Annotated in this window: 35 protein-coding genes and 1 pseudogene (1 of these 36 only partly in view); 30 read left to right on the forward strand and 6 right to left on the reverse strand. The window is 42.8% G+C overall.

Going from position 1 to position 57,671, the window contains the following annotated elements:
* Positions 1-262 (forward strand): annotated as a pseudogene (locus tag HMPREF0106_RS22325) (ISAs1 family transposase); the annotation flags it as partial.
* Between the two features lie 330 nt (positions 263-592).
* On the opposite strand, the gene HMPREF0106_RS22320 reads toward HMPREF0106_RS22325, so the two are convergent.
* The 5 genes from HMPREF0106_RS22320 to xerD all read right to left on the reverse strand — a co-directional run bounded on the left by HMPREF0106_RS22320 (position 593) and on the right by xerD (position 7,768).
* Complete coding sequence (locus HMPREF0106_RS22320; protein ID WP_009038885.1) at positions 593-2,119, reverse strand: sensor histidine kinase; 1,527 nt, start codon at positions 2,117-2,119, stop codon at positions 593-595.
* Between the two features lie 124 nt (positions 2,120-2,243).
* The gene (locus tag HMPREF0106_RS22315; protein WP_008023278.1) at positions 2,244-3,782 is read right to left on the reverse strand and encodes a YifB family Mg chelatase-like AAA ATPase; all 1,539 of its coding nucleotides are present in this window, start codon (positions 3,780-3,782) and stop codon (positions 2,244-2,246) included.
* Between the two features lie 13 nt (positions 3,783-3,795).
* Positions 3,796-4,866: a TlpA disulfide reductase family protein gene (locus HMPREF0106_RS22310; protein WP_004323054.1), complete on the reverse strand. Its 1,071-nt coding sequence runs from the start codon at positions 4,864-4,866 to the stop codon at positions 3,796-3,798.
* A 112-nt stretch (positions 4,867-4,978) separates the two neighbouring features.
* On the reverse strand, positions 4,979-6,673 hold the full coding sequence (locus HMPREF0106_RS22305; protein WP_004323056.1) for a tetratricopeptide repeat protein: 1,695 nt from the start codon (positions 6,671-6,673) through the stop codon (positions 4,979-4,981).
* A 135-nt stretch (positions 6,674-6,808) separates the two neighbouring features.
* Positions 6,809-7,768 carry a site-specific tyrosine recombinase XerD gene (gene xerD, locus HMPREF0106_RS22300; protein ID WP_004317151.1) on the reverse strand — a complete coding sequence of 320 codons (960 nt, stop codon included), beginning with the start codon at positions 7,766-7,768 and terminating at the stop codon, positions 6,809-6,811.
* 62 nt (positions 7,769-7,830) lie between these two features.
* Here xerD and aroQ point away from each other — a divergent pair, with 62 nt between their 5' ends.
* From aroQ to HMPREF0106_RS22195, 21 genes are all read left to right on the forward strand, one after another.
* Positions 7,831-8,250: a type II 3-dehydroquinate dehydratase gene (gene aroQ, locus HMPREF0106_RS22295; RefSeq protein WP_004311171.1), complete on the forward strand. Its 420-nt coding sequence runs from the start codon at positions 7,831-7,833 to the stop codon at positions 8,248-8,250.
* Between the two features lie 36 nt (positions 8,251-8,286).
* Entirely contained in the window at positions 8,287-9,744 is a 1,458-nt protein-coding gene (gene pyk / locus HMPREF0106_RS22290; protein WP_004317152.1) for a pyruvate kinase, read from the forward strand.
* A gap of 20 nt (positions 9,745-9,764) precedes the next feature.
* Positions 9,765-10,421 (forward strand): O-methyltransferase, encoded by a 657-nt coding sequence (locus HMPREF0106_RS22285; RefSeq protein WP_004311173.1) that lies wholly within the window; start codon positions 9,765-9,767, stop codon positions 10,419-10,421.
* Positions 10,422-10,437: 16 nt separating this feature from the next.
* Positions 10,438-10,770 carry a 30S ribosome-binding factor RbfA gene (gene rbfA / locus HMPREF0106_RS22280; RefSeq protein ID WP_004296522.1) on the forward strand — a complete coding sequence of 111 codons (333 nt, stop codon included), beginning with the start codon at positions 10,438-10,440 and terminating at the stop codon, positions 10,768-10,770.
* Positions 10,771-10,787: 17 nt separating this feature from the next.
* Positions 10,788-12,014: an FtsX-like permease family protein gene (locus HMPREF0106_RS22275; RefSeq protein WP_009038886.1), complete on the forward strand. Its 1,227-nt coding sequence runs from the start codon at positions 10,788-10,790 to the stop codon at positions 12,012-12,014.
* Between the two features lie 145 nt (positions 12,015-12,159).
* Positions 12,160-12,711, forward strand: a complete 552-nt coding sequence (locus tag HMPREF0106_RS22270; protein ID WP_008642439.1) for an RNA polymerase sigma factor — start codon at positions 12,160-12,162, stop codon at positions 12,709-12,711.
* A gap of 155 nt (positions 12,712-12,866) precedes the next feature.
* Positions 12,867-13,982: a FecR family protein gene (locus HMPREF0106_RS22265; protein ID WP_009038887.1), complete on the forward strand. Its 1,116-nt coding sequence runs from the start codon at positions 12,867-12,869 to the stop codon at positions 13,980-13,982.
* Between the two features lie 151 nt (positions 13,983-14,133).
* Positions 14,134-17,523 carry a TonB-dependent receptor gene (locus HMPREF0106_RS22260; RefSeq protein ID WP_008642443.1) on the forward strand — a complete coding sequence of 1,130 codons (3,390 nt, stop codon included), beginning with the start codon at positions 14,134-14,136 and terminating at the stop codon, positions 17,521-17,523.
* 11 nt (positions 17,524-17,534) lie between these two features.
* Positions 17,535-19,481: a RagB/SusD family nutrient uptake outer membrane protein gene (locus tag HMPREF0106_RS22255; RefSeq protein WP_008642445.1), complete on the forward strand. Its 1,947-nt coding sequence runs from the start codon at positions 17,535-17,537 to the stop codon at positions 19,479-19,481.
* Positions 19,482-19,513: 32 nt separating this feature from the next.
* Complete coding sequence (locus HMPREF0106_RS22250; RefSeq protein ID WP_009038888.1) at positions 19,514-21,154, forward strand: SusE domain-containing protein; 1,641 nt, start codon at positions 19,514-19,516, stop codon at positions 21,152-21,154.
* A 99-nt stretch (positions 21,155-21,253) separates the two neighbouring features.
* Entirely contained in the window at positions 21,254-22,816 is a 1,563-nt protein-coding gene (locus tag HMPREF0106_RS22245) for a hypothetical protein (protein WP_032850974.1), read from the forward strand.
* Positions 22,817-22,827: 11 nt separating this feature from the next.
* Complete coding sequence (locus HMPREF0106_RS22240; RefSeq protein ID WP_004317162.1) at positions 22,828-24,477, forward strand: hypothetical protein; 1,650 nt, start codon at positions 22,828-22,830, stop codon at positions 24,475-24,477.
* Between the two features lie 223 nt (positions 24,478-24,700).
* Positions 24,701-26,908, forward strand: coding sequence for a glycoside hydrolase family 3 N-terminal domain-containing protein (locus HMPREF0106_RS22235; RefSeq protein ID WP_009038890.1), 2,208 nt, complete (start codon positions 24,701-24,703; stop codon positions 26,906-26,908).
* Between the two features lie 79 nt (positions 26,909-26,987).
* Positions 26,988-29,441 carry a beta-glucosidase gene (locus HMPREF0106_RS22230; protein WP_009038891.1) on the forward strand — a complete coding sequence of 818 codons (2,454 nt, stop codon included), beginning with the start codon at positions 26,988-26,990 and terminating at the stop codon, positions 29,439-29,441.
* 29 nt (positions 29,442-29,470) lie between these two features.
* The gene (locus tag HMPREF0106_RS22225) at positions 29,471-30,583 is read left to right on the forward strand and encodes a glycoside hydrolase family 105 protein (protein WP_008023255.1); all 1,113 of its coding nucleotides are present in this window, start codon (positions 29,471-29,473) and stop codon (positions 30,581-30,583) included.
* 53 nt (positions 30,584-30,636) lie between these two features.
* The gene (locus tag HMPREF0106_RS22220; protein ID WP_009038892.1) at positions 30,637-32,505 is read left to right on the forward strand and encodes an FAD-dependent oxidoreductase; all 1,869 of its coding nucleotides are present in this window, start codon (positions 30,637-30,639) and stop codon (positions 32,503-32,505) included.
* Between the two features lie 7 nt (positions 32,506-32,512).
* Positions 32,513-34,579, forward strand: a complete 2,067-nt coding sequence (locus tag HMPREF0106_RS22215; RefSeq protein ID WP_009038893.1) for an alpha-galactosidase — start codon at positions 32,513-32,515, stop codon at positions 34,577-34,579.
* Positions 34,580-34,813: 234 nt separating this feature from the next.
* Positions 34,814-36,112 carry an acetylxylan esterase gene (locus tag HMPREF0106_RS22210; RefSeq protein ID WP_009038894.1) on the forward strand — a complete coding sequence of 433 codons (1,299 nt, stop codon included), beginning with the start codon at positions 34,814-34,816 and terminating at the stop codon, positions 36,110-36,112.
* Between the two features lie 114 nt (positions 36,113-36,226).
* Positions 36,227-38,023, forward strand: coding sequence for a glycoside hydrolase family 2 protein (locus tag HMPREF0106_RS22205; RefSeq protein WP_009038895.1), 1,797 nt, complete (start codon positions 36,227-36,229; stop codon positions 38,021-38,023).
* Between the two features lie 6 nt (positions 38,024-38,029).
* The gene (locus HMPREF0106_RS22200; RefSeq protein WP_009038896.1) at positions 38,030-39,853 is read left to right on the forward strand and encodes a DUF4886 domain-containing protein; all 1,824 of its coding nucleotides are present in this window, start codon (positions 38,030-38,032) and stop codon (positions 39,851-39,853) included.
* A 27-nt stretch (positions 39,854-39,880) separates the two neighbouring features.
* Positions 39,881-40,735, forward strand: a complete 855-nt coding sequence (locus HMPREF0106_RS22195; protein WP_009038897.1) for a DUF4886 domain-containing protein — start codon at positions 39,881-39,883, stop codon at positions 40,733-40,735.
* A gap of 669 nt (positions 40,736-41,404) precedes the next feature.
* Here the strand turns inward: HMPREF0106_RS22195 and HMPREF0106_RS22190 are convergent.
* A complete protein-coding gene (locus HMPREF0106_RS22190) occupies positions 41,405-45,412 on the reverse strand; it encodes a hybrid sensor histidine kinase/response regulator transcription factor (protein ID WP_009038898.1) in 4,008 nt (1,335 codons plus the stop codon).
* 254 nt (positions 45,413-45,666) lie between these two features.
* Between HMPREF0106_RS22190 and HMPREF0106_RS22185 the strand changes: the two genes are divergently transcribed.
* The 8 genes in view from HMPREF0106_RS22185 to HMPREF0106_RS22150 are tightly spaced (at most 50 nt apart) and all read left to right on the forward strand, a layout consistent with a single transcriptional unit that may run on beyond the window.
* A complete protein-coding gene (locus tag HMPREF0106_RS22185; RefSeq protein WP_009038899.1) occupies positions 45,667-48,915 on the forward strand; it encodes a SusC/RagA family TonB-linked outer membrane protein in 3,249 nt (1,082 codons plus the stop codon).
* 26 nt (positions 48,916-48,941) lie between these two features.
* Positions 48,942-50,753, forward strand: a complete 1,812-nt coding sequence (locus tag HMPREF0106_RS22180; RefSeq protein WP_009038900.1) for a RagB/SusD family nutrient uptake outer membrane protein — start codon at positions 48,942-48,944, stop codon at positions 50,751-50,753.
* Between the two features lie 50 nt (positions 50,754-50,803).
* Entirely contained in the window at positions 50,804-51,979 is a 1,176-nt protein-coding gene (locus HMPREF0106_RS22175) for a glycan-binding surface protein (RefSeq protein WP_022276212.1), read from the forward strand.
* A 19-nt stretch (positions 51,980-51,998) separates the two neighbouring features.
* Positions 51,999-53,081 carry a glycosyl hydrolase gene (locus HMPREF0106_RS22170; protein WP_009038902.1) on the forward strand — a complete coding sequence of 361 codons (1,083 nt, stop codon included), beginning with the start codon at positions 51,999-52,001 and terminating at the stop codon, positions 53,079-53,081.
* Between the two features lie 17 nt (positions 53,082-53,098).
* Positions 53,099-54,199, forward strand: a complete 1,101-nt coding sequence (locus HMPREF0106_RS22165; RefSeq protein WP_009038903.1) for a glycoside hydrolase family 26 protein — start codon at positions 53,099-53,101, stop codon at positions 54,197-54,199.
* 6 nt (positions 54,200-54,205) lie between these two features.
* Complete coding sequence (locus HMPREF0106_RS22160) at positions 54,206-56,416, forward strand: alpha-galactosidase (RefSeq protein WP_009038904.1); 2,211 nt, start codon at positions 54,206-54,208, stop codon at positions 56,414-56,416.
* Positions 56,417-56,457: 41 nt separating this feature from the next.
* Entirely contained in the window at positions 56,458-57,630 is a 1,173-nt protein-coding gene (locus tag HMPREF0106_RS22155; protein ID WP_032850975.1) for a glycosidase, read from the forward strand.
* A gap of 29 nt (positions 57,631-57,659) precedes the next feature.
* Positions 57,660-57,671: the 5' end (the start) of an MFS transporter gene (locus tag HMPREF0106_RS22150; RefSeq protein WP_009038906.1), read on the forward strand. It continues 1,362 nt past the right edge of the window; 12 of the gene's 1,374 nt are visible here — the first part of the coding sequence; the start codon lies at positions 57,660-57,662; its stop codon lies off the right edge, out of view.

Consider the following 57,671-nt stretch of genomic DNA (forward strand, 5'->3'; position numbering starts at 1 on the left):
CAAACCGGAGGAGATTGCATCTGCCATCAGACAGCATTGGTCTATTGAGAATAATCTTCATTGGCAATTGGATGTTACCTTTCGAGAAGACTACAGTAAAAAGGTGAAAAATGCAGCCAGAAACTTTTCGGTGGCAACAAAGATGGCACTTACCATACTAAAGAAGGATAAAACAACAAAAGGAAGTATGAATCTGAAAAGACTAAAAGCCGGATGGGATGAAAAATATTTGTCACAACTTTTACAGAACAATAATTTTTAATGCGTCTGCCCTGTTCTAGCATACACTAAGAATGGTGGGCTGGATATAAGCAAGAAGGCTGCAAATTTTACAAAATTTGCAGCCTTCTTGTTGTAAAAAATAGAAATAAAAAACCGGAAATCAGCTTTTGGAGTTTCTAATAAACATGGATACCGTTTATAATAAACTACTCCAAAGTTTATTATAAATATGAGATGCGTTTATGTATGAACCTGTCCATATTTTTGTATACTTCAAAACAAAAGCTTGGAATAGTGCCTGTCGGAGGTAACTATAATAAACAAATTAGGAAGTAATCTAATGATACAAGTTATTCGTTTTATGCAAAATTTAGACGTGAAGTTCCAGTATGAAACGGGTTCCTTTGGTATAGCCGATATCTAGCGTTAGGCTACCATTCATTTTTGCGGCGATAAGTGAGCAGATTGGTAATCCTAGCCCATCTCCTGTAGTGAGGTCTTTCACTTCCGTGAAAGGTTTGAAGATATTTTCCTGTTGCTCTGCCGGAATACCGATTCCCGTATCCGTCACGATAAACTGATGAGTGTGCGCACCACGTTTCTTGAACTCAAGGCTGATACGTCCTTGTTCGGTGTAGAAGGCTGCATTTCTCAATAAATAGAGAAGGATACGTTCCAGTTGTTCCTTGTTTGTCTTTACCTGAAGTTTGGGAGCATTAACTGAAGGAGTAACATCTATTTTTATATGCTCCTTAACCTTGTCCATTACATTTTCGCAGAAAGTACCTACGTTGATTTCACCCAATTCATAGAGTTCGGTTAATGAATTCTCTAATGAAGACAGCTCCTGGATATCATCGCTGAATTTCTTTAGAGCAGCGACCTGGCTCTGCATTTGGCTCGCTTCTTGAGGGGCTTTCTGTAAAAGTTCATTCGCAGAAGTAGCTAACGTATTCAAAGTCGGCTCCATCTGTGAAGATATGTTCTGTATGAATTTGGTTTTTAATTCATTATGTTCATTGGCAATCTTCACACTTTTCTTTAATTTGCGGTTGCCGGCGATAAATCTCAGTAATATGGCGGCCAGTATTGTCAGTCCGGCTACGAGGATGACTACAAGAACACACAGGCCTATAATGATGTATTGTTTGGCTGATAGCGTGTCGTCTTTTTCTTGTATAGTCAGTTGGCTTTCGTCATATTTCCTTTTCAGTACATTCAGTTCGTCTTGAGCTGTCAGCGCTTTCACGGAGTCTGTCCAAACGATGTAACTTTCATAGGTGCGTTCCATTAAAGGGGCGTTATTGGCTTTACGGGCAATTCCGATAAGGTTTTTGTAGCAATCACTCACTTTGGCGTAGTCTTTCTTTTCCTTGTATTGATTAATTAGTTTGCGGAAACAGGCATCACCTTGTGTGTTTTGGTTAAATGTATAGTAATAGTTGGCTTTTGTATACAGTAAAACTTCTGTCAGTGAGTCATTCTTGGCAAGGTTAGCGGTTTCTTCCAATTTATTCAGCTGTGTTTTTGCCTGAGCTGGATTTTTAAGTGCCGTGTACATCTGCAATCGCTCCTTGTTCACGAGGAAGCGGAGGTCATAAAAGACTTTCTTCTGATTTTGCTCTCCGGCCCATATAAGTTGGTCCATGTCACGACAAAGTTCGAATCCTTCTTTGTAAAAGTTCTCTCTGACGTATAAAGCATTAGCCTGAACACCACATTCTATTGCCTGTGGATAGTTTTCTCGGGTTGCAAATGCTTCGTATGCCTTTTTGAATAAGTAACGTGCTTTGATGTAATCTTTTTGATTGAGGCTACTTTGTGCTTGTTCTTTTAATTCTGTGGCTCTGTCTCGGGGAGTTTGAGCATAAGTCATTATACTCAAACAAAATGTCATTAAAATAGCTATTATCGATTTTCTCATATTAGAATTTATTTATTTGTTACAAATGTAAAACAAATATATGAAAAAAGATAGTGCTGATGATGAAATAATTCTCTTCTGTTTGTATTCATTGTTATTATCCTGCCCAGTTCTCTCTGTCGAGATTCCGATAACTGATAGCCTCTGCCAAATGATTGGGGAGTATTTGTTCTGCTCCTTCCAAATCGGCGATTGTACGGGCAACTTTTAAAATCCGGTCATAGGCTCGGGCAGACAGATTGAGCCGTTCCATAGCATTTTTCAGTAATGCGAGCCCTTTGGCATCTGGTTGAGCATACATTGCAAGCAGTTTGCTGTTCATTTGTGCATTGCAATAAATTCCGGTATATTCGGTGTAGCGTCTTTCCTGTATTTGACGGGCTTTTATCACTCGTTGCCTGATGATATTGCTCGATTCTCCCTGTCTTTGATCGGAAATCTTATCAAAGGGTACAGGTACAATCTCTATCTGAATGTCGATGCGATCTAATAATGGACCGGATATCTTATTCAAGTACTTTTGAACCTGTCCGGGGCTGCATACGCATGCTTTTGTCGGATGGTTGTAATATCCACAGGGGCATGGGTTCATGGATGCAATCAGCATCAGATTGGCCGGATAGCTGATAGTACTTTTGATGCGGGAAATAGTGATCTGGCGGTCTTCCAATGGTTGACGCAACACTTCCAACACTCCTCGGTTGAATTCCGGCAATTCATCTAAAAAAAGCACCCCATTATGTGCCAGACTGATTTCTCCGGGTTGTGGAAAACTACCTCCGCCAACCATCGCCACTTGGGAAATTGTGTGGTGCGGGTCGCGGAATGGGCGTTGGGAAATCAATGAGGACCCGCGTTTTAGTTGTCCGGCAACTGAATGTATCTTGGTGGTTTCTAAACTTTCGCCTAGTGAAAGAGGAGGAAGAATGGAAGGAAGGCGTTTGGCCATCATCGATTTACCGCTACCCGGAGCACCTACCATTATCAAATTATGTCCTCCGGCTGCTGCAACTTCTAGTGCCCTTTTTACATTCTCTTGCCCTTTAACGTCTGCAAAATCCAAGTCACAGTTCGTCTGTTGTTGATAGAATTCTTCCCGTGTATTAACAACAGTCGGCTCTAATTCGCGTTCATTATTGAAGAATTCGACGACCTCCTTGATATTACTGACTCCGTATACTTTTAATTGATTGACAACGGCCGCTTCCCGTGCGTTTTGTTGGGGGATGATTAGTCCTTCGAAACCATCTTCGCGCGCTTTGATAGCAATGGGAAGCGCACCTTTGATAGGTTGTATACTTCCGTCCAGACTTAGTTCGCCCATTAACAAATAGCGGGAAAACTTCTCGGAAGAGATTGTTTCGTTAGCTCCTAACAATCCGATGGCAAGAGGCAAGTCATAAGCTGAACCCTCTTTACGGATGTCGGCTGGTGCCATATTGACTACTATATTGCTAGTGGGCATTTTATAACCATTCACCAGCAATGCGGAGATAATACGTTGATGGCTTTCTTTGACCGCAGAATCCGGAAGGCCGACGAGATAGAACATACAGCCGCGCGAGCTGTTGACTTCGATTGTGATGAGTGTTGCATCAATCCCTTGAACAGCCGCTCCGAATACTTTAATTAACACGTTTGATTATTGATTATTTTTTCTTCTTATTGTCTTGTTTTTCCTTTTCTTCAGCAGCAGTGACTACTTCCTCAATTTTCTTCTTTAATTGTTCTCCTTTGAGGTTTTTCGCGAGAATCTTACCGTCTGCCGACAGAAGAATGTTGCTGGGAACTTGCTTGATGGCGTATTGTTTGGCTACTTCGGAATTTAGTCCGCCAAAATCACAGACTTGCTCCCAATTGAGCGTATCACGTTTTATAGCATCCTGCCATTCTTGTTTATCTATATCAAGGGAGATACCGAGCATGGCTATATGTTTGTTTTTCTTATATTTTTGATAGATCTCTTTTAACTCGGTATTGCTTTGGTGATTGGAAATGCTATCTCCCCATGAAGCCCAAAAGTTGATTAACAGGTTCTTTTTCTTGAAATCTTCTGATGACCGGGTAATTTTCTCTCCTTTTATATTAGATAGACTGAAAAAGGGGGCATATTTGCCTGTCCCTGTTTTCTCTGACAGAGAGATGGCTTCGTTGAGCTGTTCAATATACAGCTTGTCTTGCAATATTCCTGTCATGATTTCAATTAGCTTCTTTATTTTGTTGAAATCGGGCGAATCTTTCTGAACAAAGTATTTATCCAACAAGTAGAGGCTGACAAAAGAAGAATGATGCTTCATGATGAATTCTTCTGCTTTTTGCTCTAAATCTTTCTCGGATGGGGTAGGCAGGCTATTTAGTTCTTTCTGAAAGTTTGTAAACTCTTCATTATATATATTACCATTGATATCCAGATATTCCGGGTGATTGACATCTCCTTTTATTTTGATTTGATTTCCTTTGTCAAGGAAGATTGGATATTCTGTCTGATTGTCAATAAGTAAAAAGGCAGAAGTAATGGTGTCTATTGAAGCTGTATAAGAGAATTTATCGTTCTTCGCGAAAATGGTATCTATCCGGTCGAATGATTCGTCCATTCCATACAGATAAAGCGTATCTGTGCCCAGACCTTTGATTTCCCCGGTTATGCTAACCTTCTTTGAAGATTTACCACAACTGCATAGACAAATGATTATGAGGATTAAAATGCTACTCTTTTTCATTGCTTTGATTTCTTTTCTGCGAAAGTACGGTTTTTACAGATAAAAAAAAAGAATTGCCCGTCATTTATAATGACAGGCAATTCTTAATATTTAAAATAGAGTGGTAATTCTCTTATTTAATGATGTTCATGAAATCTGCATTTGTGAAGAATTTAGCAAATTCCAAGTCAGTAGCTGCTTTCTTAGCTAATGAAGAATCTTTAGCAACTGCGCTCTTCAAGCTGCTTGTTACCATAGAAGAATTATTAGTTCTAGCGCCTAAAACTGCCATCAGGTAGTCAGTGTAAGCATCAGGTCTTTCTACGTTAGCCAACGTGTTTTTAGCTTTGTTATAGTCCTTAGCAAGGATTTGAGCCAAAGCAGCACTGTTAGTCTTAGAGTCACCGAATGAGTTTACTGCTCTTTCATATTGACCTTGAGCGATGTACAGGTTACCCATAGATTCGCCAAGTTCTTTTGTGCCGGCAGCTTTACCGAAGTATGCTTCTGCAGCAGCTTTGTCACCCTTCATCAAAGAGATCAAACCTAAGTTCATGTTAACTTCAGGAGTAGCATTAACGCTGGCAGCTTTCTTGAAGTAAGATTCTGCTTTGTCAATGTTACCAGCCTGGTAAGCTAATTTACCTAAGTTGTTGTAACCACGGTAATCGTTCGGGAACTGTTTGGTAGCTTGAGTGTAGATAACTTCTTGCTTAGCAGGATCGCTAGTCAGTGTAGCAGCATACAGCAATTCTTCTACGTTCAGTTCAGAAGGATTAGAAGAAGCCAACTTAGCGATTTCTTCGTCAGACTTACCGATGATTTCATAGTTCAAAGTCAAACGAGAACGACGCAATTGAGGAAGAATAGTGTTAGCCAATTCTTTGTATACAGCAGAGATGTTTTTGATTTCGCTTTCTCTTTGAGCAGGATCTTGGTACATTGCAATAACGCGGAGAATCAACTCTTTGTCTTGGATGTTAGATTTAGAAACCAGTTCTTGGAAACCTTCCCAGTCCTGTGCAGTATATTTAGCATCGATTGGAGCATCGATTTTTGCTTTCTTCAGGTCTTTGCTCAACATTTTAGTTGTGTTGCCTTCACGGTTTTCAGCAAGAGTAGTATTCAAGCTTACACCACCATCAGGAGAAGCGTATGCAGAAACTTCGATGTTGCTGATCTTCTTGTTAGCAGCTTCGTTGACGTTAGCTACTTCTTTGTTGAATTCTTTAGCAGTCTTCAATTCGCTGGAACGAATGTTAGCTTGTTGGATCAAGAACATGATGTTGGCATCGTGTTTTTCTTTGATGATACGTTGGAAAGCGTCTTCGCCCAATGCAGGGTTAGCGTTACCTAATGTATTGTTTACTAATTCAGAAGTAGAGATTACACCATCAGCTATTTTCACAGCAGGAATAGTCACCACTTTCTTTCCGATAGTAGCTTTGAATTCCAGATACAATTCTGACTTAGCCATTTCAGGAACATAGTCAAAAGAAGTTTTCATCGTGTAGCTACCGCCCATCTTGTAAGAGATAGTCTGGTCGTTACCTTCCACTTTTTCACCTTGGAAAGTAGCTGGTTGGCCTTTAGCTTCGCCGCCATTCCATTTCAAAACCGGAGTAACTTCTACAACCGCTTTTTTGTTGAAATACTTTTCAGGAAATTTACCATTGATGGTCGCAGGAACTTTACCACCTACTGCCTCCAGCACTTGCGGAGTAACAGTGAAGTAATCAGCTGACAATTCACCCATTTTTTTGCTGCAAGAAGAGAATAATGCAACAACCATTGCCATGAGTAAAGGCAAGTACAACTTCTTAGTCATTTTAGGTATAAATTAAATGTTTGTAATTGAAATATCGTCTATTTGCCAATCTCCTTCTGCTCACACAGAAAAAGTAACGCAAAGATATTAATTCTTAATATAATTATATAGATAAGGGGGCGATTTTATCATAATTTAATGAAATAACTCCTCTTTTTCTTTCCTATACTTGATATTTCGTGGGTGATGCTCGATAATCTCACTACGAAGCATATTGCGGTCGATGTGGGTATAGATTTCCGTTGTCGCAATGGATTCATGTCCGAGCATACATTGAATGGCTCTCAAATTGGCTCCACCTTCCAGTAAATGAGTGGCAAAGGAGTGCCGGAAAGTGTGCGGACTGATGTTTTTGGTAATACCCGCTTTTTGTGCTAATTCTTTTATCATGTGAAAGATCATAATCCGGGAAAGACCTTTGCCTCTCCGCTGACTGACGAAAACGAAATCCTCATGCCCTTTTTTCACTTCAATCTGGTTACGGTCTGTGATGTAAAGCTTTATTTCATTAATAGCCCGGGGGGAGATTGGTACGAGTCGTTGTTTGCTTCCTTTTCCTTCTACTTTGATAAAGCCTTCATCAAAATAGAGGTCGGATAGTTTAAGGGTGATAAGTTCTGATACCCGAAGTCCGCAGCTGTATAGTGTTTCTAAAATAGCTCTGTTTCGCTGTCCTTCAGCTTTACTGCGGTCGACGGCGGAGATAATCCGGTCAATTTCCTCCACAGTCAGTACTTCGGGAAGTTTGAAACCTATTTTAGGGCCTTCTAATAGTTCACTGGGATCTGCTTCCAGATAGTTTTCGAGGATGAGGAAACGGAAAAATGATTTGATTCCTGATAAGATGCGGGCTTGTGAACGGGGATGAATGCCGATGTCATGTAATCCGGCCGCAAAACGTTGAAGATCGGACAGGCATACGTCCAATACGTAAATCCCTTCCAATGTCAGAAAGCTCATCAGTTTGTCCAGATCCGTCAGATAGGCATCCAGAGTATTAAGAGATAAGGACTTTTCGAGTTTGAGATACTGCTGATACTTCCTGATTATCAGCTCTTGTTGTTCCTTCTTATGCTTTTTTTCGTTGATTTCCATTTCTTTTTTCTACCTTTGCACATTCTTTCAGATACAAAGGTATAAAAAAACAGGATTGCGCGATGAAGATACAAATTATTAATGGCCCGAATATTAATCTGTTGGGTAAGCGTGAACCTTCCATTTACGGAAGCGTTACATTTGAAGATTACTTGGCTGATCTTCGCAAAAGATACGTTGACGTGGAGATCGACTATTTTCAATCGAACATCGAGGGAGAAATGATAGACTGCATACAGCAGGTGGGATTTGATGTGGATGGTATAATCTTGAATGCAGGTGCGTATACACATACTTCCATAGCTTTGCAGGATGCTATTCGTTCTGTGACATCTCCGGTGATTGAGGTGCATATTTCTAATGTGCATAGTCGCGAGTCTTTTCGGCACGTATCGATGATTGCTTGTGCTTGTAAAGGAGTGATTTGTGGCTTTGGGCTAAATTCGTACCGTTTGGCTTTGGAGGCTTTATTGGATAGATAATAAATAAGGTAATAATATATAATAGGTAGAAAGACTATGTTATTGAAACAGACTAAGATTGTGGCTTCCATCTCGGATAGACGTTGTGATGTGGATTTTATAAAACAGTTGTTTGAAGCTGGGATGAATGTAGTGCGTATGAATACAGCGCATGCTAGCCGTGAAGGTTTTGAAGCTTTGATTGCAAATGTACGTGCTGTGTCCAACCGTATTGCGATTTTGATGGATACAAAAGGTCCGGAAGTTCGTACAACGGCTAATGCAGAGCCGATTCCATATAAAATAGGAGAGAAAGTAAAGATTGTAGGTAATCCGGATTTGGAAACAACCCGTGAGTGCATTGCTGTTTCATATTCGAACTTTGTGTCTGACCTGAATATCGGTGGTACGATTCTGATTGATGATGGCGATCTGGAACTGGAAGTTATTGATAAGACGGATGGTTATTTGCTGTGTGAAGTTAAGAACGATGCTACTTTGGGAAGCCGTAAAAGCGTAAATGTCCCGGGTGTTCGTATCAATCTTCCTTCATTAACGGAAAAAGACCGTAACAATATTCTTTATGCTATCGAAAAGGATATTGATTTTATCGCTCACTCTTTCGTACGTAACCGTCAGGATGTACTTGACATACGTGAAATTCTGGATGCACATAATAGTGATATTAAGATTATTGCTAAGATTGAGAATCAGGAAGGGGTGGATAATATCGATGAAATCCTGGAAGTGGCAGATGGCGTAATGGTTGCTCGTGGTGACTTGGGTATCGAAGTGCCTCAAGAACGTATTCCGGGAATCCAGCGTGTATTGATTCGCAAGTGTATTCTGGCAAAGAAGCCGGTAATCGTTGCTACTCAAATGCTCCATACAATGATAAATAATCCTCGTCCGACTCGTGCGGAAGTGACTGATATTGCCAATGCAATCTACTATCGTACAGATGCTTTGATGTTGAGTGGAGAAACTGCTTATGGTAAGTATCCGGTAGAAGCGGTGAAAACGATGACTAAAATTGCGGCTCAGGCAGAAAAAGATAAACTGGAAGAAAATGATATCCGTATTCCGTTAGATGAGAATAGTAATGATGTTACGGCGTTCCTTGCTAAACAAGCAGTAAAAGCTACTTCTAAGCTAAAAATACGTGCTATTATCACTGATAGTTATAGCGGACGCACTGCTCGTAATCTGGCTGCTTTCCGTGGAAAGTATCCAGTGCTGGCTATCTGCTATAAAGAAAAGACAATGCGTCATTTGGCTTTGTCTTATGGTGTGGAAGCTATCTATATGCCGGAATTGGCTAACGGACAGCAATATTACTTTGCGGCATTGCGTCGCCTGTTGAAAGAAGGCCGTTTGCAACCTTCCGATATGGTCGGTTATTTAAGTAGTGGTAAGGCAGGAACAAAGACCTCATTCCTCGAAATCAATGTAGTGGAAGATGCTTTGAAGCATGCAGAGGAGACTGTATTACCAAACAACAACCGTTATCTTTAATTTTTAAAGAGGTAAGTTTTATGCAGGAAACCGAATCGATAGACGAATATATTTTGCAGCATATTGATCCCGAGAGCGATTACTTGAAATCGCTCTATCGGGATACGCATGTAAAGCTCCTTCGTCCTCGTATGGCTTCCGGGCATTTGCAGGGACGGATGCTGAAGATGTTTGTAGAAATGATTCAGCCTCGTCAGATATTGGAAATCGGAACGTATAGCGGCTACTCCGCCCTTTGTTTGGCGGAAGGTCTGCCGGAAGGTGGACTGTTGCATACGTTTGAGATCAATGATGAACAAGAGGACTTTACCCGTCCATGGCTGGAGAAATCACCGTTTGCCGATAAAATTCGTTTTTATATAGGTGATGCTTTAGAACTTGTTCCGCGTTTAGGTGTTACTTTTGATATGGCTTTTATTGATGGCGATAAACGTAAGTATATTGAATACTACGAGATGACATTGGCGTATCTTTCCGAAGGTGGATATATCATTGCTGATAATACTTTGTGGGACGGGCATGTGCTTGAACAGCCTCGTAATACGGATGCTCAAACAATTGGTATTAAAGCCTTTAATGATTTGGTAGCACAAGATGTGCGAGTGGAAAAAGTAATACTTCCTTTGCGTGACGGATTAACGATTATAAGGAAGAAAATAGTAAGTAGTAAATCGTAAAACAGTAAATAACTTTATGGAAACAACCAGACAGAATAAGATATCTCGCCTGTTGCAGAAAGAGCTAAGTGAGATATTCCTGCTTCAAACAAAGTCCATGCCGGGTACATTGGTCTCTGTTAGCGCAGTTCGCATCAGTCCTGATATGAGTATTGCCCGTGTCTACCTCAGTGTTTTTCCTTCAGAGAAAGCAGAAGAGATGGTGAAGAATATCAATAACAATATGAAATCCATTCGTTATGAGCTTGGGACTCGTGTACGTCACCAGCTGCGTATCATTCCTGAACTGAAATTCTTCGTGGATGATTCATTGGATTATATTGAGAAAATAGATTCATTGCTGAAGTGAAATAATTCATTACAGAGGTGAACTTCCCTTTTTATATAGCCAGGCGTTATCTTTTTTCAAAGAAAAAGCATAATGCTATTAATATCATATCCGGCATTTCTGTATGTGGGGTGGCTCTTGCTACACTTGCTTTGGTTTGCACTCTTTCTGTTTTTAATGGTTTTCAGGATATGGTGGCCAGCTTTTTTACGGCTTTTGATCCACAGTTGAAAATTACGGTCCGTGAAGGAAAAGTCTTTGATGCACAAGATGAACGGATTCGTGCCGTTTGTGCACTTCCTGAAGTGGAGGTGTTTACAGAGACGCTCGAAGAGAATGCAATGGTGCAATACAAGGACCGTCAGGCTATGGTTGTACTAAAAGGGGTGGAAGATAATTTTGAAGAATTGACGGCCATAGACAGCATACTTTATGGCGCGGGAGAATTCGTTCTTCATGATTCGATCGTGAATTATGGCGTCATGGGAGTGGAATTGGTTGCGACTTTGGGAACTGGTTTGGAGTTTGTCGATCCTCTTCAGGTATATCTTCCCAAACGAAATGCCAAAGTGAATATGGCAAATCCCGGCGCTTCTTTTAACCGTGATTATCTGTATTCTCCAGGTGTCGTATTTGTGGTGAATCAGCAAGAATATGATGGAAAATATATTCTGACTTCTCTCGATTTTCTTCGTCAGCTTCTGGATTATACAACAGAAGTCTCTGCGATGGAATTGAAATTGAAACCTAATGTAAATACTTCATCGGTACAATCTAAAATAGAAAACATACTAGGTGATGATTTTGTTGTTCAGAATCGTTATCAGCAGCAGGCAGATGTTTTCCGTATTATGGAGATAGAGAAGCTAATCTCTTATTTGTTCCTCACTTTTATTTTAATGATAGCCTGTTTTAATGTGATAGGCTCCCTTTCTATGTTGATCTTGGATAAGAAGGATGATGTAGTAACTTTGCGGAGTCTTGGAGCTAGTGATAAACTCATCTCCCGAATATTCCTCTTTGAAGGACGTCTCATTTCTCTTTTTGGCGCTATTTCCGGTATTGTCCTGGGCTTAATCCTATGTTTTATACAACAGAAATTCGGTATAATTTCATTGGGAGGCGGTGGTGGTACTTTTGTTGTAGATGCCTATCCTGTCAGCGTTCACGCTTGGGATGTCGTATTAATCTTTATCACAGTTTTAGCCGTTGGTTTTCTCTCCGTATGGTATCCTGTACGTTATCTAAGTAAGAGACTTTTATAGCTAAATGGTAATGTTTTTATTATAGCCATTTTTCTATAATTGATAACTTTTAATTCCTTTTTATGGTGTTTTATTTTCGTAATTGATACGATACTGCTATATTTGGCTCAATTTTGTTAATTGGAAATAATCTATAAATACTTCTGTGAAACTTGAGAATAATGAAATATGTAGAATAGTAGACGGCGATGAAATTGCTTTCAATCGTTTTATGGAGCATTATTCTTCGCGTTTATATCACTATACATTTGCGCTACTTGGCCAGAAGGAGTCAGCTGAAGAGATTGTGAGTGATGTTTTTTTTGAAGTTTGGAAAAATAGAAAAAGTCTGGCTGAAATTGGCAATATGAATGCTTGGATCCAGACAATCACCTATCGAAAAGCGATTTCTTTTTTGCGGAAGGAAACTGGAAAGTATGAATTGTCATTTGATGATATCGAAGATTTTATTTTTGAGCCGGTTCAATCTCCAGCCGAGGAGATGATTAGTAAGGAAGAAATGGCTAAAATTAATGACGCCATTCAACAACTTCCTCCCAAGTGTAAACATGTCTTTTTCTTAGCAAAAATAGACGGGCTTCCTTATAAAGATATTGCAGATATGTTGAACATATCAGTGAAGACTATCAATAACCATATTGCTTTTGCGTTAGATGAAATTGCTAAAAGATTGAATATGAAATCTCGCAAGAGCTAAGTTTTTTACTCTCCTGCATTATTAATGCCTTATTTTTTCACATAGCTAACTCCACTTTTATTCTTTTTACCCGAAAAATGAAAAAAATCATTTTTGACTGGGAGATTTTTTTTTTAGTTGCGTCTTTATCTATAGAACAACATTAAAATAGGATTATGAGCTTGAAAGAATACCATCGTCTCGCAGATTTATTTAGTAAATTGAATTCTCAAGAAAATATTGAGGATGATTTTACTTCTATGCCTGATGCTGAGAAGTTGAAATTCTTTTGGGAAAATTGTGTGCAGGAAAAGATTGATTCATCTTCTATCATAGAGAAGACTCAACGAAAGATGCGAAAAGATGCTATGAAGCGCAGAAAGAAATATTTCTTAGTTGCTTCAGCTTCTATTGCTGCTTCCTTTTTGATTTGCATTTCAACTATTTATTTTTTTAATCAGAATGGAAGTGTTAATTTAGACTTCCAGGCTATTGCTGAAGAAATGGATAGCCAATCTGTTGAGGAAGTGACTCTTATTACTTCCAAGGAACAGCTTAATTTGGATGAAGATGTTTTCATTAAGTATTCGAAAGAGGGGAAAGTTGCTGTCAATTCACAAGTGATAAAAGAGAAAGAAGAGAAAACCAAAGAGGAACAAGAATATAATCAGTTGCTTGTCCCTGCGGGGAAAAGGGCTAGAGTAGAATTGTCTGATGGGACTCGGCTGGTCGTTAACTCCCAGTCAAAAGTGATTTATCCTCGTTGTTTTAAAGGAGACATTCGTAAAATCTATGCCCAAGGAGAAGTTTTCCTGGAAGTTGCGCATGATAAGAAACATCCTTTTATAGTGGAGTCTGATGATTTTAAACTGCAAGTGTTAGGAACGAAGTTCAATATCTCGAATTATAAAGGAGGAACAACTAATATTGTATTGGTGGAAGGTGCGGTAGAAGTTACTGATAAGAATGAAAAGAAAGCACGTTTGAATCCTAATGATCTGTTGAATATAGCAAATGGTACAATTGCTTATCAAAAGCAAGTTGATGTAGCAGAGTATATTAGTTGGGTAGAGGGGATTATGTTATTGAATGGTAATGATTTGTCGCAGATCATTCAAAGACTAAGCATCTACTATGGTATATCTATTCAATGTGATCCAATTATTGGTAAAGAAAAAGTGTATGGGAAATTAGATTTGAAAGATGATATAGACGAGGTGATTGAATGTATTCAGCAAACCCTGTCATTCACGATCGAAAAAAGTGATACTAGTATATATTTAAATAAATAATTTTTTTAATTAATCTTTTAATATGTTTGCCTATGAAGAACAGACTGCCATTATGACAAAAAAAATCGGATAAATATTGCCGTATTTACCCGATAGTAATTCCCTAGTTAAATCAATAAATCCAAAATTGTTAACCTAAAAAGAAATTTTTATGGTAAAGAAAACTATTTTTTTACACTTAAAGAAAAGACTTAAGCTTTTTTGCATTATAAACGTCTTTTTTATGATTCCATTCTCTTCATTCGGTACTAATTCTATTAGTTGGAATTCCGAAGAAGATTTATTCTCAGTACAGTATGAGAATGTTACAGTTAAAGATATTTTAGATTATATCGAAAAACATAGTAAGTATATTTTTATTTACTCTGCTAATGTTCAGAAAAATCTGAATAACAAAGTCTCCATTTCAGTTTCCAATAAGAAAATAGATGCTGTATTAAAAGAGTTGTTCTCAGAGACAGGACTGAATTATAAGATGTCGGGAAGACAAATTACTATTTCGGTGCCAGAAGCTCCTAAAGTACAGCAAACTATACAACAAAAGGGTATTAAGGTAACAGGTAACGTTTCAGATGAAAAAGGTGAGCCTTTGATTGGTGTAACAATCATTTTGAAAAATGATTCCACAGTGCATGCATTGACAGACATGAATGGTAATTATAGTATTATTGTTCCTGAAAGAAAATCTGTGCTTTCTTTCCGTTATATTGGTTTTATTCCTAAAGAAGAGGTTGTTAATAACCGAAAGGTTGTTAATGTACAAATGGTAGAAGATGTTGGTCAATTAGATGAGGTTGTAGTGGTTGCCTATGGCGCACAAAAGAAAGAGTCTGTTGTTGGTTCTATCACAACGATTGAACCTGCAAAGTTAAAGGTTTCTACTACTCGTTCAATAAGTAATAATCTGGCTGGTACAGTTGCCGGTGTATTAGCTGTGCAACGTTCTGGTGAACCGGGATATGATAATTCTTCTTTCTGGATTCGTGGTATTAGTACATTCCAGGATGCCGGACAAAACCCATTGGTTTTGATTGATGGTATAGAACGCGATTTGAATAATATTGATCCTGAAGAGATAGAATCTTTTTCTGTGTTGAAAGATGCTGCTGCAAGTGCTGTTTATGGAGTGCGGGGAGCTAATGGTGTTATTTTAATTAATACAAAACGCGGACAAGTTGGTAAACCTCGTGTGACTGTAAAGGCTGAATTTGCAGCTACACAGCCAGTTAAACTTCCCGAGTATTTGGGTGCGGCAGATTATATGCAGGTTTTGGATGATATCTTGATGGATACAGGACAACAGCCTAAATATACAGATCGTATTGCAAAAACTCGTGCAGGTTATGATCCTGATTTATATCCGGACGTGAATTGGATGGATGCAATTGCAAATGATTATGCTTCGAATCAGCGTGTAACAGTAGATATTTCTGGTGGTACGGAGACATTACGTTATTCTTTTGTTGCTGCTGCGTATAATGAACGTGGTATTTTGAAACGTGATAAAAGCTATGATTGGGATCCTACTATTAAATTGCAACGTTATAACGTTCGTTCTAATGTGGATTTGAAATTAAGTCCTACTACGCAATTACGTTTTAATATTGGTGGATATTTGCAAGATAGAAATTCTACAACGAAAGATATATCTCAAATTTTCCAGAAAGCGTTCGTTGCTGTACCTCATGCTTTCCCTGCACAGTATTCCAGTGGACAGATACCGACAACAGAGGAGCCAAACGTTTGGGCATGGGCTACTCAAAGTGGATATAAAAGAAGAAGTGACAGTAAGATTGAAACACTGTTTTCTGTAGAACAAGATTTGAAATTCTTACTTCCGGGATTGAAAGTAAAAGGTACATTCTCATTTGACAGGTTTTCTTCAGGTACTGTTTCTCGTGGAAAGACACCGGATTATTATGTACCTGCTACAGGACGTGATGATGAAGGTAATTTGATTATAGCATCAAAATCCAATGGTACTAATTTCCTGGATTACTCAAAAAGCGGTGACTATGGAAATAAGAGCGTATATATGGAAGCAACTTTGTCTTATGACCGTACATTCGCAGAGAAACATTCCGTTGCTGCAATGTTATTGTTTAATCGTCGTAATTATGATGATGGAAGCAAGTTGCCTTACCGTAATCAGGGATTGGCAGGACGTGCATCTTATACCTATTCGGGTAAATATGTAGGTGAATTTAATTTTGGCTATAATGGCTCTGAAAATTTTGCCAAAGGTAAACGTTATGGCTTTTTCCCTTCAGGAGCAATTGGCTGGATTGTATCGGAAGAGGCATTTATGCAACCATTGCGTAAGGTCATATCTAAATTGAAATTGCGTGCGTCTTATGGTCAGGTAGGTAATGCTAATTTAGGTGGACGCCGTTTTGCGTACCTTTCTACAATTACCGATGACTATGATACATTAAACATGTATAAATGGGGATTGGATAGTAGTTATGGTTTAACTGGTATGGCGGAAGGTGAGTTTGCTGTACAAGATTTGACGTGGGAGATTGTTAATAAGATGAATTTGGGGGTTGAGCTAGGTTTCCTGAATGGTATGATTGATTTGCAATTAGATTATTTCGACGAACGCCGTAAAGATATATTTATGCCACGTGAGTCTGTTCCGATGACGGCTGGATTTATGAAGCAGCCTTGGAAGAATTTTGGAAAAGTGACTAATCAGGGTGTAGAAGTTTCCTTAAATGTTAATAAACAGTTTGGCAAAGACTTATTTGTCAGCTTAATGGGAACATTTACCTATGCTCATAATGAAATAACAGAAAAGGATGAACCTAGTGCAGTAGTTGGTACTAACCGTGCTGAAACAGGACATCCGGTAGGGCAATTAACTGGCTATATAGCAGAAGGTTTGTTTACAGAAGACGATTTTGAAGACGTAAGTACAGGTAAACTGAAAGAAGGAATTCCGACTCAAAGTTTTGTAAGCAAACTCCGCCCGGGAGATATCAGATACAGGGATGTCAATGGTGATGGTAAAGTGGACGTATTTGATAAATCGCCAATCGGAGGAACAAAAGATCCGGAGATAGTATATGGCTTTGGACTGAATATGAAATATAAGGATCTAGATTTTGGAGCTCTCTTTCAAGGAATAGGTCGTAGTTGGAATATTTTAGGATCAAGCATTATTCCGGGTGCCAATAGAGGAGTGACAGGCAATATGTTTACTAATGCAAATGATCGTTGGACTGTAGACAACCCAAGTCAGAACGTATTTTATCCGCGATTGGATGACGGTATAAATAGTAATAATAACCAACCATCTACATGGTGGCTGCGGAATATGAGTTTTTTACGTTTAAAAAACATTGAACTTGGTTATTCCTTACCAAAGAATTTGTGGAGAAATACTACAGTTATATCAGGCATTCGTCTTTTCGTGAGAGGAACAAATCTTTTAACATTCTCAAAATTTGATTTGTGGGATCCGGAAGTCGAAAATACTACAGGGGCTGCGTACCCAATTATGAAATCGTTATCTGCAGGTTTTGAAATTAAATTCTAATAATAGCGCATATGAAAAATAGCATATTAAAATTTATAGTACTAAGTATTATTACGACATTTACTTTTTCTTCTTGTTCTGATTATCTGGATAAGCAACCGGATGACCAGTTGGATTTAGAATCAGTATTTGAGAATAAAAAGAATATGGAACGTTGGCTGGCATATATTTATCGCGGCCTGCCCGAATATTATACTTATGATGGTCCCGATGCCATAGCTGATGAACTGATTCCTTCAGTTGGTTGGGAAGCGCAAGGATTTAAAGCCATTCAATATCAAAAAGGTAACTGGACAGCAGACAATCCCGGGGTAATTGCTTATTGGAATACTTATCCCAAATATATTCGTTCTGCTTATTTGTTTATAAAACATGCTCACCCATTGGAGGCTGTACCGGCTGAAGAAGTAGACTTTATGAAAGCTGAATGCCGTTTCTTTATAGCTTATTATAATTCTATGATGGCTATAGCTTATGGTTCAGTTCCTATTATTCGCGAGGCTAGTGAAAGTACTTCGGCTGATGATCTGATGTTGAAACAAGAGCCGTTTTATAATGTAATTGATTGGGCAGATCAAGAAATGCTGGAAGCTTCAAAACAATTGCCTGCCACTCAAACTGAAGATAAGAAATATGGCCGTGTGACTTCTGTTGGATGTTTGGCAATGCGTGCTCGTATGTTATTATTTGCTGCTAGCGACTTGGTGAATGGTAATCCTGCATTGGCGAATATAAAAAACATTGATGGAACCCCTATCTTTAATTCTGCACATGATCCGGAACGATGGAAAAGAGCAGTAGATGCTTGTAAACTGGTTATCGATGAGGCGGAAGCCGCTGGCTATCATTTGCATTATGAATATTTGGATAACGGTGATATTGATCCTTTTCTTTCTTATCAGAATGCAGTGATGAAGAGATGGAACGAAGCTAACAGAGAATTACTGTTTGTTCGCACAATGGATTCCGGTGGATGGTATGATAAAAACTGTATTCCACGTGGTTTGGGTATTAATGGAGTGGGAGCGATCGGAATAACCCAATCTTTGGTTGATGCTTTTTTCATGAGAAACGGTCAAAGACCTATTATAGGTTATAATTCGGATGGTTCTCCTAAAGTTAACCCTGATGCTAATTATTCAGAGACAGGCTTTAGTACGCAAAAAGAGACCTATTCTACAAAGTGGCAGTATGGGTCTTCAGAAGGAGATCGTAATAAAGATGAAAATGTAGTTGTAGATGCCAATACCTATAAAATGTATTGTGACCGCGAGCCTCGTTTTTATATTTCAGTACTGCATAACGAACAATGGCATATTGGTGGTAAGAGAAATACAGATTTCTATATGGATGGTAAAGACGGTGGTCCTTCTCATGACGCTCCATGGAGCGGCTATCTGGTACGTAAGAGAGTAGATCCATCTGCAAATCCCAAAGAAGGTAGTGGAGATTATAAAAACCGTCATGGTGCATTATGTCGTTTAGCAGAGATCTATTTAAGTTATGCTGAGGCGTTGAATGAATATAGCATTGAGAAGGGCACTTATACTGCCAATCAAAAAGAGATTCTGAAATATGTCAATTTGATTCGTGAGCGTGCGGGTATTCCCGAATATAGTGTTTCAGCTGAAGAAGGCAAGATAACAGCCCCATCAGATCCTGTAGAAATGCGCGAGTTAATTCGTCAAGAAAGGCGTGTGGAATTGAATTGTGAATCTGGACTTCGTTTTAATGATCTGCGTCGCTGGAAATTAGCCGAGAAAGTATTGGATGGTGATTTTTATGGCATGAATGCTTATATTAAAGTATCCGATGCGGACTATAGAAATAAATATTATACTCGTACAGTATATCAGACACGTAAATTTATAAGCTATTGGTGGCCTATTCCACAGGACGATATTGATAAGAATTGGAATTTGGTACAAACTCCTGACTGGACCGTCGGAAACCAATAAATAGTTATAATATTAATATATTGAATATAGATATGAAAAACGGATATATATTTAAGAAGAACCTTTTACGGTTCTTCTTCCTGACACTTGCTTCGTGTTTCATAGTAGCATGCAATGATGATGACGATGCTACTAATTCGCTCGACAATCGTACAAGTTTAGTTCTTACTCCTTCTGATTATGAAATAGAACTCAAGGAAGATACCCCGGATGAGGTTGCATTGACGTTAAACTGGACGGAAGCTGACCCAATAGGCTCTGACTATTATATTTCCTATCTTTATAAAATGGATCTGGAAAATAACAGTTTTGGAACAAACACAATGATAAGGGAGTATATTGATGATGATTTTTCTAAAAGTTATACTCATAAAGAATTGCAGAGTTTATTGGTGTCAAAGTGGAAGCAGCAGCCTGGTGATTTAGTAAAGTTACAAGCCCGTATTATCGGTTCTGTAGAAGGACCTAAGTTTGTAAAACCGGAAGTTTCTACAGTTACTATAAAAGTAAAGATGTATTCTGAAAAGACTTTTGTAGCAGACCATCTTTATATGTCAGGCACAGCTGTTGATGGTGAAGATCTTGAAATCTTGCCAATGGAAAGTCAGCCGAAGCGTTATGTTTCCATTTGTGACTTGAAGGCAGGTAATCTTCACTTCCCGATTGTTTGGAAAGATGAAAATAAGATTAATGCCATCTCACCAGTTGCTGCAGAACAACAGATAACTGATGGAGCAATGGAAGCTAAAATTAAGGGGATAGATAATGCTGGATATTGGGTGATTCCTGAAGATGGGCAGTATCGTGTAGTGGTAGATTTTGAAACACGTACCGTTACTATAGGTTTGGCTAGTAATTTTATAGAAGCTGATAAAATCTATATTGCCGGAACTTGTGTTAGCGCAGATGTAGAGATGACTCGCACGATAGAAGATGAAAATCAATATGCGTTCCATGCAGAACTGCAACCAGGTACTATTTATTTCCCGATCTTGTTTAATGGACAGAAAGATATGGCTATTGCTCCGGAAGAATCAGGCGATTTTACAGATGGTACAGCAATGAATATCTCGACAATGAGTCCGGAAGCAGCTGCGCTTGGTTATCATTGGAATATTAAGATTGCGGGTGTCTATCGTATTGTGATTAACATAAATACTAAAAAAGTTACGATTTACTCCCCCGAAACAGATCCTAAACCAATGGTTGTTTCGTGGACATGGAACAATAATACGGTGACTACCACTATCGAAAGAGTCTTTATTTGGGGACCATACGATGGATGGGCTAAAGATGGCACTGGTGATACAGGATTCACTATGGCTCATTCTATGACACCTAGTTTGGCAAATCCTTATTTGTTTATATACAAAGGAGCGGAGTTACCCAGAAAGAACTCCATTAAAGACAAAGATGGAAATGCACATCCGGGTGGATTGAACTTTAAAGTCGGACCGCAAAGTGCAGGTTGCTATACCTTTGGCTCAACAGCAGATGCCATCAGAGGATCTTATGACGGTTGCCTTGATATTGCAGAGAGTGACTACAATCAGAAACAGACTGTAGTCGGAGGGCAATCTCACAACCGCTATGCCTTCTTTAGTGTACCTGTAGGAGTTAATTACATAGAATTAGATATTAAAGAACTGACAGTCTTCTTTGATAAGAGATAATCAAGCAGGATAAAATTAAGAGTGCTATATCAATCTCGTGATTTTTATATGAATAAAGAGAACAATGATATAGCACTCTTTAAAAAAACAATTAGTAGTATGGTTATAAGAAAGATTAGTTATTATAGAGTAATTGTGTCTCTTTGTCTGTTTATGTTCCTTTTATCTCCTGTTTTCGGAGACGAGATTTCAGCCGTTTCATTTGATAAGGAACTACCGGAGAATAACATAGTTACGATTCAGCCTGATTCTTTGCGTATTCTTCATAACCCGCTTACAGGATGGGTGCTCTATGCAAGTATGGGAGTGGATGCTGCGGATTTTTGGGCACAGTATGACCATATGTATATTCCTGAACTGGGACACAATGTTAGTGTGACAGATTATGCTCATACGCTTTATATTCGCGCTAGTTGGACAGATTTTAATCCACAGGAAGATGTATATGGTTGGAAAATAGATTCTAATTTAAGAGCATATATTGAAGGAGCTTATCAGCGGAATATGCGTTTGGCATTTCGTGTTGTAGTTGACAGTCGTGATAAGAGAACAGAATTTACTCCTCAATTTGTAAAAGATGCCGGTGCAAAAGGATTTATGAATAAAGGTAAATGGTCACCTTATTCTGACGATTCAGTTTTTCAGAAGTACTATACTAAATTTGTGAAGGCCCTGGCTAAAGATTTCAACGATCCTTCGAAAGTTGAATTTATAGATGGATTCGGACTTGGGAAATGGGGAGAATATCATACAATGATTTATTCAACAGGTGATGATACTCCAAAGAAAGCAGTTTTTGATTGGGTGACAGATATATATTCTCAAGCTTTTGATAAAGTTCCAGTAGTAATTAACTACCATAGATGGATTGGTGCGGGAAAAGATTGGGTAGATGATGAACATTTTGCTGCTGACAGTGAAGAAATGTTGGAAGAAGCAATCAAGAAAGGATATTCATTGCGTCATGATGCATTTGGCATGACAACCTATTATGGCAGTTGGGAGCGTAGGTTCGCAAAAAAATATCGTAATATCTGCCCCATTATTATGGAAGGTGGCTGGATTGTCAAATCACATAGTTATTGGCAGGATCCTAGAGGATATCGCAAGGATTCACACGAGGACGTAAGACGCGGTGAGTTTGATGACAGCAAAGAGGCACATGTCAATATGATGGATTTCCGTTTTGGCGATACAGAGTCTTGGTTTAAAGATGCTTTTGATTTAGTACGCCGATTCCTTCGGGAAGGCGGGTATAGGCTCTACCCCAGTGAGATCTCTTTACCGTTAGAAGTCTCTAAAAAAACAACTCCGACTATTAAACATTGCTGGAACAATATGGGATGGGGGTACTGTCCTACTAATATTCCGCAATGGAATCAAAAATATAAAGTAGCTTTCGCTTTGCTCGATTCTGAAACGAATGAGGTGCGATATACATTTGTGGATACGAATACAGATTTATCCAAGTGGATAAAAGGAAGTCCCGCTGAATATGTATTTGAGCCGGATATGTCCAAAGTTGAAACGGGTACTTATGTTTGGGCTGTGGGCCTGGTTGACCGGAGTAATAAAGATCTCATAGGGCTGGACATTGCCGCCAAAGGGGATATATTGGATTCGGGCTGGTTAAAATTGTCGAAAGTAAGCATAAAAAAATAAGAGCTATAGGTATGAAGATTAATTTTCAAAATATGTGCAGTTTGAGAAAAATAAGTTGTGGGCTTATTTTTTCTATGGCTATATCATTAGTCGCTTGCGGCAGTGATAATGATGAAGAAGGAGGTGGTAATGGTGATGATGGTTTGGTAGAAGATACTTCTATTCCTGGAAACAGCATTGTCACGGTAAAGCAGAATCGAAATATCATTTTGCATAATCCTCTTTCCGGATGGGTATTATATGCGGGTATTGGTGATGGTTTATCTTCCACATTCTGGCAGGATTATGATAATTTTCCGTCATCGGAAGGCACTGTAAAGGTCTCTGATTATGCAAATACCTTATACCTTCGTGGTGCCTGGGCTGATTTTAATCCTGAAGAAGGAAAATATGCATGGAACTCCGATTGTGATACCCCTTCGGCTAAGCGACTGAAGATGTTGATAGAGGGAGCTAAGCAAAGAAATATGAAATTGGCCTTTACTTTTGTGGTGGATAGCCGTGATAAGCACTATAATTTTACTCCGAATTTTGTAAAAGAGGCTGGCGCGAAAGGATATGAAACACAAACAGGTTCAGTAAAAGTATGGTCTCCCTATCCGGATGATCCTATTTTCCAGAAATATTATGAGAAATTTATCAGGGCTTTGGCTAAGGATTTTAATGATCCCGACAAAGTACAGTTTGTAAGTGGTTCAGGATTTGGAAAATGGGGAGAGTATCATAGTGTATGGTACTATCAGGTGCGTGAGTTGGGAAAACCGGAGCTGCCGACTCGTGAGGCTGTTTTCGATTGGGTGACAGATTTATATTCTCAAGTATTTGATAAAGTTCCTGTGTTTGTAAATTATCATCGTTGGATAGGTACAAGTAAAGAATGGGATGGCAATAACTATGATAAAGATACTGAAAGATTAATAGGAAAAGCAGTAGCTAAAGGATATTCATTACGTCACGATGCGTTTGGTATGAAAACTTATTATTCTACTTGGGAACGCAATTTTATAGCCAAGTGGAAGTATCTCGTTCCTGTAGTAATGGAAGGTGGCTGGGTGAAAAATTCTCATGGAAACTCGATTCAGGGAGATGGATATGCCAATTATGCAGAAGTACGTCAGGGTGAGTTTGATGAGGCTAAAACAGCCTGCGTCAATATGATGGATTTACGCTATAATTCAGACTTTCGCAATGGAGAAACTTATTCATGGTTTAATGAAGCTTTCCAATTAGTTAAACAATTCTGTACAGAAGGAAGCTACCGTTTATTTCCGGACAGAATTTCTTTGCCTACAACTATCTCTAATGGTAAACAGATTGAAATAGCGCACCGTTGGAATAATTTTGGTTGGGGATATTGTCCGACGAATATTCCCCAGTGGAAGAATAAATATAAAGTGGCTTTTGCTTTATTGGACATCAAGAATGATAAACCGAAGTATGTATTTGTTGATGGAGAACCGGAAGCTTGTGATTGGGTGAAAGGTACGGCTAAATCATATACGTTTACAACCCGGGTTGAAGGCGTGGAGGCAGGTAAATACATGTGGGCTGTTGGTATTGTTGACACGGCAAAGCAGAATGAGATTGGAATTCACCTTGCTGTGAAGAACAATGTAACATCTGCCGGATGGTTGAAATTATTTGAAGTTACCGCTCGGTAAGTCATAGTCAATTGCTACGAGATACATTAATTGTTGGAAATGAATGTATTGGCAGGTCATAGTTCTCCGGTTCGTTGGGCATATATCTCCAATGAACTGATTGTAAGTATCTGGTACTTAGCTAAATGATAAGTGCATGGAATGGCTGGAATAAGTATCTGCTTACGTATTGCCTGATATACATCTGAAAACTAGAAATAATAATTAACTGACGAAAACATTGATGAGAAAAAAAGTTTTGATTTTGGGATTGTGCCTATTGGGAGTCACACATTCTCTTTCGTCAAAAGATAAAAAGAGTATTCCTTTGTATAAGGATGCCAAAGCTCCAATTGAAAAACGTATTGATGATTTAATATCGCGTATGACATTGGAGGAAAAGGTTTTGCAGCTAAACCAATATACATTGGGACGAAATAACAATGTGAATAATGTTGGCGAAGAAGTGAAAAAAGTACCGTCAGAGATTGGTTCTTTGATTTACTTTGATATAAATCCAGAGTTGCGTAATAGTATGCAGAAAAAAGCGATGGAAGAATCTCGTTTGGGCATTCCCATCATTTTTGGCTACGATGCTATTCATGGTTTTCGCACCATATATCCTATTTCGTTGGGGCAGGCCTGTTCATGGAATCCGGGATTGGTAGAACAGGCATGTGCGGTATCTGCACAAGAAGCCCGCATGTCTGGGGTTGATTGGACTTTTTCTCCCATGATCGACGTGGCACGTGATCCTCGATGGGGACGTGTAGCCGAAGGATATGGTGAAGATCCTTATACAAATGGAGTGTTTGCCGCTGCTTCGGTGCGTGGGTATCAGGGAGATGATATGTCAGCAGAGAACCGTATGGCTGCTTGTCTGAAACACTATGTAGGTTATGGTGCTTCGGAGGCTGGGCGAGATTATGTTTATACCGAAATTTCAGCTCAAACTCTTTGGGATACTTATCTACTGCCCTATGAGATGGGAGTGAAAGCTGGTGCGGCCACTTTGATGAGTTCTTTCAATGACATCAGTGGAGTACCCGGGTCAGCTAATCCTTATATCATGACTGAGATATTAAAGAAACGCTGGAAACATGACGGGTTCATTGTGTCTGACTGGGGGGCTGTGGAACAGTTAAAGAATCAGGGATTAGCCGCTACAAAGAAAGATGCTGCTCAGTATGCTTTTAATGCGGGGCTTGAAATGGATATGATGTCTCATGCCTACGATCGTCATCTGAAAGAGCTTGTAGAGGAAGGTAAGGTAACAATGGCACAAGTTGACGAATCAGTTCGTCGGGTATTGCGTGTAAAATTCTGTCTGGGTTTGTTCGAACGTCCTTATACTCCGGTTACTAATGAGAAGGATCGTTTTTTCCGTCCGCAAAGTATGGCTGTGGCCGCTCAACTGGCAGCAGAATCAATGGTGTTGTTGAAAAATGACAATCAGATATTACCACTTACAAACAAAAAAAAGATTGCCGTAGTAGGTCCAATGGCAAAAAATGGTTGGGACTTATTGGGTTCCTGGTGCGGACATGGAAAAGATACGGATGTGGAAATGCTCTATGATGGGTTGACTGCCGAGTTTGGAGGAGACGCCGAATTACGTTATGCAATGGGATGCAAACCGCAGGGCAATGACCGTTCAGGTTTTGCTGGCGCATTGGACGTTGCTCGTTGGTCTGATGTAGTCATTGTTTGTTTGGGCGAGATGCTTACCTGGAGTGGTGAGAATGCTTCCCGTTCTACGATTGCTTTGCCACAGATTCAGGAAGAATTGGTGAAAGAACTAAAGGAGGCTGGTAAACCTGTTATATTGGTGCTTTCTAATGGACGTCCCTTGGAGTTAAATCGCATGGAACCTCTTTGTGATGCTATATTGGAGATATGGCAACCGGGTATAAATGGTGCGCGTTCAATGGCAGGAATTTTATCCGGACGTATCAACCCTTCCGGTAAACTAGCCATGACGTTCCCTTACTCCACAGGACAAATTCCTATTTATTATAATCGCCGCAAGAGCGGACGCGGACATCAGGGATTTTATAAAGATATAACAAGCGATCCGTTATATCCGTTCGGGCATGGATTAAGTTATACCGAATTTAAGTATGGCACTGTTACCCCTTCTGCTACTAAGGTGAAGCGCGGCGATAAACTGTCGGCAGAAGTGACTGTCACCAACACCGGTTCTCGCGACGGAGCAGAGACTGTTCATTGGTTTATCTCCGATCCTTATTGCTCTATCACCCGTCCGGTGAAAGAACTGAGACACTTTGAGAAACAACTTATCAAAGCCGGCGAAACGAAGACTTTCCGTTTCGACATCGATCTGGAACGTGATTTCGGTTTTGTCAATGAGGATGGTAAACGCTTCCTTGAAGCCGGCGAATATCATATTCTGGTACAAGGACAGACCGTTAAAATAGAACTGATAGACTAAAAATGTAAAGAACAAAAGTGTGTGAAGAGCTGATAGCTAAGTTGGTTTTTTACACATATTATATTAACACAGAATCACCATGAAAAAGAAAATAGGAGGCATAGGTTTATGTATGCTTGCATGGAGCATATTAACCTGTGCACAAACAATCACTCCCCAAGCCGAACAACGTGCGAAGGACATTGTATCAAAAATGACTTTGCAAGAGAAAATAGAGTATATCTCCGGATATACCAGTTTTTCTCTGCGTGCCATTCCCCGTTTGGGAATACCTGAAATCAAGTTGGCTGACGGGCCGCAGGGAATTCGTAATCATGCTCCCAAGAGCACTTTATATCCTTCCGGAATACTTTCCGCTTCTACTTGGAACCGGGAATTACTTTATAAGTTAGGGCAAGGCTTGGGACAGGATGCCAAGGCAAGAGGAGTTAATATCCTGTTGGGTCCGGGCGTGAATATCTATCGTGCTCCGTTGTGCGGCCGTAACTTTGAATACTTCGGTGAAGACCCTTACTTGACAGGTGAAACGGCGAAACAATATATCCTGGGAGTACAATCGGAAGGAGTCATTGCTACAATCAAACACTTTGCTGCCAACAACCAGGAATGGAGCCGCCACCATGCCAGCTCTGACATAGACGAGCGTACTTTGCAGGAAATCTATTTCCCGGCTTTCCGGAAAGCAGTACAGGAAGCCAATGTCGGCGCCGTAATGAACAGCTACAATCTGTTGAACGGTGTCCATGCCACCGAACATAAATGGCTGAATATTGATGTCTTGCGCAATCTTTGGGGCTTCAAAGGTATTCTGATGTCTGACTGGACTTCCGTATATTCCGCCGTAGGCGCTGCTAACGCCGGACTTGACCTCGAAATGCCGAAAGGACGTTTTATGAATTTGGAGAATCTGTTGCCTGCTATCAAGACTGGCACAGTGACAGAAGAAACCATCAACCTGAAAGTACAACACATCCTGCAAACTCTGATTGCTTATGGTATGCTGGATAAGGAACAGAAAGACAGCAACATCGCAGAGGATAATCCTTTCTCCCGCCAGACAGCTTTAGAACTGGCGCGCGAGGGTGTAGTCCTGTTGAAGAATGAAGGAAACTTGCTCCCGCTGAAAGGAAAGACAGCCGTGATGGGGCCTAATGCAAATTTGATTCCTACCGGTGGCGGTAGTGGGTTTGTCACTCCTTTTTCTACCGTCTCAGTGGCTCAAGGCTTGAAGGAATTGAAGAAAAAGAATCTGTTACTATTGACGGATGATGTGATTTATGAAGATATTGTCCATGAGTTTTATACTGATGCTAATCGTCAGATGAAAGGCTTCAAAGCTGAATACTTTAAAAACAAGACTCTTTCGGGCCAGCCTGAAGTAATACGCACGGAATCCTCTGTTGATTATGACTGGGGATATGGAGCACCTTTGGACGGCTTTCCGACAGATGGATTCTCTGTCCGTTGGACAGCCTGCTACATGCCACAAACTGACGGTCAGTTGAAACTTCATATCGGTGGTGATGACGGTTATCGTCTGTTTGTGAATGACAAGCATATTACGGGAGATTGGGGAAATCATTCCTACTCTAGCCGTGAAGTTGAACTGCCGGTTGAGGGTGGTAAGGAATATCGTTTCCGGATTGAATTCTTTGATAATATTTCTTCGGCCATCATTCGTTTTAATGCTTATAGCCTTAATGAGGCGAAACTTCGTCAAGGATTGGCAAAGGTGGATAATGTTGTGTTCTGCACAGGTTTCAATAGTAATACCGAAGGCGAAGGCTTTGACCGTCCGTTTGCCTTGCTCCGCTATCAGGAATTGTTTATCAAGAAGATTGCGTCCATGCATCCCAATGTTGTGGTTGTGCTGAACGCCGGTGGCGGTGTGGATTTCACCAACTGGTATGATGCCGCAAAAGCGATTCTTATGGCCTGGTATCCGGGACAGGAAGGCGGCCAGGCGATAGCTGAAATCCTGACCGGTAAGATTTCTCCAAGTGGAAAGCTACCGATTTCTATCGAGCGGAAATGGGAAGATAATCCGGTGCACGGCAGTTATTACGAGAACTTAAAGGCGGAGATTAAGCGTGTAGACTATTCCGAAGGTGTCTTTGTCGGTTATCGTGGATACGACCGTTCGGGAAAAGAACCTTTCTATCCGTTTGGCTACGGTTTGTCCTATACTACTTTCGCTTATAGTAATATGGCTGCAGAGAAAACGGGTGAGCATCAGGTTACCGTTAGCTTTGATATAGAGAATACAGGTAAGATGGATGCTTCGGAAGTGGCACAGGTGTATGTGCATGATATACAGTCTTCTGTTCCCCGTCCGTTGAAAGAACTGAAAGGATATGAAAAGGTATTCTTGAAGAAAGGGGAGAAGAAGCGGGTTTCTGTTGTGCTGGATGAGGATGCATTCTCTTTTTACGATATGAATCAACACCGCTTTGTAGTGGAAAAAGGAGACTTTGAGATCTTAGTCGGGCCTGCTTCCAGTCAATTGCCTTTAAAGGCTACAGTTGAACTGTAATGACCGAATGATAAACAAATAAATATAGAATGAAAAAAACACTTTTATTGGGAGCGTCTCTGTTATGTTCCGTTTTTATAATGGCAACAGAGATTCCTTTTCAAAAAGCAGAAATAAAGTCTATTATGCGAAAGGTGGCGGATTGGCAGATTGCCAATCCACATCCCGCTCCTGAACATGACGACTTGAACTGGCCGCAAGGCGCTCTTTATGTCGGCATGGTGGATTGGGCGGAATTAGCTGAAAAAGAAGACAATGATGATACATATTATAAGTGGCTTACCCGTATAGGCCGACGGAATTGCTGGCAGCCGGACAAACGGTTTTACCATGCTGATGACATCGCCGTATCACAGTCCTTTTTGGATTTATACCGCAAGTACAAAGACGAAGCAATGATTATCCCTACGCTCGCCCGTACGGAATGGATTGTCAATCATCCCTCCGAAGGCAGTTTCAAGCTGGTGGAGGGAGACTTAAAGACCTTGGAACGTTGGACTTGGTGTGATGCTCTCTTTATGGCTCCCCCTGTATATGCCAAACTATATATGCTGACCGGAGAGAAAAAATATATCAAATTTATGAATCGTGAGTATAAAGCGACTTATGATTACTTGTTCGATAAAGAAGAAAACTTGTTCTACCGTGACTGGCGTTATTTTGATAAGCGCGAAGCCAATGGTAAGAAAGTCTTTTGGGGACGTGGCAACGGTTGGGTGCTTGGTGGTCTGGTTGAAATATTAAAGGAACTGCCCAAGAAAGATAAGAACCGCAAATTCTATGAGGAATTATTTGTAAAACTGGCTACACGTGTTGCCGGATTGCAGCATCCGGACGGTTTCTGGCATGCCAGTCTTTTGGATCCTGCCTCTTATCCATCACCGGAAACGAGTTGCACTACTTTCATTGTCTATTCCATTGCTTATGGAATAAACGAAGGTTTATTGGATAAGGAAATTTATCTTCCTGTAATGATAAAAGGCTGGAATGCATTAGTCTCGGCTGTGGAACCGAATGGGAAACTGGGTTATGTGCAGCAAATCGGTGCCGACCCGAAGAAAGTGACTCGTGACATGACGGAAGTTTATGGAGTTGGTGCTTTTTTGATGGCAGGCAATGAAATTTACAAAATGGCGAGATAATCTGTTCCCTCTGTGAGGATAGTAGACAATAATCATAAAAACGCTGTACTGTGATGAAAAAATTCTTATTGACATGCATAGCCGTAGCTTGTAGCCTTGTGGCTGTAGCCGAAGAACTGCTCATCGAAGCTGAAAGTTTCAGCCAGCGAGGCGGCTGGGTGCTCGACCAGCAGTTCATGGATCAAATGGATTCGCCCTATCTCATGGCACATGGCATGGGCATCCCTGTGGCGGATGCTACGGCAGAAATCAACATTCCCCAGGCGGGCACTTACTACGTATATGCCCGTACTTACAACTGGACTTCACCTTGGACCGATGCCGAAGGTCCCGGAAAATTCCGCCTGGCTTTAGGCGGCAAATTGCTGAAAGCTACATTAGGACATACAGGTAATTCTTGGCAATGGCAATTTGCCGGAAAGACAGTATTGAAAGCAGGGACTACCACCCTTGCCCTGAAAGACCTCACCGGTTTCGATGGTCGTTGCGATGCCATTTACCTTACGACCGATGCGAACACGCAGCCCGCTATCTGGGATGCGGCAGAGACAGCGGCACTTCGTACCCGCCTGCGACAACAACAGACGGTGCCCGCTCATCAATACGACTTTGTGGTAGTAGGAGGGGGAATAGCCGGAATGTGTGCTGCCGCATCGGCCGCCCGATTAGGTTGTAAGGTAGCACTAGTGAACGACCGTCCTGTATTGGGCGGCAATAACTCGTCGGAGATTCGTGTACATCTCGGCGGTATCATCGAAATGGGGCCTAATCAGGGATTGGGTCGTATGATACGTGAGTTTGGCCATGAGCGTTCCGGCAATGCCCAACCGGGTGACTACTACGAAGACCAGAAGAAAGAAGACTTCATAGATGCCGAAAAGAACATTACTCTTTATGCCTCTCAGCGTGCGGTAGCCGTGAAGATGCAAGGAGACCGCATTGCGTCAGTCACTATCCAGCACATCGAGACGGGCGAACAAACTGAACTTACTGCTCCTCTCTTTAGCGACTGCACAGGTGATGCTACCATAGGCTATTTAGCCGGTGCCGATTGGGCTATGGGGCGTGAAGGTCGCGATGAATATGGCGAGAGCCTTGCTCCCGAGCAACCCGACTCATTGGTGATGGGGGCTTCTATACAATGGTATAGTAAGGATATGAAGAAGAAAACCTCATTCCCTCATTTTGAATATGGCGTGCGCTTTGACGCTGAAAACTGTGAGCCTGTAACCATGGGCGAGTGGAAATGGGAAACAGGTATGAACCGCAATCAAGTCAGCGAAGCTGAACGTGTACGCGACTATGGACTTTTGGTGATATATTCCAACTGGAGCTATCTGAAGAATCACTATAAAGACCATAAGAAGTACGCCAACCGTTCCCTCGACTGGGTGGCGTATGTTTCAGGCAAACGTGAATCACGCCGTCTCTTGGGCGACTACGTACTGTCACAGGACGATATAGACAAGAATGTGGCGCACGAGGATGCTTCGTTTACCACAACTTGGAGTATCGACCTTCACTTCCCCGACAGCGTGAACAGTGTCCGCTTTCCCGGCAATGAATTCAAGTCGGCTACGGTGCATCGTTGGATTCATCCTTATGCCGTTCCCTATCGCTGTCTCTATTCGCGTAATGTGGACAACCTCTTTATGGCAGGTCGCAATATGAGCTGCACCCATGTAGCTTTGGGTACGGTACGTGTGATGCGTACTACCGGCATGATGGGTGAAGTAGTAGGTATGGCAGCCGGACTCTGCCACAAGCATCGTGTAGAGCCGCGCGACATCTATCATCATCACCTGTCGGAACTGAAGCAACTTATGCAAGCGGGTCTGGGCAAACGCGATGTGCCCGATAACCAACGCTTCAACGAACCCAACAAATTGTTGGAAGTTCCGGGAGCTTACATCAAACCGTAGACAAACTATGAGCAAAAAAAATATTATCACGATATTTCTATCGGCAATATGTACCTTGCCGCTTTGGGGAGGACAACAGTATTACGCTTTTCTGAAAGGTGACACGCTACGTATAGGCAATAACTATATGGAACGCGCCATGCTGTGGAATAACGGTGCGCCTGTTACCATCAGCCTTACTGACAAGCAACACGGAAAAAACATTCCGGTACAGGGCAAACAACCCGATTTCTCGATTGTGAAAGGTATCCCTACGGACGCCACATTCACCGTGAACGAGATACCGACGAACGGCATCCACGCCAGTTATTTGCAGGCTACCGTGGCTTGCACTATCGGTTCGCTGAATATAGAGCGTCGCTATCGCATTTATGCAGACTGTCCCGCCATTGCTTGCGACACCTATCTGAAAGGGCAAGTGGAACTTTATCAGAATAAGGAGGATAACCGTTCTAACGCCGACCGCAAAAATATAGAGCACACGGCCGATATGGCTACGGGGGTGAAAACTCCCACGCTCGACAGGTTGCAACTATCCGGCAATCATTGGAGTGCCCGCACAATAGAGTTTTTCGACTACACCGATTGGAACGACAATCTGGTGGCCGGGCGTACCTGGCTTCCTTACCGTCGCAATACGTATCGTGGTAATTTGCTTTTTGCTCATGACGTAGTTACGCGTCAAGGCTTCTTTTTTTTGAAAGAGGCTCCTAGCAGCAGTACCCAATTACATTATCCGGGTTCTGACTTCGTGGCGGACTTTAGTGATTTTATGGTAGTGGGGCTGGGCATTGCGTCTCATGATGTAAAGCCGGATAGCTGGACCCGCGTTTATGGATGCGTTACCGGCATCTATACCGGCAGCGAGCAAGAAGCGCTTACTGCCTTGCGCCTCTATCAGAAACAACTGCGCCATCACACCGCCGCACAGGATGAGATGATTATGCTCAATACCTGGGGCGACCGTAGCCAGGATGCCAAAATAGATGAGGCTTTCTGTCTGGCAGAACTAGACCGTGCCGCACGCATGGGCATCACCCTCTTTCAACTGGACGATGGCTGGCAGAGCGGAAAAAGCCCTAACTCGAAGACTGCCGGAGGTAGTTTTAAGGATATCTGGAAAAGTGGCGATTACTGGACGCCCAACCCCACAAAGTTCCCTCATGGGCTGAAACCTATTGTAGAGAAAGGCAAGAAATTGGGTATTCGCATCGGATTATGGTTCAATCCCAGCATACAGAATGATTTTGCCGATTGGCAAAAAGATGCGCAAGCCATTATCGGACTTTATAAGAAGTACGGCATCTGCTGTTTTAAGATAGACGGCCTGCAGATACCTACCAAGACAGCCGAACAGAATCTACGCCGACTGTTTGATACCGTGTTGGAGCAAACCAACTATGAAGTGATTTTCAACCTCGATGCCACTGCCGGTCGTCGCGGCGGGTATCACTATATGAACGAGTACGGCAACATCTTTCTGGAAAACCGCTATACCGATTGGGGCAACTATTACCCTTATCGCACCTTGCGCAACCTCTGGATGCTGTCTCGCTATGTACCGGCGGAGAAGATGCAGATAGAGTTCCTTAATAAATGGCGCAATGCCGACAAGTATGACGCTGCCGACCCTTTTGCCCCCGCCCGTTACAGTTTCGATTACCTCTTTGCCATCACCTTGGCGGCACAGCCATTGGCTTGGATGGAAGCTTCGAACCTGCCCGAAGAGGCTTATATTACGGCATCTCTACTCAAGAAATACCAACCTTTGCAACTCCGGTTTCATCAAGGCGTCATACTGCCTATTGGTGAAGAACCTTCGGGACGTTCGTGGACAGGATTCCAATCGACCGTCTCCGGCACGCAAGGCTATCTTGTGGTTTACCGCGAAGATAATGAGCAAGCCAGGGGGACTATTGACACTTGGCTTCCTGAGGGTAAGAAAGTTACTTTTACTCCTGTGATGGGAAGTGGCAAGAAGTTTGCTGCAAAAGTCGTCGCACAGGGTAGAGTAAGTTTCGAGCTAAATGACAAGAACTCTTTTGCACTCTATCAATACGAAGTAAAACCATAAAAAGGCGGCTATCTGCATTTTACGCTAATCACAAATGATGTGTTAACTTCTGATTCGCAGAGTGTTATGATGTGTGAAGAGGAGCATTAATATCTCTGTTGTTGGATGTTAATAGTTGAGTTGTCAGGTATTAATAGTTGGGCGGATAGGTATTAATAGTTGAGACAATGGGTATTAATAGCTGATAAATGGAATATTAATATAGCAATGACAAATGAAATAAAATAGGGAACTATGATAAAAAGTGTACGTTTTCTTCTTCTCCTGATAGCATTTGTCTCCATGCAGATAGTTGCATGGGGGCAGCCACAGGAAAGACTGGTTCAAGTGCAGGTCACTCCCGACCACACCAATTGGCTGTATAAACCGGAAGAAAAAGTGAAATTCAAAGTGGCGGTATTGAAATGCAATATCCCGCAGGATAATCTGGAAGTGCGCTATGAGATTTCGGAAGACATGATGAAACCTCATCAGACAGGCAAACAGCCTTTGAAGAATGAAAAGCTTGAAATTAACGCAGGGACTATGAAAAAAGAAGGGTTCCTGCGTTGCCGCGCTTTCGTCACTTGCCAAGGGCGTGAGTATGAAGGCGTGGCTACCGTCGGCTTCTCTCCTGAGAAATTGCAACCGACCACTCCGTTGCCCGCCGACTTTCTGGAATTTTGGAAAAGCACCAAAGAAGCCGCAGAAAAGTGGGCACTGGAACCGATAATGACTTTACTGCCGGAAAGGTGCACAGATAAGGTGAACGTATATCATGTTTCCTTCGCGAACAATGACTATGCGTCCCGTATGTACGGCATCCTTTGTGTTCCGAAGGCTTCCGGGAAATATCCGGCGATTCTGAAAGTGCCGGGGGCAGGTATCCGTGCCTATAACGGAGAAGCCGAACGTGCCGGAAAAGGTTTTATCATTCTGGAAATCGGTATCCACGGCATTCCGGTCAACCTGACGGGAGATGTGTATCATCGGCTTTATAACGATGCTTTGAAGAATTACCACTCGTTCAATATGGACAATCGGGACAAGTACTATTACAAACGGGTTTATACAGGCTGTGTGAGAGCCATTGATTTCATTTACACACTTCCCGAATTTAACGGTAACTTGGCAACCTTCGGTGGAAGTCAGGGCGGTGCGCTTTCCATTGTAATTGCCGGACTGGATGCTCGTGTCAAGGGATTGGTTTCTTTCTATCCTGCTTTGTGTGATATGGCGGGTTATGCCCACGGTCGTGCAGGCGGTTGGCCGCATATGTTGAAGGATGAGAAGAACCGGACACCGGAAAAGATTAAAACCGTTCAGTATTTTGATGTGGTGAACTTTGCCCGACAGGTCAAAGTTCCGGGATTCTATACTTTTGGTTATAATGATATGGTCTGTCCGCCTACCACCACTTACTCCGCTTACAACGTGATTAATGCTCCGAAAGAGCTGTTTGTAGCTGAGACGACTGCTCATTATGCCTATGCCGAACAGTGGAGCGCAGCCTGGAACTGGGTAATGAATTTCCTGAAAAATAAATCGAAATAGCACGGATTACACGGATTAACACTGTTGTTTTACCTATTCTATTCTAAAAACCATGAAATCCGTATAATCCGTGCCTGAACTTATTATATACACTAATTATAACAACATACTTAAATGAAAACAGGTGAGAAATTAAGTCTATGTCTATTGTTGCTAATCGTTTTTGCTGGAAGCGTTGCGGCACAGGAGCTGATAACGAATGTATATGGTCGCAACATCCATTCGCTGAATGGTAAATGGAATGCTATCATCGACCTGTACGACCAGGGGCAACGGATGAAAATCTATGAGAACCGGCAACCGGAAGGAAATATCGATTTCTATGAATACGCGTTTGAAGGCGGGTTGCGTCTTAATGTTCCGGGAGACTGGAACTCTCAATCGCCCGAATTGAAGTATTACGAAGGCACTGTATGGTATGCTCGTCACTTTGATGCCAAACGCTTGGCAGACAAACGCCAGTTTCTTTATTTCGGTGCTGTCAGCTATCGTTGCAAAGTCTACCTGAACGGAAAAGAGATAGCAGAGCACGAAGGCGGTTTTACTCCTTTTCAAGTGGAAGTGACAGACCTGTTGAAAGACGGTGACAACTTCCTGGCGTTAGAAGTGAACAACCGCCGTACCAAAGACGCCATTCCCGCTATGGCATTCGACTGGTGGAACTATGGCGGCATCACAAGAGATGTGCTGCTGGTGAAAACTCCCCGGACATTTATAGAAGATTATTTCATCCAACTGGATAAAAACGCTCCCGACCGCATCATCGCCCGCGTGCGTCTTTCTGATAAAAAAGCAGGTGAGAAAGTAACAGTTGCCATCCCCGAACTCAAAATCAATGCGGAGCTCACCACCGACGCAGAAGGAAAGGCGGAAACTGTATTGAACGCGAAGAAGCTGCAACGCTGGTCGCCGGAAGAACCGAAACTCTATGGCGTGACTGTATCTTCAAATACCGACCGCGTGGAAGAGCAAATCGGCTTCCGCAACATCACAGTGAAAGGAACAGATATTTACCTGAACGGGAAGCCGACATTTATGTGCTGTATCTCTTTCCACGAAGAAATCCCGCAACGTATGGGGCGTGCTTTCTCGGAAGCCGATGCAGCTATGTTGCTAAATGAAGCGAAAGCACTTGGTGTGAACATGATTCGCCTGGCTCATTATCCGCAGAATGAGTACACGGTACGCCTGGCGGAAAAGATGGGTTTCCTTCTCTGGCAGGAGATTCCTATTTGGCAAGGCATTGATTTTACAGACAATGATACCCGTAAGAAAGCACAGAGGATGCTCTCTGAAATGATTAAGCGCGACCAGAACCGCTGCGCGGTAGGTTATTGGGGTGTTGCCAATGAAACACAGCCTTCCAAAGAACGGAATGAATTCCTTACTTCCCTGCTCGAAACGGGAAAACAGCTGGACACTACCCGCCTGTATGTTGCCGCTTTCGACCTTGTGCACTTCAATAGCGAAAAACAGCGTTTTGTAATGGAAGATTCTTTTACTTCCCAACTGGACGTCGTAGCTATCAATAAATATATGGGCTGGTATCATCCGTGGCCTGTGGAACCAAAAGACGCTATATGGGAAGTAGTGACGGACAAACCGTTGATTATCTCGGAATTTGGCGGCGAAGCATTGTACGGTCAGTCCGGTGATGAGAATGTGGTCAGCTCCTGGAGTGAGGAATATCAGGCACGTCTGTATAGGGATAATATCCGTATGTTCGACAATATCCCGAACCTGCGTGGTGTATCTCCCTGGATTCTGTTCGACTTCCGTTCGCCGTTCCGTTTCCACCCCACCAATCAGGATGGCTGGAATCGCAAAGGACTCGTATCCGACCAGGGTATGCGTAAGAAAGCGTGGTATTTGATGAGAGATTATTTTGCTAAAAAGAGAAACAATAACTAATAATAGATGACTATGAAAACCATAAAATGGAACAATAACTTTCTGTTGGCAGGATTATTATTTATAGTGTCACTATTCTCTGTCGGAGGAGTGTTGGTATCCTGCTCCGAATCGGAGAAGATAGTGACGCAGATTGAAGAGAAAATCGTCTATGTGGACGGCAAATGGATGGTGGTAGCTTCCAAAGAAGTTACCGTCACCACAGGCGAAACGGTTACATTGAGTGTGACGGTAGGCGGTGACGAGAATCTGAAACCTGAATATACTTGTACTTCCGAAAACCCCAATATAGCTACCGTAGCGGTAGACGCAGACGGTAAGAATGTCACAATCACAGGTGTATCTGTCGGAAACACGTTCATTACTATCGAATGCCCTACGGATACCAAACCGCTTGTTGCCACGATTCCCGTTACGGTGGAGCAAGGGGCGATCCGGATTCTTGCCATCGGCAACAGTTTCTCCCAAGATGCGGTGGAGCAATACCTGTATGAATTGGGTGCAGCCGTAGGACATGATTTTATTATTGGCAATATGTATATCGGCGGATGCGATTTAGACAGGCATCTGGCTAATTTACAGTCGGATGCCGAGGCATATGAATACCGTAAAGTGGTAGATGGCGAGAAAGTGCTGAAAAACAAATATAAGTTGTCTCAGGCATTGGCCGATGAAAGCTGGGATTATATCAGCTTGCAGCAGGCGAGCGGAAAATCCGGTAAATATGATACGTACACAGCGCTTGCCGATTTGATTGCCGGTATACAGGCACGTTGTCCGCAGGCTAAATTGATGTGGCATCAGACTTGGGCATACGCTTCCAGTTCCACTCATGAAAGTTTCCCGGATTATGACAGCAACCAGATGACTATGTATAATGCCATTGTGTCCGCTGCCCGACAGGCGGTGACGAATCATACGGCACTGAACCTGCTGATTCCTTCGGGCACTGCCATCCAGAATGGCCGTACCTCTTTCTTGGGTGACGCGTTCAATCGCGACGGTTATCATCTGGAGGTTACTTACGGCCGATATACCGCTGCCTGCACTTGGTTTGAGATGATTACAGGACAAAACGTTGTCGGCAACCCGTATGCTCCCGAAACGATTGACCCGCAGGTGGTGAAGATTGCACAAAATGCTGCTCATTACGCTGTGCAGAAACCCGATGAAGTGACTGATATGGTTAACTTCAAGGAACCGGAACTGTCTGACACTGAATTGAAAGCTCCCATCTATATTGATTTCGGCCCGACTTCACTCTCTGCCACTCCGTGGAATAATATAACCTCGCATCAGGAAAGTTCAACTTCAAGCTGGATAAAAGATGCGGAAAACAATTATACGAATATTGGCGTCAGAGTCCTTGGCGGATTTACCGCGACTCATGCCGGAGTCGGTTCCGAACCGGCCAGCCCGGTGACGGTGGATGGCGTGGAATTTCCGCTGACTGCATGGAAAGACGGTTTGTTAGTGGGAGGAGAGAAAAATAAGGGTGATGTAGGCCCGGGAAGGATAGAAATCTCTCAACTGGATGCAGCCCGGAAATATAATATCACTATTTTAGCCATCCGTTTTAATGGAAGCAAAGACGCCCGTATCTCTTCTTATAAGTTGATAGGTAAAACGGAGAGTGCGGTTAAAGAAGTGAAGACGGGTATCAAGGATGTTGCCGCATTTAATGCTGCAAACTTCGAGGAATACATTGCCAAGTTTGAGAATGTAGAACCGGATTCGGAAGGCAAGGTCATTGTCGAGGTGAAAGGGATTGATACCGGTTTGGCCGCGGAAGGACACATCAATGCACTATGCATTAGTCCGGTGAAATAAAGTTTGGTTTTTATCATATTGATTATAATGAAGCAATATAGAAATGTAGTGATTTGTATGTTCATACTGCTCCTTCTTGCCGGAGGAGCGTATGCGCAGCAAAAGACGGTCAGGATACTTGCCATCGGCAACAGCTTCTCCCAAGATGCCGTGGAGCAATATCTGCATGAACTTGCGGAAGCCGAAGGCATTTCAACCATAATCGGCAATATGTTTATCGGCGGCTGTTCTCTGGAACGTCATGTGAAAAATGCCCGTGACAATGCTCCTGCCTATGCCTACCGGAAAATCGGTACGGATGGAAAGAAACGGGAAAAGGGCAAGATGTCTTTGGAAACGGTGCTGGCAGATGAAGACTGGGATTACGTCAGCCTGCAACAGGCAAGTCCTTTTTCGGGAATGTACGAGACGTATGAAGCCTCTCTGCCGGAACTTATAGAATATGTAAAAGCACGCCTTCCAAAGAAAACAAAGCTGATGTTGCACCAAACCTGGGCGTATGCGTCTACTTCCAAGCATAGTGGATTTAAAAACTACAACTGCAATCAACTGACCATGTATCAGGCTATTGCCGATGCAGTGAAGAAGGCGGCTAAGGTGAATAAGATAAAGATTGTCATCCCTTCGGGCACTGCCATACAGAATGCCCGTACTTCTTTCATCGGCGACCATCTGAACAGGGACGGCTATCATCTGGATGTGAAGGTTGGACGTTATACCGCTGCCTGCACTTGGTTCGAACGTATCTTCAAACACAATGTAGTGGGGAATCCTTATGCTCCGGAAGGGCTGGATGAGGCGCGGAAAGCTGTTGCCCAGAAAGCTGCCCATGCAGCAGTAAAGCATTCGTATAAGGTAACCGAGCTGTCTATTACTAACTAGCAATGGACATTGCCGCCTGTCTTGCAGCAAACCCCATGGTATTATAGATGACTTGACTCAAATGTAAATGCAGCACACCAAAGGCGATTTGATTGCTCGTGGTAACCTAATGGTGTACTGCATTTATTTTTCGTATATCGTATGGTTTACTCCATTAAGAACTGGCGTATGGGACAATGGCGTATGCCCTCATAGCTATAGAGCTATATATTCAGCGTGATGGGTATATATACTCACCATGCTGAATATACATGTCCACCAAGCGGGATCTATAGATCCACCACGTGGGCAAAAGTGAGGTGAAATGTGGGCTTATGGCTGCTTGCGCGTGGGCTCGAACACGCCAGCACGTGGGCTGAACAAAACAGAGCCTGTATTTGGGTAAAACAAAGGCTCTGTTACAATGAAATGCAGGCTCCGTTTTGTTACAACAGAGCCTCTGTTGAAAGTAAATATGGCAAAAGGAACTGGAGTTAAACACTTTTGCTTTCAGGAGTGCTTTCAGCAAAAATCACCGATGAAAAGGGGCTTTTTTAAAGAACTGAAGGCTGAAGGCGGTTTTTATTCTAATAGTTAGTAAGGAATTTGACTGTAACAAGAAAGGTAACCGAGTTTCTTTCTCCATCTTTTATTTTTCATTGCAACAAAAGTATGCTTTCTTATAGGGAATCAGTCCTTTTTACAGTTGAATTCTGAAGGCAGGCATCCGAACTCTTCTTTGAAATATTTAGCGAATTGTTTGGGTGACAGTCCTACTTGATAAGCTATTTGAGAAATGCTTTCCTGACTCTGTTCCAATAATTGCTTTCCTCTTTTTATGCGCAAGACACGGATAAATTCAAGAGGGGACTTGCCTGTTATCGTCATTAGTTTTTTGTATAAGTGACCACGACTCATTCCGACAGTCATGCTTAGGTCTTCGACAGAGAAATCTGTATTGTCCATATTCTCTTCCACTGCTTGTATGGCTCGCTCAATAAGCCTTTCATCAATAGTGCTGATGGTAATCTCGGCAGGAGACACTTCAACTTTTCCGAATCGTTGATGGTTGCGGCTACTCCATTCTAACAGCTTTTGGATACGGAGTAGAAGAATATCCAGATTGAAAGGCTTGGTTATATAGTCATCGGCACCTTCACGCAATCCTTCCAGCATATGTTCCTGGGCGGTTCGTGCAGTTAGTAAAATAACAGGGATATGTGAGTAACGGAAGTCTCCCTTTATCTTATTACATAGCTCCAGTCCGTTCATTATCGGCATACGGACATCGCTTATCACAAGGCTGATATCATGCAGGGCCAATATCTCCATTGCTTTTTCACCTTGTTCGGCCTCATAAACAGTAAATCGGTCTTTCAGGCAGTCAACAATGAATTGTCGGAAATCTTCGTTGTCCTCCACAATAAGTAATGAACAACCTGTTGGCGTTTTTGCTTGCTCCGGTTCTTCCTGTATGTCTGGTCTTTCAGTTGGCGTTGCCGTGGGATTTATGTTCTTGCATTCATGTCGTATGGGGAACATAAATTCAAAGATAGTACCTTGGGGATGATTATCGCGAATTTGAATGTCGCCATTATGGAGAGTAACATATTCTTTGACTATATGCATGCCTATGCCACTGCCGATATAATCAGTGGATGAGTGTTCTTCTTGATAGAAACGGTCGAATATTTTAGCTTTGTTTTCTTCACGTATCCCGATTCCGGTATCCGCCACTTGGATGCAGGCATATTCTCTTTCATCTTTTATGATACGATCCAGCACTACGTTCACGCTTCCGTGATTCACGTTGTATTTGAATGCGTTCGATAATAGATTAAGCATTATGCGCTGCATTTTATTCTTATCAAAGTCTGTTTCCAGATTATCGGTTTTCAATGAAAGGCTGAAGGCAATATTCTTTTTGTCTCCGTACGAATAGAAAGAATCACATACTTCTTTGATGAAATCAGCCAAATCACCGTGGGAAGGATTGAGTTGGGCTTTACCATTGTCCAGCCGACGTAAATCAAGCAGTTGGTTGATAACGTCCAGGAGTGCCAATGCATTGCGATGAATCAACTTCAATTCCTTTTTTATGTCTTGTGCCGTATTAGTAGCCAATATTTGCTCAAGAGGAGTGATGATAAGTGACAAAGGAGTGCGCAGGTCATGGCTTACATTAGTGAAAAAGCGTAATTTGGCTTCGTCAATTTCATGCTGCTGCACCGTTTCCATATCACGTTTTTGTTGAAGCAATAATCGACGGTGTTTCCGTTTCATGTGGATAAAGATAAGTGATATGGCACTCACCAACAGTAATGCATAGATGCTATAAGCTATATTAGAAAGCCAGAATGGCGGATACACATTGATGGAAAGTGTAGCACTTGCATCGTTTTCATAATCATGAACCTTCATTACCCGTACTTGAAGTTGATAAGTTCCGGGAGCCAGTTTATTGAAATAAATCCGGTTTCCCTCCAGCTTTGTCCATTCTTCGTTTTTATTGAGTCTGTATTCGTATTGTAGCTTGTGCAGATTGCCATAGTCCATAGCCGAGACTTCCACAGCAAAACTGTTGTCTGAATAGTTCAGGTTGAGGTTGTTAAGCAACTGGATGTTCTTTGTGAGAATGATACGTCCGTTGTGTGCGGGCCTGTTTGCATTGACACACTCATTATCAATATATAAGTCGGTGAATATTACTTGGCGGTCGAAGTAAAACAAGTCATTGCCGCGTGGGATAATTTTTACGTATCCTCCTCCGCCTCCGGCAATTACTTCATTCCTGTGATTGCAGAAGATTGAAAAATTATTGAAAGTAAGGTTACCGATTCCATCCTCTTCATAATAAGGGTGGCAACGGAAGTCGGGCATACTGGCAGCATCGGATTCCACTACTTCCACGTGGGTGATGCCATGGTCTGTAGTGAGCCACATATTGTGAGATGCATCTTCGATAATGGCACGTATATATGAATGGGAAACACCGTTTGCGGTATTCAAATTGATTAACTTATTTTGCTTCGGGCTATACACATTGACCCCTTTCCGTCCGCCTATCCATAGTAGTCCGCGTGAATCTTGATAGATGCAATTGGCGAACTTATCTTGTATCACTTCTTCACCGTCGGCAGTTTGTTCCAATATCGTCATCTCCCGGGTGGAAGTATTCATGTAGTACACTCCGGAACTGGTAGCCACATAAAGAGAATGACCATCAACGTATGTCAGGTCGGCAATGTAATTGGTCAGTAAAGTCGAATTACTCATTGTATAATCTTTGAGCATTCCGGAAGGTTCCAGGCAGTAGAGTCCTTGCGAGTAAGTGGCAAACCATAAGTTACCGGCATTATCCTGTGTGATACGACGTATGTATTGAGGCAGTTCCACCGGATTATTTTCCGGTGCTTTGAGCGGAGTGAACTGCCCGTTCTGATAATAAAACGCTCCACCGCCGAAACTTCCCCACCACACTCTGCCTTTGTTGTCATGGAAAGAACAAACAATCAAGTCGGAAGGAATCTCTTTGTTCTTTGATTTATAATAAGTATAGGTGTTTTTATCCTTGTCGTAACTGGCTATGCCTTCACCGTCAAATCCCAGCCATAGTTTGCCCTCTCCGTCTTCGTAGAAACAACTGACATCCTCCAGTTGGGGACAATAATGGTTTTCGAATATCAGATTGTTCAAACCTGAATAGGCTACGCCCTGTTTGCCGGTTCCTATCCATATCACGTCGCGGTTGTCCTTATAGATATAGGTCACGTGATTGTCCGGCAGGGAATATAATTTGTCGACATCCTTGAATAGACGCGTCACCTTGCCCTTTTCTTTATCATACGGACATATGAATATTCCTCTGCCATCGGTTCCTATCCAGATATTCCCTTTGCCGTCGTCGGTTATTGTGGTAATCATGGTTCGTTCTCTACTGAGTTCCGTTCGGGCGGCAAAGTCAATCCAGTTGTTTTCTGTCAGAGAATAACATTTGACATCTGCGCTGTGCGGGGCGTACACCCAAAGCCGGGAAGAAAAGTCCAGATAAATGTGAGGCACATAAGTGGTATGTATTTCCGTATGAAACAGTTTGGTTATGGATTTATGCATCCAATCTATGTTAATTACATTTCCATCGGTCATGAGAATGTAACATCTCTTGTTGCGGCATGCCATGTCGGCAATGTTTACGCTGCCCGGAAGTGACTGTTTGTATAGCGTTTCATCGGAGAAGATGTAGTAATACAATGTGTTGTTTGCAACACACCACAGGTTCTTGTCGTCATCTATGAATAATTGCCTGGGGCTTTCAAAGATACCTATCTTGTGCAGAAGAAGCTCCGTTCTGTTATCCAGTTCGTCCATTTCACGGTCATAAAAACAATAGTTAACCGGAGTTTTTATCCATATATTGCCTGCTGCATCTTCTGCTACCCATTCTACGCTATTGTTGTAAGCTCCTTGCCGGAGGGTAGTATAAGTCTTGAAATGATAACCGTCATAGCGGTTCAGGCCATCACGGGTAGCAAACCACATGAACCCATATTTATCCCGTTCTATCGCTTGAATATAATTGTCGGACATGCCTGTTTTTACTCCCAGCTGGTGAAAACTCATTTCGTTTGAAGCGTATGATGCCAGGCTATTCAGCAAGGAGATAAGAAGAAACAAAGGAATTCGTAAGTGTCTTTTCATAATTGTATCTTTTCACGTTGCTAAGTTAAGAATTCCGTTCATAAATCCCTTATCCCGAATGTATCATTTTAGGGGAAGATATGTGTCTTTTGTATCTTTTTCTATCCCGAATCGATTATTCTCCGGTCGGGATACAATTCGGATAGTTTGAAAATCAAATGAGAAATAGGCGGTACTTTTTTATTCGTACATTTGCCACAGTCAAAAGGAAGTCCTTAAATCGACAGAATAAAAACCTATCAAATATTTATATTATGAATCTAAAATCCAGAAAAACAGTATTTATCACAGGGCTCTGCCTGGCATCTCTGGTTAGTGGTGTTCCTCTTCCCGCTAATGCGTCTGCCGACACGACAGCAATGATACAACAGCAATCCGTTAAAATAAAAGGACGGGTGACGGATGCTTCGGGAGAACCGGTGATTGGTGCAAATGTAGTACAGAAAGGTACGACAAACGGAACTATCACTGATTTGAACGGTGATTTTACATTAACCGTTTCGCAAGGGGCGGTTTTACAGGTCAGCTTTATTGGCTATAAGCAGCAGGAAGTATCCTTAAAGAACGGACAGGCCCGGGTGACTGTTGTTCTTAAGGATGATGCGGAACTGCTGGACGAGGTTGTCGTAGTGGGTTATGGTACAATGAAGAAACGTGATTTGAGCGGTGCCGTTTCGCAGATAAAAAGTGACGACCTGATGAAAGGCAATCCTACTGATTTGAGTAAGGGGTTGGCGGGCAAGATTGCCGGTGTGCAGGTGAATCAGAGTGACGGCGCTCCGGGGGGCGGCATCAGTATTCAAATTCGTGGTACGAACTCTTTCTCTACCAACTCACAACCTCTTTATATTGTAGACGGCGTGCCGTTTGATACGGGAGATACTCCTGCAAGTGACACGAATAACAGTCAGAATAAATCAAACCCATTGGCATTTATCAATCCGCACGACATTCAGAGTATTGATGTCTTGAAAGATGCTTCTGCGACTGCCATATATGGTTCCCGTGGGGCGAACGGGGTTGTTATCATAACCACCAAACGAGGTGAGAAGGGAAATGAAAAGGTGGAATTCAGTGCCAACTTTACATTCTCGAAGATAGCGAAACGTATGGATGTGCTCGACGCATTCACTTATGCCAATTATCAAAACGAACAAGTGCTTAATGATTATAAATATAGTAATAAGCCTTATGGCAAGCTGCCGTATCCCGGGGCTTGGGAATATCCGGCCTTGCCGGGTGGCGGAAACGATACTTCTGCAGGCAAATACCTGCCGGCACCGGAAGACTTCCTCCGACCGGGTGATTATGTAGATGAATATGGTAACATTTCCTATGTGGGGGTGGCCGACTGGCAGGATTTGATTTATCAGAACGGCTTTTCGCAGGAATATAATATCAGTGTATCGGGCGGTTCGGACAAGGGTTGGCACTCATTCTCCGGTAATTTCCTCAAACAGGATGGTATCATCAAGAATTCCGGTTTTACCCGTTATTCGTTACGTTCCAATATAGGTAGGTATATAACCAAATGGTTGGAAATGGGCATGAATACCAGTTTCACGCATACTGATACGGATTTCTCGAAGACCAACTCTTCTGATTGTGGTGTTATCCGTTCTGCATTGGTGTTCCCCTCGACGTATGATCCGCAGAAGAATAAAGCGGAAACTGGTGAATTGAGCTGGCTTGCATCTAATCCGTTGGCTTATATAACCAACACAAAAGATAATTTGCGCAGCATAAATGTGTTCAATTCAAGCTATATGGAGGTTAAACTTTTGCCTTTTCTGAAGTTCAGACAGAATTTGGGTATCAGTTACACTAACAATGACCGTGGTATGTACTATGGCCGCGAAACGCAGGAAGGTTCGTCCACTACTAATATCAATGGCAAGGCCGAACAGTCAAGCAACTGGTGGTTGGGAATCACCGCCGAATCACTGCTGACGTTCGATAAGACGTTCGGTATCCATAGCGTTAATGCGGTGGCAGGTTTTACGGCAGAGAAATCCAGTTGGGGAAGCAAAGCAATGTCGGCCACGGGATTTCCCAACGACATCACTCAGGATTTCGATATGAGTTTGGGAGCTAATCCGGGCAAATTGAGGTCTGACAGGGGAGATGCAGCTTTAGCTTCATTCCTGGCACGTGTCAATTACACTCTCATGGATAAATATATCCTTACTGCATCTTGTCGTGCTGACGGTTCGAGTAAGTTTACCGATAAGAACAAGTGGGCTAGTTTCCTTTCCGGAGCTATTGCATGGCGTATGTCGGAAGAGAAGTTTATCAAAGACTTGGGGATATTCAGTAACTTGAAGTTGCGCCTGAGTTATGGTGAAACGGGTAACCAAGGTATCGGAAGTTATCGTACGCTGCCAATGCTTAATATGGCAAACTATCCTTTTGGCGGGGCTATCAACAGCGGCTTTGCCGAAGTGGACTGGAGAGGCCCGGTTTCCGATGACTTGCGTTGGGAGACGACTGCCCAATATAATGTGGGAATTGATATGGGATTCTTGAATAACCGCATTAACCTGACGGTGGATTATTATCATAAGAAAACACGCGATTTGCTTCAGGATGTGAAAATCCCTTCAAGTACCGGTTTCGGTAGCATGATGGTCAATAGCGGACACATCACTAATGAAGGGCTTGAACTGACCGGTAAGTTCTATGTGTTGCAGAATACACCGCTGAAATGGAATATCGATGCGAATATCTCGTTCAACCGCAACAGGATTGGCGGACTGAAAGCTGACCAGTTTGCGCAGAAATTATGGAGTTCGGCTGATGAGGTGTTCATACAGCGCAACGGTTGTCCTATCGGGGCTATATATGGTTATGTAGAAGATGGATTCTATGATAATCTGGCAGAGGTGATGGCTTCGCCCAGTGCAGATATCCGCGCAAAAGGCGCCGGTATGATTGGTGAAATAAAATACAGGAACTTTGATGATAATCCCGATATTACTTCGGCCGACCGGGTGATTATCGGAGATACGAATCCTGATTTTGTTTATGGACTTACCAGCAACTTCGAGTGGAAGGGCGTTACATTGAGCTTTTTCCTGCAAGGAAGTCAGGGAAACGACATTTTCAATGGCAACCTGATGGATATGAAGATGGGGAATGTGGGTAATATCACCCGTGAAGCCTATAATACCCGCTGGACAGAAGCCAATGCCGCCCAGGCAAAGTGGCCGAAAGCCGTTTCGGGCTACGAACGTAATATGCTTATCTCTAACCGTTATGTAGAAGACGGCTCTTACTTGAAGCTGAAAAGCTTGAATATCGGGTATGTCTGGAAACCTAATTTCAAAGGTATCAGCAATGTCAATGTGTATGCCAGCGCAACCAATCTCTTCACCATTACCGGCTATAGCTGGTTCGACCCCGAAGTGAATGCTTTCGGTTCGGATGCCTCCCGGCGTGGTGTTGATGTGTATTCCTATCCCAGCAGCCGCACATTCTCATTGGGCATGAAAGTAGATTTTTAAGATGATAAACAATTAAATGTAACTCCATGAAACTGAAAAAAATATATATCCTGTTATCTCTTTCTTTAGCAGGCATGACAACTTTCTCCGCTTGCCAGGATTTCTTAAGCGAAAAGCCATATTCTTTTGTGGGCCCGGAAGAGGTGGGCAACGATGATGCTGCAGTCAGCCAATGGGTGACCGGCGTGTACAGTAAATGGGCGGACGATATGTTCCGTTGGGGGAATTTCCCCCGCGTGCTTGATATGGACTGTGACTATGCTTCCGGTCCTGACTGGGCATTCAGCAATGCAGGTGCCGGCAATTATCAGGGAGATGATGTGACCAATACCATTTGGAAGGGTTGCTATAACTTGATTAATCGCGCTAATGTGGCTATTAAATATATCAATGCAATCACGGGTGCCGATGAACGGGTAAAGACGAATGGTCTGGGTGAGGTGTATTTCCAAAAGGCTTTTGCCTATTTTATGCTGGTAAAGGCGTATGGTGAGATTCCGTTGTTTGACAGGGCTGTCACGGACGGGGCGGGATACAACAATCCTCGCCGTCCGATAGCCGATGTCTATGCTGAAATAGTTCGTCTTTTGGAAGAGGAAGCCATTCCCCGTCTTTATAAGAATACGGATGCAGAGTATCAGACAGGGCATGTATGTGCAGGAACAGCTGTCGGACTGCTCGCTAAAGTATATGCAACCATGGCTTCCGGTGCACTTCCTGCAGGTGAGAAAATGACAGTGATGACCGGTTCGTCTTATTCATACAATGGTGACGATAAAGTCTTGGATATGCCTGTAAGGCGGGAGTTTGTAAAGACTCAGGTGAAAGGTTACGAAAGTTTCGATTGGAGGGATTGCTATGAAAAGGCTGCCAAATGGGCGGGATATCTGCTCTATCCTACTCCGGACAACAACTACGGCAGCCATGACCTGCTTCCTTATGACCAACTGTGGAAGCGTTCCGGACTGGGGCAAAGTACCGAACACCTGTTTGCCTTGCAAGGTGCCAACGGTGATGAACTTTATGGAAACAGTATCTTTGAATGGTATAATGGGATTGACAATGGACGCGGTGTAGTGGCCAGCGGTCTGTATATCGGCAACCGTTATCACTGGTATACTCTGTTCACCTCTCAGGATTACCGTGTCACACAAGGAGTGAAACATCGTTTTATAGTAAGCTATCAGGACGAAGAGGGAAAACCGAAGAGCGGCTTTTTCTATCCGAACACGCCGGAGTACGTGCTGAAGGCCACAGGCTATGATGCTAACGGAAATTATGTGGCAGAACCGGAAGCTCCCTACAACGACGGACGTAACTATTACTTTAACGTATCGAACGAGTGTCTGGCATTCACCAACAAATATGCAGACGTTACAGACGCCACACAGAAAAAATCGGATGCCTACTGGCCTTTCCTTCGTCTGGCTGACATCGTGCTGATTTACGCAGAAGCGAAATGTGAATTGGATAATGGAGTATCTTCGGAGGCTATCAGTGCATTGAATAGGGTACGTATCCGTTCGAATGCTACTCTTGCATCAAGTTCCGGTGATGGAGCCATTGCTTCCAAACAAGCCCTGCGTTCCGCCATTTTTGAAGAACGTGCCAAAGAACTTGCGCTGGAAGGAGACAGGCGATGGGATTTGATTCGTTGGGGAATCTATGTGGAAGTGATGAACTCTATCGGCGGAATCAACAAGGACGGTTCTCAGACCCACTACGATGAAGCCGGTGTGAACAAACATCGTGAACAGCGTCATTTGCTCTTTCCATTGCCTTCTGATGAGGTTTCTACTAATGAAGCGATTGACAGCAATAATCCGGGTTGGAGTTAAAGTGCCTTCCCTATTCTAGAATAAAGTCAGAAATTTAAAATCAATATTTCATGAAAAGATTATCTTTCAAATCCATAACTCTTATGTGCTGTATGGCGTTGAGCTTTGGTGCTTGTCAGGACATAGTGACCTATAATGATAATTATGATGACGAAATGGCGTCAAGCGGTGCCCCCGTTATTGACGCTGTGTATGACTCCAAAGACAGGGATAAATTGTTGCCAATCACTGACGGAAATCTGGAGCAGATGATTGTACTCGACGGTTCCAATTTAAGCCGTGTGAGGAAAGTGATGTTCAATGATGTTGAACTTCCTGTCGGTGAGGTATATGCGACTGCCGGCAGTGCCTACCTTCCCATTCCCCGTCAGATTCCGTTGGAAGTGAATAATAAACTCTATTATGAAACGGAGTTGGGAAGTACCACTTATGATTTCACGGTGTCTGTACCTTTGGTTCAGGTGGACGGTCTGTATAATGAGTTTGCTCTTCCCGGCACATCTGTACAGCTGAAAGGTAAATACTTCGACCTCTATGGGTTCGGAGGCGCGAATTCCACTTCTACTGTCAAAATGAATGGTGTCGAGCTTGAGGTAGATTCCATCTCGGACAAATATATGTCAGTTGTCATTCCTGAAGATGCTCAGGATAACTCTGTCATCGAAGTGAGTTATATGGGAGCGGGTTCTGTTGCACATACCGAAAAAATCCCTTATCGTATGACGGATGCGATTATCTGGAACCTTTCTCATCCTGATGATTACGGACTCTGGGCAGGCAAAGAACTTATCATTAATGAAGCAGGCGACAATGAGCCCGAGATTCTCTATGGACCTTATTTTAGAGTAACCGGCAGTTATGGTGCCTGGAATTGGACGAATCTTGTTTGCGGAGGATTCAACTGTCCGGCTGATGTGGCGGCAGCTCCTGCCGATTACAACTTTAAGTTTGAGGTTTACTCTCCGACGGGACATCCGTTCTACGATTCGGCTGGATATGGCTATCTGATTCAGCTTAATAATGGCAATTATCCGTGGAATCCTTCTGCGAATGGCAGTTTCAATACTTACGGGAAGTGGTGTACTGTTTCGATTGATTTGCAGACTGTGTCGGGCAATGCTTTCTCGGAAGGATGGACAGGGTTGTCATTCATTCTCCAACCCAATTCGGATTGGAACGTAGACCACAGTTTCGCCAATATCCGTATTGAGAAGAAAATCCGGTAAATGATTATAAAAAATAGGTATGAAGAATATATATAACTTTTTGATTTATTTCATCTTTTGCGGCATAGGAGCGGGATGCTCTTCCTCGTCCGGGGAAGACTTTCCGGTTCCGGAGCCGGAACCGGTGGACAATTCATTGATAAAGAAAGAACTTTGCACCGAAGGTGCATCCGTTGAGGCTAAGAAAGTGTATACATATCTGAGAAACTGCTGGGGGAGAAAAACCTTAAGCAGTACAATGGCGAACGTGGCATGGAACGTCAATGAAGCAATATGGGTAAACCGTCAGACCGGGAAGCATCCTGCCATTGCCTGCTTTGATTACATGAACCTTCCCGCTTCACCGGCCGACTGGATTGATTATAATAAGACATCGGTTGTTGAAGACTGGTGGAATGCCGGAGGATTGGTTGCTGCATGCTGGCATTGGAATGTACCGGTCACGGAAAATAGCAGTGAGTATAAATGTATGATTAGTGAAACGGATTTTGACATCGCCAAGGCATTGCAGGAGGGAACCCGGGAAAATGAAATCATTAAAGCCGATTTGGAAGAATTGGCGGGTTACTTACTGCTTTTGAAGCAGAAGAATATTCCTGTAATTTGGAGACCGTTGCACGAAGCTGCAGGCAAATGGTTCTGGTGGGGGAAAGATGCAGCTTCATACAAACGGCTCTGGAAACTCGTATATGAGACTTTCAAGCAGAAAGGACTGAACAATCTTATCTGGGTATGGACTAGCGAAACGAATGACAGGGACTGGTATCCCGGTGATGCATACGTGGATATTATCGGACGGGACGTGTACCACAAGACCAGCGCTGCCGGACTGGCAATGGATTTTGATGCACTAAAAAAAGCTTTTCCGGACAAGCTGATTGCACTTAGCGAATGTGGTGATGTGGCAACCATAGACAAGCAACTGGCAGTCGGAGTCCAATGGGCATGGTTCATGACTTGGTATGATTATGAAGTGACAAAGGACACTACTGCGCCTGTTTTTAATTCCGGACAGCACGAACATGCCGACAAAGCCTGGTGGAACAACGCTTTCAGCCAGCCTGGTGTAATTTGCCGTAGTGATTTGCCCTCGTTTAAATAACAGACTATTCAACTTTTATGATGAAATATATTATTCTGACTATTAATGCGATATTTTGCCTCCTCTTGCCGACTGCATGTAGCGGAAGTGGAGAGACCGGTGGAAAAACTCCGGAAACAGTTGCCTTGTTGCAGAACTTGAAACAGGCGGAACGGAAAGGCATTCTTTTCGGTCATCATGATGATACTGCTTACGGAATAGGCTGGGAAGGAGATAAGGGTCGTAGCGATGTTAAAAGTGTCTGCGGTGCCTATCCGGGGGTGATGTCTTTCGATTTGGGCGAGATTGAACTCGGAGGAACACATAATCTTGACAAAGTATCCTTTGCGCATCTTCGTGAATATATTATCGAGCAGTATGCCCGTGGCGGCATGATTTCGCTCAGTTGGCATGTACGTAATCCGAAAACGGGCGGTGACTCATGGGATGTGACCGATAGCACCGTAGTGGCTTCTGTCATGCAAGGGGGAGAGAACCATGTGAAAATGCTCGAATGGATAGACCGTGTGGCCGATTTCCTGCTTTCGCTGAAGACGAAGGAGGGGGTACTCATTCCTGTGGTGTTCCGCCCTTGGCATGAACATACCGGAAGCTGGTTTTGGTGGGGAAAGGATTTGTGCTCTTCGGAACAGTACAAGACTCTTTGGCGGATGACTAATGACCGTTTGCGTCTGAAGGGAGTGAATAATGTGCTGTTAGCTTACTCTCCGGGAATGGAATCTGATACGGTTGAGGAATATCTTGAACGCTATCCGGGGGATGATATTATAGATGTTCTCGGTACGGATGTATATCAGTTTGAACGTTCCCAGTATATCAAGCAATTGAACAAGATGCTGACGATTCTAACCGAGGCGGGCAAGAAGCACGATAAGCCTATTGCTCTGACCGAAACAGGATTGGAAGGCATTCCCGATTCTTTGTGGTGGACAGGGACTCTGTTGCCTGTCATTGAGAAATATCCCCTCAGTTATGTATTGGTTTGGCGTAATGCGCGTGAAAAGTCCACTCATTATTATGCTCCCTATCCCGGACAAGTATCTGCCGATGATTTTGTGAAATTCAGTCGGTCTCCGAAAATATTGTTTGTCGGAGACAATTTTGAACTCTATAAATAAGGAAACATGATGAAGAACCTGATTAGAATCTGCCTGTTTACTATGCTTTTGTTTGTAACAGGAGACCTGGCTGCCCAAAATATACATTTGTCAACCCCTCGTACCTCACTGGTGCTCTCGGCTCCGGCGGGAGGAGAGTTGAAGTATGTATATTATGGCAGTAAGCTTACTGAAAATGACTGTCGCGAAGTTTATAATGCACCTACCATGCAACATGCGGCTTATCCGGTATATGGTATGAACTGCCCGGGTGAGTCGGCGCTGGCAGTGACTCATGCCGACGGAAATATGACTTTGCAAATGGAAGTGGCCGGTACGGAAATAAAGAACACTGACGGAGCAGTTACTGCTGTCATTAAACTGAAAGACAAGGTCTATCCGTTTTCTGTGAATGTGTGCTACAAGGCCTACTCCGATGTCGATATCATAGAGACTTGGACGGAGATAGCCCATGCGGAGAAAAAGAACGTTATGTTACGTAAGTTTGATTCGGCTTTTCTGCCTGTGAGAAGGGGAGATGTGTGGTTATCAAGTCTGTATGGCTCATGGGCCAACGAGGGAAGGCTTGTGCAGGAACCTCTTGAACCGGGCATGAAAGTGATAAAGAACCGGGACGGTGTGAGAAATTCACATACGGCACATGCCGAGGTGATGTTCTCGCTTGACGGGAAACCTCAGGAGAACTATGGCAATGTCATTGGAGCAGCTCTTTGTTATGGCGGAAACTACAAACTGCGCATTGATACGGACGACAGTGAATATCACCAGTTTTATGCCGGCATAAATGAAGAAAATTCAGTTTATAACTTGAAGAAAGGAGAGCTTTTCATAACTCCGGCTTTAGCATTGACTTATAGTGCCGAAGGGTTGAGCGGATGCAGCCGTAACTTTCATCGTTGGGCGCGCAAATACAAACTGGCGCATGGAAATTCTCTCCGTAAAATATTGCTGAACAGTTGGGAAGGAGTGTATTTTGATATCAACGAGAACGGTATGAACCAGATGATGGGAGATATCGCATCTATGGGCGGTGAACTGTTTGTGATGGATGACGGGTGGTTTGGCGATAAATACAAACGCAACTCTGATAATTCTTCATTGGGCGACTGGAAGGTGGATACCGGGAAGCTGCCCGGTGGTATCCGTAAATTGGTGGACGATGCCCGCCAATATAAGGTGAAGTTCGGTATATGGATTGAACCGGAAATGGCCAATACCACTAGCGAACTTTACGAAAAACATCCGGAATGGATATTGAAAGCTCCCTTGCGCGAACCGGTATTGGGGCGTGGAGGGACGCAGGTGGTGCTTGACTTGGGTAATCCGCAGGTGCAGGATTTCATATTCAATCTTGTAGACACTTTGATGACCAATTATCCGGAAATAGATTACATCAAATGGGATGCGAACATGGCTATTATGAATCATGGGTCGGACTATCTGCCGAAGGATGAACAAAGTCATCTGTATATTGCCTATCATCGGGGATTTGAGAATGTTTGCCGCCGGATACGTGCCAAATATCCGGAACTCACCATACAGGCGTGTGCCAGTGGAGGCGGGCGTGCCAATTATGGAGTGCTTCCTTACTTTGATGAGTTTTGGGTGAGTGACAATACGGATGCGTTGCAACGAATTTATATGCAATGGGGAGCCTCTTATTTCTTTCCGGCTATAGCTATGGCCTCACATATCAGTGCTGCGCCCAATCATCAGACTTTCCGCACCATTCCTTTGAAATATCGTATTGATGTGGCTATGAGCGGTCGTTTGGGAATGGAAATACAGCCCAAGAATATGACAGGCGAAGAGAAAGAGCTATGCCGTAAAGCTATTGCTGATTATAAAATGATTCGTCCTGTGGTACAGTTGGGAGATATTTACCGGTTGCTTTCTCCGTATGACAGGCTTGGAGCAGCTTCGCTGATGTATGTCGCACCGGAAAAAGAGAAGGCTGTGTTCTATTGGTGGAAGACCGAGCATTTTTGCAACCAGCATTTGCCGCGTATCAGGATGGCGGGGCTTCATCCGGATAAGATTTATAAGGTGACCGAGCTGAACAAGATAGACAACCAGCCTCTGGATTACGAAGGAAAAGCTTTCAGCGGTGCGTATCTGATGGCGAACGGGCTGGAAATGCCTTATAATCACAAAGTGGATTACCATAAGTTGAGTGATTATTCCAGCCGGGTACTTTATCTGGAAGAGGTTAAGTGAATATATATAAGAGAATAACGATATTTAATTTGACGATTGATATGATTACATTTAAAGAGAAGTTGAATACTCTGTTTGATGATTACAATAAACTGATTACCCGCAAGAATGTGCCTTTGGAAGACGGTAACGGTATTTTCACCCGTTATAAGTATCCGATACTGACAGCTGCCCATACTCCTGTCTTCTGGCGTTATGATTTGGATCCTGAATCCAACCCTAATCTGATGGAGCGTATCGGTATGAACGCTACATTGAATTCCGGAGCTATTAAATGGAACGGCAAGTACCTGTTGGTAGTACGTGTGGAAGGTGCCGACCGTAAATCGTTTTTTGCGGTGGCCGAGAGTCCTAATGGCATTGACAATTTCCGTTTTTGGGATTATCCTATTACGATGCCCGAAGATGTGATTCCGGCTACCAATATTTATGATATGCGCCTTACGGCGCATGAAGACGGCTGGGTGTACGGCATTTTCTGTGCGGAAAGACATGACCCGGCAGCACCGGCGGGCGACTTGTCGTCGGCAACTGCCACTGCTGCCATAGCTCGCACCAAAGATTTTGTGAACTGGGAGCGGCTGCCTGATTTGAAGACCGGAAGCCAGCAACGCAATGTCGTGCTTCATCCCGAATTCGTCAATGGGAAATATGCACTTTACACCCGTCCGCAGGACGGATTCATCGATGCCGGAAGCGGAGGGGGAATCGGCTGGGCATTGGTGGACGATATGACTCATGCGGAGGTAAGAGAGGAAACGATTATCGACCGGCGCTATTATCATACCATCAAAGAGGTGAAGAACGGAGAAGGGCCGCATCCTATCAAGACTCCTAAAGGGTGGCTGCATCTGGCACATGGGGTTCGCGGATGTGCCGCCGGGTTAAGATATGTTCTTTATATGTATATGACTTCTCTTGAAGACCCGACGCGTGTGATAGCTTCTCCTGCCGGGGCAATCATGGTTCCCGAAGGCGGGGAGCGTGTGGGAGATGTTTCGAATGTACTGTTTTCCAATGGCTGGATTGCAGATGAAGACGGAAAAGTATTCATTTATTACGCTTCGAGTGATACACGTATGCATGTGGCAACTTCTACCATAGACCGATTGGTGGATTATTGTCTGAATACTCCGCAAGACGGTTATTCTTCATCTGCTTCTGTGGAAACACTGAAACGCCAGATTGCGAAAAACCTGAAATTGATGAGTTGATGCACAGCATCCTTAAATAACGGTCTACCATGATAAAACTA

Origin of the sequence: Bacteroides sp. D22 (assembly GCF_000163675.1) — a bacterium.
In the GTDB taxonomy this organism is placed as follows: domain Bacteria; phylum Bacteroidota; class Bacteroidia; order Bacteroidales; family Bacteroidaceae; genus Bacteroides; species Bacteroides xylanisolvens.

Excerpts from the sequence above, each read along its gene's own strand:
- HMPREF0106_RS22320 (WP_009038885.1), bottom strand. The coding sequence starts at position 2,119 with ATGACATTTTGTTTGAGTATAATGACTTATGCTCAAACTCCCCGAGAC.
- HMPREF0106_RS22310 (WP_004323054.1), bottom strand. The coding sequence starts at position 4,866 with ATGAAAAAGAGTAGCATTTTAATCCTCATAATCATTTGTCTATGCAGT.
- HMPREF0106_RS22305 (WP_004323056.1), bottom strand. The coding sequence starts at position 6,673 with ATGACTAAGAAGTTGTACTTGCCTTTACTCATGGCAATGGTTGTTGCA.
- xerD (WP_004317151.1), bottom strand. The coding sequence starts at position 7,768 with ATGGAAATCAACGAAAAAAAGCATAAGAAGGAACAACAAGAGCTGATA.
- aroQ (WP_004311171.1), top strand. The coding sequence starts at position 7,831 with ATGAAGATACAAATTATTAATGGCCCGAATATTAATCTGTTGGGTAAG.
- pyk (WP_004317152.1), top strand. The coding sequence starts at position 8,287 with ATGTTATTGAAACAGACTAAGATTGTGGCTTCCATCTCGGATAGACGT.
- HMPREF0106_RS22285 (WP_004311173.1), top strand. The coding sequence starts at position 9,765 with ATGCAGGAAACCGAATCGATAGACGAATATATTTTGCAGCATATTGAT.
- rbfA (WP_004296522.1), top strand. The coding sequence starts at position 10,438 with ATGGAAACAACCAGACAGAATAAGATATCTCGCCTGTTGCAGAAAGAG.
- HMPREF0106_RS22265 (WP_009038887.1), top strand. The coding sequence starts at position 12,867 with ATGAGCTTGAAAGAATACCATCGTCTCGCAGATTTATTTAGTAAATTG.
- HMPREF0106_RS22260 (WP_008642443.1), top strand. The coding sequence starts at position 14,134 with ATGGTAAAGAAAACTATTTTTTTACACTTAAAGAAAAGACTTAAGCTT.
- HMPREF0106_RS22255 (WP_008642445.1), top strand. The coding sequence starts at position 17,535 with ATGAAAAATAGCATATTAAAATTTATAGTACTAAGTATTATTACGACA.
- HMPREF0106_RS22250 (WP_009038888.1), top strand. The coding sequence starts at position 19,514 with ATGAAAAACGGATATATATTTAAGAAGAACCTTTTACGGTTCTTCTTC.
- HMPREF0106_RS22245 (WP_032850974.1), top strand. The coding sequence starts at position 21,254 with ATGGTTATAAGAAAGATTAGTTATTATAGAGTAATTGTGTCTCTTTGT.
- HMPREF0106_RS22240 (WP_004317162.1), top strand. The coding sequence starts at position 22,828 with ATGAAGATTAATTTTCAAAATATGTGCAGTTTGAGAAAAATAAGTTGT.
- HMPREF0106_RS22235 (WP_009038890.1), top strand. The coding sequence starts at position 24,701 with ATGAGAAAAAAAGTTTTGATTTTGGGATTGTGCCTATTGGGAGTCACA.
- HMPREF0106_RS22230 (WP_009038891.1), top strand. The coding sequence starts at position 26,988 with ATGAAAAAGAAAATAGGAGGCATAGGTTTATGTATGCTTGCATGGAGC.
- HMPREF0106_RS22225 (WP_008023255.1), top strand. The coding sequence starts at position 29,471 with ATGAAAAAAACACTTTTATTGGGAGCGTCTCTGTTATGTTCCGTTTTT.
- HMPREF0106_RS22220 (WP_009038892.1), top strand. The coding sequence starts at position 30,637 with ATGAAAAAATTCTTATTGACATGCATAGCCGTAGCTTGTAGCCTTGTG.
- HMPREF0106_RS22215 (WP_009038893.1), top strand. The coding sequence starts at position 32,513 with ATGAGCAAAAAAAATATTATCACGATATTTCTATCGGCAATATGTACC.
- HMPREF0106_RS22210 (WP_009038894.1), top strand. The coding sequence starts at position 34,814 with ATGATAAAAAGTGTACGTTTTCTTCTTCTCCTGATAGCATTTGTCTCC.
- HMPREF0106_RS22205 (WP_009038895.1), top strand. The coding sequence starts at position 36,227 with ATGAAAACAGGTGAGAAATTAAGTCTATGTCTATTGTTGCTAATCGTT.
- HMPREF0106_RS22200 (WP_009038896.1), top strand. The coding sequence starts at position 38,030 with ATGACTATGAAAACCATAAAATGGAACAATAACTTTCTGTTGGCAGGA.
- HMPREF0106_RS22195 (WP_009038897.1), top strand. The coding sequence starts at position 39,881 with ATGAAGCAATATAGAAATGTAGTGATTTGTATGTTCATACTGCTCCTT.
- HMPREF0106_RS22190 (WP_009038898.1), bottom strand. The coding sequence starts at position 45,412 with ATGAAAAGACACTTACGAATTCCTTTGTTTCTTCTTATCTCCTTGCTG.
- HMPREF0106_RS22185 (WP_009038899.1), top strand. The coding sequence starts at position 45,667 with ATGAATCTAAAATCCAGAAAAACAGTATTTATCACAGGGCTCTGCCTG.
- HMPREF0106_RS22180 (WP_009038900.1), top strand. The coding sequence starts at position 48,942 with ATGAAACTGAAAAAAATATATATCCTGTTATCTCTTTCTTTAGCAGGC.
- HMPREF0106_RS22175 (WP_022276212.1), top strand. The coding sequence starts at position 50,804 with ATGAAAAGATTATCTTTCAAATCCATAACTCTTATGTGCTGTATGGCG.
- HMPREF0106_RS22170 (WP_009038902.1), top strand. The coding sequence starts at position 51,999 with ATGAAGAATATATATAACTTTTTGATTTATTTCATCTTTTGCGGCATA.
- HMPREF0106_RS22165 (WP_009038903.1), top strand. The coding sequence starts at position 53,099 with ATGATGAAATATATTATTCTGACTATTAATGCGATATTTTGCCTCCTC.
- HMPREF0106_RS22160 (WP_009038904.1), top strand. The coding sequence starts at position 54,206 with ATGATGAAGAACCTGATTAGAATCTGCCTGTTTACTATGCTTTTGTTT.
- HMPREF0106_RS22155 (WP_032850975.1), top strand. The coding sequence starts at position 56,458 with ATGATTACATTTAAAGAGAAGTTGAATACTCTGTTTGATGATTACAAT.